This window comes from Rhizobium sp. CBN3, from assembly GCF_030518245.1.
GTDB lineage: Bacteria > Pseudomonadota > Alphaproteobacteria > Rhizobiales > Rhizobiaceae > Rhizobium > Rhizobium aethiopicum_A.
Genome location: NZ_JAULSE010000004.1, coordinates 1 through 56,545 on the forward strand (window position 1 = coordinate 1; position 56,545 = coordinate 56,545).

A 56,545-nucleotide genomic window follows, 5' to 3' on the forward strand; every position below is an offset into this window, starting at 1 on the left:
GAAGGGCGTGCTGCACACGACCGGCGGTTACCTCGTCTATGCGGCGATGACGCATGAATATGTCTTCGACTATCATCACGGCGACGTCTACTGGTGCACGGCCGATGTCGGTTGGGTCACCGGCCATTCCTATATCGTCTATGGGCCGCTGGCGAACTGTGCGACGACGCTGATGTTCGAGGGGGTGCCGAATTTCCCGGATCAGGGCCGTTTCTGGGAAGTGATCGACAAGCACAAGGTCAATATCTTCTATACGGCGCCGACGGCAATCCGCTCGCTGATGGGCGCCGGCGACGAATTCGTCACGCGCTCTTCGCGCTCTTCGCTGCGCCTGCTCGGCACTGTGGGCGAACCGATCAATCCGGAAGCCTGGGAATGGTATTATAATGTGGTCGGCGACAAGCGCTGCCCGGTCATCGATACCTGGTGGCAGACGGAAACCGGGGGCCACATGATCACGCCGCTGCCGGGCGCCACCGATCTGAAGCCGGGTTCGGCGACCACGCCGTTCTTCGGCGTCAAGCCTGAGCTGGTCGACAATGAGGGCAAGGTGCTGGAAGGGGCTGCCGACGGCAATCTCTGCATCGCCGACAGCTGGCCGGGCCAGATGCGCACGGTCTACGGCGATCACGAGCGCTTCATCCAGACCTATTTCTCCACCTACAAGGGCAAGTACTTCACCGGTGACGGCTGCCGGCGCGACGAAGACGGCTATTATTGGATCACCGGCCGTGTCGATGACGTGCTCAACGTCTCAGGCCACCGCTTAGGTACCGCCGAAGTGGAATCCGCCCTCGTCTCGCACAACCTGGTGTCGGAAGCCGCGGTCGTCGGCTATCCGCATTCGATCAAGGGTCAGGGAATCTATTGCTATGTGACCTTGATGGCAGGCCACGAAGGCACTGACACGCTTCGCCAGGAACTGGTGAAACATGTGCGCGCCGAAATCGGCCCGATCGCCGCGCCCGACAAGATCCAGTTCGCGCCCGGCCTGCCCAAAACCCGCTCCGGCAAGATCATGCGCCGCATTCTGCGCAAGATCGCCGAAGACGATTTCGGCGCTCTCGGCGATACCTCGACGCTCGCCGATCCCGCCGTCGTCGACGATCTGATCGCCAACCGGCAGAACAAGGCGACCGCCTGATATACAGAGCCGCTCCGACCATCCGAGTCCGGGCGGCTCACTTTGTTTTGGCTGGCTGAATTTGGATGGCCTGCACGAGGCCCGGATTTCGGGCCCGACAATCCGTGCTTAAAAATCGATTGCCCGGCCGTTGATCTCGTAATCGCCGAAGCGGGCGGGCTCGGCGCCGCCGCGGCCGCCGATCTCAGGTGGCAGCTCCAGCGGCTTCTGGTTCTTCCGCCGTTCCTCAGCCTCGGCAAGCGCACGTCGGGCCGCCGGGGACAGCACCTTGCGCGGCTGCTCCGATCCCTCCAATGTCGGCGTTTGGCTATTGTCGTTATCGGCTTCCTGCATCGCCTTCTCCTGCCGGAAATATTGAAAATGGCGGGTGAATAACCAAATCATAATGCGCGGTCGCCGGGAATGAAAGCTTGCGATGGCGAATTCGGAGTTGGAGATTCGCAATGAACCTCGTTCGCACTGCCATGTTGCTTGCCTTCATGACGGCGCTTTTCATGTTCGTCGGCTTTCTGATCGGCGGTCGGGGCGGCATGATGATCGCCTTTCTCATTGCCGCCGGCATGAATTTCTTCTCCTACTGGAACTCCGATCGCATGGTGCTCGCGGCCTATCGCGCGCAGCAGATCGACGAACGCAATGCGCCGGAATTCTTTGCAATCGTGCGCGATCTCGCCCGTAATGCCGGCCTGCCGATGCCGAAGGTCTATCTTTACGACAGCCCGCAGCCGAATGCCTTCGCAACCGGCCGCAATCCCGAAAATGCTGCCGTTGCCGCCTCGACGGGCCTGCTCGCTGCCTTGTCTCCCGAGGAGGTCGCAGGCGTGATGGCGCATGAGCTCGCGCATATCCGGAACCGCGACACGTTGACCATGACGATCACGGCAACGCTTGCCGGCGCGATCTCGATGCTCGGCAACTTCGCCTTCTTCTTCGGCGGGAACCGCGACAACAACAATAATCCCCTCGGTTTCATCGGCGTTTTGGTCGCCATGATCGTCGCACCGCTCGCCGCCATGCTGGTGCAGATGGCGATCAGCCGCACGCGTGAATATTCGGCCGACCGCCGCGGCGCCGAAATCTGCGGCAATCCGCTCTGGCTCGCCTCCGCACTTGGAAAGATCGCCCGCGGCGCGGCTCATGTGCCGAATGAGGATGCCGAGCGCAATCCGGCGACGGCGCATATGTTCATCATCAATCCGCTTTCCGGCGAGCGCATGGACAATCTGTTTTCCACCCATCCGAACACGGAAAACCGCATTGCCGCGCTGCAGGAGATGGCGCAAAGCGGCATGAATGTCTCGACGGGACCGGTGCGTGCTGCTAATCCGTCGCGCAAATCGCGCTCTGTTCCGAATACGGGTCGCGGTGGTTCGCAACCGCCAAAAGGTCCGTGGTCTTGAATTCAGACGGCACGAAAAAGCCATTCCGGAAACAGAAACCTTCCGGCGACCGATCGGGGTCAGCCAAGCCCGGCCTGCAGGCCCGGGCGGCGGCGGCAAAAATTCTGGCTGCCGTCGTCGACCGCAAGCTGCCGCTCGACGGCGCTCTCGATCATGAACATGGCAATCCGGCCTATAAGGCGCTTGGCGAGAGCGATCGCGCCCTTGTCCGCGCCATTCTGAACACGACGCTGCGCCATCTGCCGCGCATCGATGCCGCAATTGCTTCGCTGCTGGAATCGCCGCTGCCGGAGGGTGCGCGGGCCTTGCACCATGTTCTGGCAATCGCGGCTGCGCAGATCCTCTATCTCGACGTGCCGGATCATTCGGCCGTCGATCTTGCCGTCGAGCAGGCCAACCTCGATCCACGCAATCGCCGCTTCGCGAAGCTGGTCAACGCGGTGCTGCGCCGGCTCGGCCGCGAAAAGGACGAGGTGCTGGAGGAGATCGGCAAGGTTCCGCCGATGCCGGGCTGGTTCCTTACACGGCTGGAAAAAACCTATGGCCGCGACGCGGCGCTGGCGATCTCGCAATCGCAGCTCGAACCTGCGGCGATCGATTTGACCGTCAAATCCGACGCCGAAGCCTGGGCGAAGAAGCTGAACGGCGTTGCCCTGCCGACGGGCGGCGTGCGGCTTGCCGCCTTTGACGGCGGAATTCCGTCACTCGAGGGCTTCGACGAGGGTGCCTGGTGGGTGCAGGATGCGGCGGCAAGCATTCCGGCCAGGCTTTTCGGTGATCTCTCGGGCAAACGTGCCGCCGATCTCTGTGCTGCGCCCGGCGGCAAGACAGCGCAGCTCATCCTTGCCGGCGGTGCGGTGACCGCACTCGATCAGTCGGAAAGCCGGCTAAGACGGCTGCGGTCGAATCTCGACCGGCTTGGCCTCAGGGCAGAAACGGTTGCGACAGATCTGACGACATTCAAGCCGACGGAAGGCTTCGATGCGATCCTGCTCGACGCCCCCTGCTCTTCCACCGGTACGACGCGCCGGCACCCCGACGTGCTGTGGACCAAGGGGCCGGATGATATCGCGAGGCTGGCGGCGCTGCAGGAGCGGCTGCTGCGTCATGCGCTGACCTTGCTGAAGCCCGGCGGCACGCTGGTGTTTTCGAACTGTTCGCTCGATCCGGCCGAGGGTGAGGAGGTCGTCGCCCGCATTCTTTCCGATACGGACGCAATCGAGCGCGTTCCGATCAGCGCGGGCGACTGGCCCGGTCTTGAAGCGGCGATCACGCCGCTCGGCGAATTCCGTACGCTTCCGACCATGCTGAAGATGCCAGAAGGCATCGCCTCCGGCCTCGATGGCTTCTACGCGGCGGTGCTGCGGCGAGTGGCCTGATCAAGCCTCAAACACATCGCCCGAATCGCCACCCTGCGAGAGCAGCACGTCCGTCATTCTTTGCGAAACGCCGGAATGTCCTCGAATGACATGCACTAATTTTCTTATATTCGAACTTTGTCACGAATTAATTCATTGTGGGCGATGAAATCGGCTGCTTTTCACCTATTCTTAACCACGAGGGTCAATAGACAATAGAATATGCAGTCCGGTCGGCGTTTTGCGAGCATGTATGTTCGGGAAGCTTGGCGGCGCGCCTTGCGCCGCGTCGCATTGCTGCGCCTGAAGCTCATTCGCCATTCGATCAAACCGCCCGAGCGTCTGATCGTCGCTCCGACCGATCTTCGCGGCATCGATTCGCATGTGGCCGACGAAATTCTCAATGGACGTTTCCTTCTGGCCGGGCGCATGCTGGAAACGAACGGCAAATCGCCCTTCACCTTCACCCTGCCCTCGCGGCCTTTTGCGACCCGCCTGCACAGCTTCGGCTGGCTGCGGCACATGCGGGCGCACAAGACGGAGCGTAGCGCGGCGGCTGCTCGCGCCATCGTCGACAGCTGGCTTTCCATCCATGCCGGTCGTATGGAAGGAATTGCCTGGGAGACCGACGTCACCGCCCAGCGCGTCATCGCCTGGCTGTCGCATTCGCCTGTCGTGCTGCAGAATGCCGATCGCGGCTTCTATCGCCGTTTCATGAAGTCGCTGGCTTTCCAGGTCAGGTTCCTGCATCGCATGGCGCCCTATACGCTCGGCGGCCTGGAACTGTTCCGGCTGCGCATCGCGCTCGCCATGGCCTCGGTTGCCATGCCGGCCCGCGCCTCCACGCTTCGAAGAGCGGCGCAGGCGCTCGACCGTCAATTCGATAGCCAGATTCTGCCGGATGGCGGCCATATCTCGCGCAACCCGCGCATCGGCCTGGAACTGCTGCTCGACCTGCTGCCGCTGCGGCAGACTTACGTCAATCTCGGTCATGATCTGCCGCAGAAGCTGATCTCCGGCATCGACCGCATGTATCCGGCTCTGCGGTTTTTCCGGCATCAGGACGGGGACCTGGCGCTTTTCAACGGAGCAACCTCGACGCTGGCCAATGAGCTGATGTCGGTGCTCAGATATGACGAGACCGCCGGCCAGCCATTCAAAGCTTTGCCGCAGTCGCGCTATCAGCGGCTTTCCGGAGGCAAGACGGTTATCATCGCCGATACCGGCACGCCGCCTTCAGGCGGCGCAGTGCGCACCGCGCATGCGGGCAGCCTTTCCTTCGAAATGTCGTCCGGCCGCCATCGCTTCATCGTCAATTCCGGCTCGCCGAAATTTGCCGGACACCGCTATGTGCAGATGGCGCGCACGACCGCGGCGCATTCGACCGTCATCCTCAACGACACCTCATCCAGCCGTTTTTCACACTCGCCTTTCCTCGATCACGCAATCACCGAACCGGTGAAAACCGTCACCGTCGAACGTTTGGAAACGGAGGATGGGCGCGACAGCATCAAGCTCAGCCATGACGGTTATCTCAGGACGTTCGGCGTGCTGCACGAGCGTGAGCTGACGCTCAATGCCGCAGGCTCGATGGTGACAGGTCACGATCGGCTCTTCCGGCGTGAAGGATATGAAAGTGACGAGCCCCTGAAGGCCGTCGCCCGTTTTCACATTCATCCGTCCATCGTTCTGCAGCAGAGCGATGGGGAATCCGTGCTGCTGACGGCGCCGGACGGCGAAAGCTGGCTGTTCTCCGCCCCCGGCAACGAAGTGCTGATTTCCGAGGACATCTTCTTTGCCGACAGCTCCGGCATTTGCGGCTCTGACCAGATCGAGATCGATTTCGATCTGGCCGAGAAGACCGAGATCCGCTGGTTCCTGTCCCGTAGAGCTTAGACGGGATTGCCGGCTCGCCAATTCGAATCCGGGACTAAATCGAAAGGCAGAGCATCAGTGCTGTTTGCGTGGCGTCAAAGCTGTGCTAACGCGGCGACAGCAAGAAAACGTCGCTAAGGCAGGATCTCGTCCGAAAGCCGCTCACACTTTTCGGCCTCATGCTCTAGCGGATATCTCCCGAAGCCCGAACGGAGAAGGTTCATGGCCGTCATTTCCAAAAAGATCCCCGCCCCGGACAAGGTCGAAATCAAGACCGCGCTCCTCTCCGTTTTCGACAAGACCGGCATCGTCGAGCTCGCCCGGGCGCTGTCCGAAAGAGGCGTGCGTCTGCTGTCGACCGGCGGCACCTATAAGGCGATCGCCGCTGCTGGTCTTGATGTCACCGACGTCTCCGAGATCACCGGCTTTCCCGAGATCATGGATGGGCGCGTCAAGACGCTGCATCCGACCGTGCATGGCGGCCTGCTGGCGATTCGCGACGATAGCGAGCATCAGGAAGCGATGAAGAAGCACGGCATCGAGGGCATCGATCTTGCCGTCATCAACCTCTATCCTTTCGAAGAGGTGCGCGCGGCCGGCGGCGATTATCCGACGACCGTCGAAAATATCGACATCGGCGGTCCGGCGATGATCCGGGCATCGGCCAAGAACCATGCCTATGTGACCACTTTGACCGATCCAGATGATTATGCCGAGTTCAAGGAGCAGCTTTCGGCGGATGACGGCAAGACCGCCTATGCCTTCCGCCAGCGCATGGCTGCCAAGGCCTATGCCCGGACCGCCGCCTATGATGCCACGATTTCCAACTGGTTTGCCGAAGCGCTGGCGATCGACACGCCGCGCCACCGCGTCATCGGCGGCGTGCTGAAGGAAGAGATGCGTTACGGCGAAAATCCGCACCAGAAGGCCGCCTTCTATGTCACGGGCGAGAAGCGTCCGGGTGTTTCGACGGCTGTCCTGCTGCAAGGCAAGCAGCTCTCCTATAACAATATCAACGACACCGATGCCGCCTATGAACTCGTCGCCGAATTCCTGCCGGAAAAGGCGCCGGCCTGCGCGATCATCAAACATGCCAATCCCTGCGGCGTCGCCACCGGCTCGAGCCTGGTGGAAGCCTATCAGCGGGCGCTCGCCTGCGATTCCGTTTCCGCCTTCGGCGGCATTATCGCGCTCAACCAGATATTGGACGCCGAAACGGCCGAGGAGATCGTCAAGCTCTTCACCGAGGTGATCATTGCGCCCGACGTTACCGAGGAGGCCAAGGCGATCGTGGCTCGCAAGCCGAACCTGCGGCTGCTGTCGGCCGGCGGCCTGCCCGATCCGCGCGCGCCGGGACTGACGGCAAAGACTGTTTCCGGCGGTTTGCTCGTCCAGAGCCGCGACAACGGCATGGTCGAGGATCTGGAGCTCAAGGTCGTCACCAAGCGCGCGCCGACGGCGCAGGAGCTTGACGATATGAAATTCGCCTTCAAGGTCGGCAAACATGTCAAATCGAACGCCGTGGTCTATGCCAAGGACGGCCAGACGGCCGGAATCGGCGCCGGCCAGATGAGCCGGGTGGATTCCGCCCGCATCGCGGCGCTGAAGGCCGAAGAGGCCGCCAAGGCGCTCGGCCTCCCCACGCCGATGACGCAGGGCTCGGCGGTTGCTTCCGAAGCCTTCCTGCCATTCGCCGACGGTCTTCTGTCGATGATCGCCGCAGGGGCGACAGCGGTTATCCAGCCGGGCGGTTCGATGCGAGACCAGGAGGTCATCGACGCCGCCAACGAACACGGCGTCGCCATGGTCTTTACCGGCATGCGCCACTTCCGGCACTGACGCTGCCGAAGAATTGTCAGATCCGATCGGCCGGATAGGGTGTGCGGATCAGCAGCACCAGGCCGCCGGCGAGGAACAGGATCAGCGTCGCCATTCCGAGCCGCGGCGAGCCGCTCAGGTAGGTCACCAGCGAGAAAAGCAGCGTCGCCATGAAACTGGTGGCGCGCCCCGAAAGCGCGTAGATGCCGAAGTAGCGGCCGGCTTCCTCGAGGCTGACGCTGCGCGCGAGATAGGAGCGCGACGAGGCCTGCACCGGCCCGAAGGCGAGCCCGATCAGCAGGCCATAAAAGATATAGGCCTTTTCCGCGGCGGTGCCGAAGAGGCCGCCGGAATCGGCGATCGGCAGCGGCATCACGCCAAACAGGGTATAACCCGGCCCGGTCGAGATGATGCCGATGGTGGCGAGAAGCAGCATGGTGAGGCTGATGACGACGGTGACCTTGGAACCGACGCCCTTGTCGACCCGGCCGGCGATCAGGCAGCCGAAGATCGCGACGACGTTCAGGATGATGCCGTAGAGGCCGATCTCGATCGTCGCCCAGCCGAACATGCCGGCGGCGAAAACGCCGCCGAGGATCAATAGGCCGTTGACGCCGTCCTGATAGATCATGCGGGCGATGAGGAATTTCAGGATGCTGCGGCGTTCCCGGAGTTCGCCGAGCGTGTTTCTCAGTTCCCGCAGGCCGGCGCGGATGGCGGTGCCGAAGGGCAGACCTCTGCCGACGTCGGGTGTGAAGAAGAACATCGGCAGGATGAAAATCAGGTACCAGACGGCCGAAATCGGCCCGGTGATGCGCGCATCCTGGCCGGTCTTGGGATCGAGGCCGAAAAGCGGATCGAGGCCGAGAACGGTCTTGCCGCTTTCCGGGTTTGCCGCCAGAAGCGTGACGACCGCAATCAGCACGATCATGCCGCCGAGATAACCGAGCCCCCAGGCGGTGTTGGAGAGCTTGCCCACCTCATGCTTGCCGACCAGCCGCGGCATCATCGAATCGTTGAAGACGATCGAAAACTCAGCTGAAACCGAGGCGAGGATCATGAAGATCACCGGATAGAGGACAGGCGAACCCGGGGCTGCAAACCACAGGCCGAAGAGGCTGGCGATCTTGATGATGGCGAAGAAGCCGATCCAGGGTTTGCGCGCACCGGACTGGTCGGCGATCGAGCCGAGAACGGGCGAGAGCAGGGCAATGATCACGGACGAGATCGTCGCCATGTTGCTCCACGTCGTCTGCGCCGACATCGGGTCATTGGTCAGCCGGGAGACGAAATAGGGCCCGAAGATAAAGGTGGTGACCACCGTGAAGAAAGGCTGGGCCGCCCAATCGAAGAACATCCACCCCCAGATGCCCTTCTCCGTGGCTTTCGGCGGCTGCGTTCCTGTCCAGTCTATGCGATTCAACATCCGCTCCTTTTTGGCGGACTGTCTCACCTCGCCCGGTCGCGCGCAAGATCGGTCAGGATGCCTGCGGCAACAGTGATGCGCGCAAGATTGGGATCGCCGCTGTCGCTGAGGCTCGAAAGCTCCTCGACGATGCGGTTGATGCGGACGCGATCCTGCGCATGCCAGGCCTGGACGGGCAGCTTCTCCTTGCCGTGATCGGAAAGCGCCGAGATGACGATGTCGCGCCGGGCGCTGGCGATCTGGTCGATGCTGCGCGCCAGCGCCAGATTTTCGTAATGGTCGGAGGTGAGAATGCGGCCGCCGGCCGCCAGCAGCCGGGCGATGCGAAAGGTCTTCGACACGGCAAAATAATTTTCGGCGGCGCGCACCAGCGACTCGCCGGTGCGCTCGGCAATCTGCATGATCTCAGGCACCAGCGCGAAGCTCTGGAGATTGGCGATTTCGGCCGCGAGCTTTTCGGGCACGCCGGCCTCGGCATATTCCGCCTGGCGTGCGGCAGCATCGCCGGCGGCCTGTTCGGCGAAAGCAGGCCGCAACTTCTTCAGGGCAGCCTGAAGCCGACTAATTACCTCGGCCATGTCGGCTTTGGTCATTGCGGTTTTCAACAGCAGGCGCGTGAGCACGATAAAGCTGTGGCTGATTTCCTCGTAAATGCGGTTCTGCACCCCGCCCGATATCTTGCCGTCGAGCGCATCGGTCTCGGCCCAGAGCCGGTTGAGGTCGAACCCGTCGCGGGCGACGATTGCGGCACGCACGACCTCCGGCGCCGACGCTGCCGTCGCGTCCATCATCGCGACGGTGAAGCTCGGACCGCCGCGGTTGATCGCTTCATTGGCCAGCACGGTCGCGATGATTTCGCGCCGCAGCCGATGGCTTAATATGTCGCCGGCGTTCGACTTCTGCATTCTGACGGGGAAGTAATTCGACAGCGTCGCGGCAAAATAGGGGTCGTCGGGCAGGTCGCTCGCGGCGAGCGCATCGAAGAGCACGATCTTGGCGTAGGACAGCAACACGCCGATTTCCGGCCGCGTCAGCGGCTTGCCGGCCGTGTAACGTTCGGCCAGCGTCTGGTCATCCGGCAAGGTCTCGACCTTGCGGTTCAGCTGGCCGGCGGCTTCGAGCACGCTCATGAAGCGGGCGAGCTCCAGACCGTTTGCCGTGCCCTTGCGTTCGATGAGCGAGATCGCCAGCGACTGGAGATAGTTGTTGCGCAGGACCAGGGCCGCCACTTCGGCGGTCATCGACGACAGAAGCTGGTCGCGTTTTGCCCGCGTCAGCCGCCCGTCGTGCATGGCGGCCGCCAGCGCGATCTTGATGTTGACCTCGACGTCCGAGGTGTTGACGCCGGCCGAGTTGTCGATGGCGTCGGAATTGCAGCGCCCCCCCTTCAGGCCATAGGCGATGCGGCCCTTCTGGGTGACGCCGAGGTTTGCGCCTTCGCCGATCACCTTGGCGCCCACCTCCGCCGCGGTGATGCGGATCGGGTCATTGGCGCGGTCGCCGACTTCGGTGTCGGTTTCGGACGGCGCTTTCACATAGGTGCCGATGCCGCCGAACCAGAGCAGGTCGACCGGACTCTTCAGGATCGCCGTCATGATCTCGAAGGGCGTGGCCACGGCTTTGTCGATGCCGATCGCGGCAACCGCTTCCGGCGTCAGCGTCACAGATTTCGCTGAACGTGAAATGATCATCGCGCCCTTCGAAAGCACGCTTTTATCGAAGTCCTGCCAGCTCGATCGCGGCAGATTGAAGAGGCGCTGGCGCTCGGCCAGCGTCTTCTCCATATCGGGATCGGGGTCGATGATGATGTCGCGGTGATCGAAGGCGGCAAGGAGCCGGATCTTCGGAGAGAGCAGCATGCCGTTGCCGAAGACGTCGCCCGACATGTCGCCGACACCCGCGACGGTGAAGGGTGTCGTCTGGATGTCGATGTCCATTTCGCGGAAATGGCGTTTCACGGTTTCCCAGGCGCCGCGGGCGGTGATGCCCATCTTCTTGTGATCGTAGCCGGCCGAGCCGCCTGAGGCGAAGGCGTCGTCCAGCCAGAAGCCGGCTTCCTGCGCCAACGCATTGGCGGTGTCGGAGAAGGTGGCTGTGCCCTTGTCGGCGGCGACGACGAAATAGGGATCGTCGCCATCGAGCCTGATCGTGTCCGTCGGCGGTATGATCTCGGCGCCGGAGATGTTGTCGGTGATCGAAAGCAGCGTGCGAATATAGGTCTTGTAAGCCTCGCGGCCGGCATTGAAGATCTCGTCGCGGCTGCCGCCCACCGGAAGCTTTTTGGGATAAAAGCCGCCTTTGGCGCCGACCGGCACGATGACGGCGTTCTTCACCTGCTGCGCCTTGACCAGACCGAGCACCTCGGTGCGGTAATCCTCGGCGCGGTCCGACCAACGCAGGCCGCCGCGCGCCACCTTGCCGAAGCGCAGGTGCACGCCTTCGACTTCGACGCCGTAGACGAACATTTCGCGGAAGGGTTTCGGTTGCGGCAGCCCGTCGACCAGGTGCGGATCGAGCTTGAAGGCCAGCATGGCTTTCGGCGACCCGTCCGGGTTCTTCTGGAAATAGTTGGTGCGCAGCGTCGCGTCGACGATGTTGACGTAGCGGCGCAGGATACGGTCGTCGTCCAGGCTCGGCACGTTGGCAAGGTCGGCCTCGATCGCCTGGTGCAGGTCGGCGATCTTCTTGACGCGGGCTTTGTCGGAAAGCTTGGGGTCGAGCGTGTCGTGGAACAGGCGGAAGATGGCGGCGGCCACACCAGGATATTTGTCGAGCGTCGTTGCGATGTAATCTTGCGAATAGGCGATGCCGGCCTGGCGGAGATAACGGGCATAGGCGCGCAACACATTGGCTTCGCGTGCCGAAAGCCCGGCCGAAAGGATCAGCCGGTTGAAGCTGTCATTGTCGATCGTGCCGGCGAAGGCGGCGACGAAGGCTTCCTCGAGGGCGGCGCCATACCGGTGCAGATCGATTTCGCCGCCGGTGCGGGCCTCGAGCTCCATGTCGTGCAGCACGACGAGTTGGGTTGCGCCATCGGCGACCTGCACCCCGATGTCGAAGGTGCGTTCGCTGACGACATTGAAGCCGAGGTTCTCGAGAAGCGGCACGCGGCGCGACAAGGCCAGCTGACCGCCGGCATGGAAGATCTTCAGCGAGAGGATACGGCCCTGTTCTTCCGGACGATGATAAAACTGGATGCGGAGCGGCTCGCCGCCGGCGCAGGCGCCGATGTCGGCGAGGTCGGCCACGGTTTCCTCAGGGGTGAAAGAATCCTGGAAGGCCTGATCGATCGATAGTCTCGGCGACTTTGGTCCGGCGAGCGCTTCGAAACGGTCGTCCCAGCGGGCGGTGATTTCGCGGATTTTCTGCTCGAGCCTTGCCTGCGGAATACGCGGCGTCTTGCCGCCGGAACGGCCGATGATGAAGTGCACGCGCGCGACGCCGCCTTCGGGAAAAGCCGGGTAATAGGCGGAGACACGGCCGTCATAGACCGTCTTCAGATAGGTGCCGATCCGCTCGCGCACGATCGAGTCATATTCCTCACGCGGAACATAGACGATCACCGAGACGAAGCGGTCGAAATGGTCGATGCGCGGTAGAACGCGCACGCGCGGCCGGTCGGCGAGATCGTTGATCTGCTCGGCAAAGCTTGCAAGCAGCGTCGTGTCGATCTGGAAAAGGTCGTCGCGCGGGTAGGATTCCAGCGTGTTGTCGAGCATGCGGCCGGAATGGCTCATCGGATCGAAGCCGAAATGCTCCTTCACCTTTTCGATCTTCGACCGCAGCAGCGGGATTTCGGAGGCGAGCGAAGTATAGGCCGTCGAGGTGAAAAGGCCGACGATGCGGAGTTCCCCGGTGACGTTGCCCTCGGCATCGAAACGTTTAACGCCGACATAATCCATATAGGCGCGGCGATGGACGATCGATTTTACATTCGCCTTGGTGACGATCAAAAACTCAGGCCCGTCGAGGAAGGCGAGGATCTCCGGCGTCGTGGTCACGGCGTCCTTGCCGGTGCGCAGCACGAGAACGTCCGGGTTGGAGAGGATGCCGAGCCCGGCGCCTTTATCCCGCTCAACCTTGGCGTCGGCGCCTTTGCCTGAATAGACATATTCGCGCATGCCGAGGAAAGTGAAATTCTCGTCGCGCAGCCAGGTCAGGAAGGCCACCGCTTCGGCATGTTCGGCCTTCCTGCGGCCGGCGCCGTTGGCCGAGAGTTCGGCGATCACTCCGTCGAGCTTGGCAAGCATCGGCTTCCAGTCCGAGACCGACAGGCGGACCTGTTCGAGCACGGTCTGGACGCGTTTGACGAGATCGGCGGCCTGGGTGGGGTTCAACGGGGCAATATGGAGCTGGATATGGCTGACGCGCGCGGCCGGATCGCTCGGGTGGTCGGCGGAATAGAGCGCGGGGGCTTTGCCCTTTTCCATAACGAGGATGGGATGCACAGCCATGAACAGATCGCGGTAGGTGCTCGTCACTTCACCCATGACCGATTCATAAAGGAAAGGCATGTTCCGGTCAGTCACCGACAGCACCGAAACGGCGGTGCCGCCAGGCGTCACCTCGGCAATTGTGTCGATGCTGACGCGGGGCGCCTTGCCGTTCCAGGCGGCAAGTTCCTTTGCCGAATGCACGGCGGAGCGCGCCAGCATGTCGGGCGTATAGAGTTCCAGATCATCATTGCTCGCCCGGCCGAAGAGAATTTCCGGATCGAGATGCGCCTCGCTCATCGCCTTGGCCATCTTGCGCGCAGTTTCGATCTGCTTCTCCCGCTTGGGATTGTTTCTGGCAGCCATGAATCGCCTCCCCGCAATGGTCTAGTTTTTCGCAAGCTAGCAGAAGATTTCTCGAAAAAATCGCTAAAAGAGAGGCCTCGGGCATTGTTTTGATGCTTTTTTGCCGGCGGAAATGGGAAATTGGCAGAGATTTTTTCGCTTTTGAGGCCAAAACGCATTGGCAAGGCCTCTCTTCCAGGTTTGTTTTGGCGGCACATTTCCATGCTCACGTGAAGAATGGTTGACAGCCCGGCGTCAAAAAGATCATCAAACGCCATCATCATTCGGACCTTGGTTTCATGTCGGAAAATGCAGCGGGCGCAGTCATCGTTATTTCCAGCCATGTCGTGCGTGGCTCGGTTGGCAATCGGGCGGCGGTGTTTGCGCTGGAGACGCTCGGCCATCCGGTCTGGGCACTGCCGACCATCGTTCTGCCCTGGCATCCCGGCCATGGCCGTTCAACGCGGCTGACATTTGCCGAAGCGGATTTCGACGAGGCGATCGACGATCTGATCCGCGCACCTTGGATCGGCGAAGTCAGGGCGGTGCTTTCGGGCTATTTCGGCAATGCCGCCCAGGCACGCTCGGTCGCCCGGCTGATCGCTGCGCTCCGCCAAAACAATCCCGAACTGCTTTATGTCTGCGATCCGGTCATGGGCGATCTCGGCGGCCTCTACGTGCCGGAAGCGACGGCCGAGGCTATTCGTGATCATCTCATCCCGCTGGCCTCGCTCGCAACGCCGAACCGGTACGAGCTCGCCTGGCTGTCGGGAGCAGCGCTCGATGACAACGGCGCAATCATGGAGGCGGCGCTGGCGCTCGGGCCGTCACGCATGCTCGTCACCTCGGCGGTGCCGATGATGGCGGGCGGTACCGGCAATCTCTACCTTTCCGGCCGTCACGCGCTCCTTGCCGAGCACCGCGTTGTCGAGAACCCGCCGAATGGTCTCGGCGACCTGCTGGCTGCCGTTTTCCTGTCGCGCCTGCTGTCCGGCCTCGAGGACGAAAAGGCGTTGCAGCTTGCCACCGCCAGCGTGTTCGAAGTGCTTGCGCGTGCGGTCAAGCGCGGCAGCAACGAGCTGATGCTGGCCAGCGATGCGTCCAGCCTGTCGACGCCGATGGCGATGGTGCAGATGCGCCGGCTCGTACACCCTGCGCAGCGTCGGAAAAAATGACGCATTTGCCAATGTGCGCATTTTGCGGTGCAGCAGTTGATCTTGTCCTCCGCGCGCGCTAATCCAGAGGCATGCAGCGTTTTCCAAACACCCTTCTGAACGGTTATCGCAACTTTATGAACGGGCGTTATGCCGACGCCCGCGACAGGTATCGACAACTTGCCGAAAACGGCCAGAACCCGAGCACGCTGGTCATTGCCTGTTCGGACTCGCGTGCGGCTCCCGAGCTGATCTTCGATGCCGGGCCCGGCGAGCTTTTCGTCATCCGCAACGTTGCCAACATGGTGCCGCCCTACGAGCCGGACGGTCATTTCCATTCGACATCGGCCGCTCTTGAATTTGCCGTGCAGGCGCTGAAGGTTTCGGACATCGTCGTGATGGGCCATGGCCGCTGCGGCGGCATTCGAGCGGCACTCGATCCGAACGCCGAGCCGTTGTCGCCCGGCGACTTCATCGGTCGGTGGATGTCGCTGGTCAGACCCGCAGCCGAGCAAATCCAGAGCAACGACGTGATGACCGAGGCTGAGCGGCAGACGGCGCTGGAGCGTGTCTCCATCCGCAATTCGATCAACAATCTCAGAACCTTCCCGGAAATAAAGGCGCTCGAGGACGCAGGAAAAATGCACCTTCATGGCGCCTGGTTCGATATCTCGACCGGCGAGCTCTGGGTCATGGACGCTGAAACACGCGATTTCATCCGTCCCGAGATCTAGGAGCGGACCGGTTTATCAGTTTTTTAAGGATTGCTGTTAAGCTTCTAATCGGCTGCACATGACCGGCATTTGATCACGTGGCGATTGGCGATGAAGTTTGAAACCATCAAAAAGGTTATCCTGGCCGCCATCCTGCTGCCCTTCGTCTTCATGCTCATTGAAGGCGTCTTCGTCCTTCGAACTTCCATCCTGCAATACAGAGATCTCGAGAAAGACCGGCAGTTCGCCGACGTACTTGCGCGCGGCGGGTCGATCGCGGCCACGGAAATCCTGAGCGAAATCGATGCCACACGCCGCCATCTCGCGCATCCCAGCAGCGGGACTGCTGTCGACATGCAGCAAAGCCGACTGACGCTGGATCGCGAACGCCGCGCTTTCTATGCCAGCTTGCCGCCTCGCGATACGCTCGATCGAGGGCTTGCAGGTGAATTGTCGGCCCTCAGCCTTGCCTATAGCCGCATCGTCGCCGCGCGAAGCGCCGTCGACCAGGGCCGTTACTCCGGAAGCAATCCCGGCTCCATCTACTGGTATGCGGCTCTCAAGCAGCTTGCCGTCGTCGACGCACTTTCAACGCTGATCAGCGACCCGGTGCTGCTTGAAAAATCCAACCAGCTGATGGGCATCCTGCTGACCTACTACGGCGAAAGATTGATTACCGGAATCGGCACTCGTTACCTCAATCAAGATGTTTCTGCCAGATTTCCGATCGAACTGTTCATTCAAGGCAAGACCATGCTGGGTGCCGGCATGGATCACATGGTCTTCCATTCGACCGCGCCGGTCGTGCGCGACATCGTTGCCTATCTCGGTCGTAGCGACCAGATGAAGGCGAATGCGATCACCGACGCCATTCTCGCTGGGTCGCGGCCGTCGCGCGCAATGGGCGACGCCTGGGCAGCCGCACAGCGCGAACGCATGGCTTTCCTTCAGCAAAAGATGGTAGAGGCCGCGAGGGATATTCACGAGACCGGCGAACAGTTTTCCACCCTCTCGCACATACACCTGACGCAGATTCTGGCGCTGTGCGCAGGCCTGCTGATCCTCGCCACGCTGGTGATGGTGCTGGCGGCAAGAGGGCTTCGGCTGATCGACAAACTTACCCGGGACCGGGAGACGCTGGTGGGCGAGCTGCGAAACGCTGCTCAAACCGATCTTCTGACGGGGCTGTACAACAGGCGCGGCTTCGAGGTCGCCGCCTCGGCGCTCCTTACACAGGCCGAGCACGGCTCGCACTGGATCTCCGTCGTCCTCTTCGATCTCGATCATTTCAAGAAGATCAACGATATCCACGGCCACGACGCCGGCGATGCCGTGCTGCGCCACGTCGCCGGCGTCGCGCGGCAGAATTTTCGTTCCTTCGATCTCCTGGTGCGGCATGGCGGCGAGGAGTTCCTGGCGCTTTTGCCGGATTCAACGCCCGACGAGGCCGCCATCGTCGCCGAGCGCGTGCGACGGGCGATCGAGGCGGCGGAAATTCCTCTTGCGAGTGGCGATCTCCTCAAGGTCACGGCGAGCTTCGGATGCGCCGGCCGGGCAAACGACGCTGCCAACCGGAACTTCGAAGATCTGGTCAAGCGTGCCGATCTGGCGCTTTATGCCGCCAAAGCGTCCGGGCGGAACCGCGTCGTTTCGGGGCCGGTCGTGCCGGCGCCGCCGCAGGAGGAGCGACGCAAGACGGTGTCCGGCGGCGGTTTTGATTCCCGCATATGAAAAACGCCGCATTCGCAGCGGCGTTTCCAGATATCGTTATAGATGAAGGCTTATCTGCCGCCGTCGATCTGCTGGCCGATATAGGCGATCGCCTGCTGATAGACACTGGCGGCGTTCCAGCCTTGGATCGCAGCGAAATTCGGTTCTCCCGGCTGATAGCCGGCGCCGGCAAGCCAGCCGTGGCCCTTGAGGAAATTTGCGGTCGAGGCCAGCGCATCGGCGCGGGAGCCGACCATGTCGACCCGGCCGTCGCCGTCGCCGTCGGCGCCGAAGCGCACGACGTTGCGCGGCAGAAACTGCGTCTGGCCGATTTCACCATGGGCGGCACCCTTGGCCTGCGGGCTCAGATAACCCTCGGAGACCAGCTGGAGCGCAGCATAGAGCTGATCGGTGAAATAGTCCGAACGACGGCAGTCATAGGCAAGGGTCGACACAGCCGAGAGCGTATGCTGGTTGCCCATATAGCTGCCGAAACCGGTCTCCATGCCCCAGATTGCGATCAGCGGACCGGCGGGAACGCCGAAGCGGCGTTCGATCGAGGCAAAAAGGGCCTGGTTGGCCGCTTTCATCGACCGGCCACGAGAAATGACGGCGGCACCGCCGCGCTTCTGCATGAAGGCGTCGAAGGAGAGCTTAAAGCTTTTCTGGCCGCGGTCGGCGGCGATCGTCGGCTTGTTGTAGTTGACGTTGGCGAAGGCGCGGCTGAGCACCGATTGGCTGACGCCGTTGGCCGCTGCCGTCTGCTTGAAATCGGCGACCCAGGCGTCGAAGCCGGCGCTGGTATTGCCACATTGCGGTCCTTGCGCGAACGCCGGTACCGCGTGGACGACGCCCATTGCCGCAGCGGCCGCCAGAAACAACTTTGTCATGCGCATTGAGAAACCCCGCTCTCGATCTGCATAGTTTTTAAGCGGGCAAGAGAATGCCAGCCACTCGCGATTTTGTCACGATCATCGTATAGCGAGCGCTTATACAGTCGTAATTGCTCCGGAAAAAGCCCCGCTCAATGAGCAGGGCTTTAACATCTTATGGTTTATAAATAGTATCAGGCTGCCTGCTTGCGCGGCTTGACCAGGCCGCGATTGACGAGCAGCTCGGCGATCTGGATGGCGTTCAGCGCCGCGCCCTTGCGCAGGTTGTCGGAAACAACCCACATATTGAGGCCGTTTTCGACCGTCGCGTCCTCGCGGATGCGCGAGATATAGGTCGCATCTTCGCCGGCGGATTCATAAGGCGTGATGTAACCGCCGTTCTCGCGCTTGTCGATGACGAGACAGCCCGGGGCATCGCGCAGGATATCGCGGGCCTGGTCGGCGGTGATCTCGTTTTCGAATTCGATGTTGACCGATTCCGAATGACCGATGAAGACGGGTACACGCACCGCCGTGCAGGTCACCTTGATCTTCGGATCGAGCATCTTCTTCGTCTCGGCCAGCACCTTCCATTCTTCCTTGGTGTAGCCGTCTTCCATGAAGCTATCGATGTGCGGGATGACGTTGAAGGCGATGCGCTTGGTGAACTTCTTGTTCTCGATCGGATCGGCAACGAAGACCGCGCGCGTCTGGTTGAAGAGCTCGTCCATGCCATCCTTGCCGGCGCCGGAGACCGACTGATAGGTGGAGACGACGACGCGCTTGATCTTGGCGAAGTCGTGCAACGGCTTCAGCGCCACCACCAGCTGTGCGGTCGAGCAGTTCGGATTGGCAATAATGTTGCGCTTGGTGAACTGCGTGACGGCGTCCGGGTTCACTTCCGGCACGATCAGCGGCACGTCGGCGTCATAGCGCCAGGCCGAGGAATTGTCGATGACGACGCAGCCCTGCTGGCCGATCTTGGGGGAGAACTTCTTGGAGACCTCGCCGCCGGCCGACATCAGGCAGATGTCGGTATCGGAGAAATCGTAATTCTCCAGATTGGAAACCTTCAGCGTCCGGTCGCCGTAGGACACCTCGGTGCCCTGCGAACGCGCCGAGGCGAGCGCCACGACCTCATCGGCGGGGAAGCCGCGTTCGGAGAGGATGTTGAGCATCTCCCGGCCGACATTTCCGGTCGCTCCCGCAACTGCTACTTTGAAACCCATTTCTAAAGCTCTCTTTCTCTTCTCTCCTCTGTCCGGTGAGGGGGAAAGGCGCGAATAATCGCGTCTTCCTGTCCCCAGCCGAGCCGGGGAGAGAGCGGCAGGCCAGAGACGTCAGACGGTTTTCGTCGTCGTTTTGGCCTTGGTTTTGGCAGAAACCGGAACGGCAATATCCACCCCGGCAACCCGTGCCCGGTCATTGCATGCGGCAATGGCGTGTTCGTCGCGAACCATGGAGATTCCTTTTCCGCTGTTGCTCTTAGAAGGTTTTCCACAGGAGTCAAGGTTTTTGCGTGAGCAGGCAGCAGGTGAAAGGGGAGGCCGAAAGCCAGGGTATTTTGTCATGCCGCTGTCATGCCAGAGAGATATCCCAACCCGGTTGATAATATCTGCAACGAAAACGGGGGTTTTCCATGCGTACGCTTCTCGCCGTCTTTGCGGCCACTACCATCCTCGCGGGCGCCGCTCGGGCGACGACAGTCTATCCGCTTGATCGCGCGACGATCCTTGCCGGCTCTCCATTCGATTTCAAGGTCGAGCTCAACAAGCAGGTCAAGCCGGAAGATGTGAAGATCACGGTCAACAGTCAGGATTACAAGACTGTCCTTGGAGGCGAAGCGCAATTCATCGAGCTCGAAAAAGGCAAGGAAGATAAGGCCCTCGGTTCCGCTCTTCTGCTCCGCGGCCTGAAGATCTCCGCACCCGGCGCCTACAAGATCGAGGTCTCCGCCGGCGATGAGACGAAGTCGGTCACCTGGGACGTTTACGAAACCGCCGCGCAGCCGAAGGCCAAGAACATTATCTTCCTGCTCGGCGACGGCCTTTCCGTTGCGCATCGCACCGCCGCCCGCATCATGTCAAAGGGCATGACCGAGGGCAAAGCGAACGGCCGCCTGAACATGGATGATCTCGATCATATGGCTTTTATCGGCACGTCAGCGACGAATGCCGTTGCCACGGACTCGGCCAACACCATGTCGGCCTTCATGACGGGGCATAAGACGGCCGTCAACGCGCTCGGCGTCTATGCGGACCGGACACCGGCCGCACTCGACGATCCGCGCGTCGAAACCTTTGGCGAGGCCGTTCGCCGCACGACGAAGAAGTCGATCGGCATTGTCGCGACGTCCGAAATCGAGGACGCGACGCCGGCTGCGGTCGTTTCCCATACCCGCAGCCGCAGCGAAAAGGCCGACATCGTCGGCATGCTGCTCGAGGTGAAGCCGGAAGTCATCCTTGGCGGCGGCTCGGCCTATTTCCTCGGCAAGGAAGTCGCCGGCTCCAAGCGCAAGGACAATCAGGATTACATCAAGCTGTTCCAGGACGCGGGCTACAAGCTTGCGACCGACAAGAACGAACTCTCCGCCAATGCATCGGCTGAAGGCAACCTGCTCGGCCTCTTCCACACCGGCAATATGGACGTCACGCTCGATCGCGAGTTCCTGAAGAAGGGCACCGTCGACAAGTTCCCGAACCAGCCGGGTCTGGTCGAGATGACCAAGGTTGCGCTCGACCGCCTCTCGAAGAATGCTGATGGCTTCTTCCTGATGGTCGAAGGCTCCTCGATCGACAAGATGTCCCATCCGCTGGATTGGGATCGTGCGGTCATCGACACCATCGAATTCGACAAGGCGATCGGCGTTGCCCGCGAATTCCAGAAGGCCCATCCCGATACGCTGATCGTCGTCACCGGCGACCACACGCACGGCGTATCGATCATCGGCACCGTCGACGACGAGAAGCCCGGCACGGAGATGCGCGAAAAGGTCGGGACCTACGCCGAAGCCGGGTTCCCGAACTACAAGGATGAAAATGGCGACGGTTATCCCGACAAGGTCGACGTCAGCCGCCGCCTGTTTCTCAGTGCCAACAACGGCCCCGATCATTATGAGACCTTCCGTCCGAAGCTCGACGGTCCTTTCGTTCCGGCTGTCCAGAACGAGAAGAAGGAATATGTTGCCAACGAACAGTATAAGGATGTTCCCGGCGCCGTCTTCGTACAGGGCAATCTTCCGAAGAGCAGCGAGAGCGGCGTTCATGCCGTCGATGACGTCGTCCTGCAGTCGGCCGGTCCGGGTGCCGAAGGCTTCCATGGTTATATGGAACAGAGCGACGTCTATCGCGTGCTGGCCGACACCTTCGCACTCGGCGCCAAACAGACGAACTGATCGAAACCCGATCCTGCAAGGCCGCTTGCCGGCCTTGCCTCTTTCGTCGATCGTGGTCCCGGCCTTTCAGCGGCCGGGATTTCCTTCCTGGAGATCGCCATGCACAAAGTCTCTTCGCCGCAACTCAGCCGCCGCCGGCTGATCGCCGCCGCTGTTGCGCTTCCCTTTACCGCCTCCATCGTTCGCGCTGCCGATCCTTCGCTCTCCTTCGGCGAGCTCTATGGTAAATTCGGCGTGCTCGGTCTCGAATTCTCCGACAAGGTGAAGCGCCTTGCCGGCCAGGACATCAGCATGAAGGGCTTCATGGCACCGCCGCTGAAGGCCGAGGCGCAGTTCTTCGTACTCACCGAGGTGCCGATGTCGCTCTGCCCCTTCTGCTCTTCGGATGCGGACTGGCCCGACAATATCGTCGTGGTTTATCTCTCGGAAAAGCAGACCTTCGTGCAGCCGCGCCAGACAATCGAAGTGCGCGGCACGCTGGAATACGGCTCCTGGACCGATCCGGAAACCGGCTTCGTCAGCCTGCTTCGGATCCGCGAGGCCGAATATTTCGCTGTTTGAACCGACATGCTCGCACTCGATATCGAAAACCTTGACGTCACCTTTCCGGGCCTCTCCTCGCCGGCGCTGGCGATCGGCCGCCTGTCGATCGAGGCCGGCAGCAAGGTCGCGATCACGGGAGCATCAGGTTCCGGCAAGAGCACCTTCGTCAATGTCGTCACGGGGCTGGAGCGGACGCGGCAGGGCCAGATCCGCTGGAGCGGTGAGGATATCGCCGCTTTTTCGGAAAGCCGGCGCGACCGGTTCCGCGCCGTCAATATCGGCCTGGTCATGCAGGAATTCCATCTTTTCCCCGGCCTGTCGGCACTCGAAAACGTGCTTCTGCCTGCCCGGCTTGCCGGCGCCGCGACGGCCGCCGTCATCGAGCGGGCGCATGTGCTTTTGAACACGGTTAACCTGTCCCGGCCCGGCCAGAAGATCGAGACCATGTCGCGCGGCGAGATGCAGCGCGTGGCGATCGCCCGCGCGCTGTTGCGTAAGCCCGGTGTCATCATTGCCGATGAGCCGACCGCGAGCCTCGACGCCGAAAGCGGTGAGGCCGTCGGCGATCTCCTCCTCGAGCTTGCCAATGCCGAAGGCAGCACGCTGATCGTCGTTTCTCACGACCAGCGGCTCGCCGGCCGTCTCGACCGGCGCATCACGCTCAGCTCCGGCCGAATCAGCGAGGATTCCATTGCCGCTGCGGGGGAGGCTGCATGATCCGCTTCATTTGTGCCGATCTTCGCCGCCTGTGGGCGGGATCGCTGGTTATCGTGCTCCTAGTGGCGTTTGCGACCGCGCTCGGCGTCTGCGTGGTCCTGCAGGAGCGGGCGCTTCGCCTCGGCAGCGCGCGCGCCGCCGACAAGTTCGACCTCGTCATCGGTGCCGGCGGCAGCGAGACACAGCTCGTGCTCTCCTCCGTCTTCCTGCAACCCTCGCCCCTGCCGCTGATGCCGGGCGAGGTGCTGGCAAGACTTGCCGTCGACCCCCGGGTCGACTGGGCGGCGCCGATCGGCTTCGGCGATTCCTTTTCCGGCTACCCGATCGTCGGTACGACGACAAAAATGTCGAACAAGCTGTCGGGCGACTTTGCCGAAGGCAAGGCTTTCACGCATGAGGCAGAGGCGGTGATCGGCTCCGCGGTCAAGCTTTCGCTCGGCGATGAAATTAAACCGATGCATGGTTCGGCGGAGGAAGGGGGCGAAACCCATACCGAACTCGCCTATCATGTGGTTGGCCGCCTGCGGCCGACGGATACTGCTTGGGACCGGGCGATTCTCGTTCCCATTCAGGCGGTCTGGCACATTCACGGGCTGGACGCGGAGGAGCATGCGGAAGGCGCCGAAGAGGTCGGAGACGATCATGATCATGCCGATGATGACTCGCATGATCATCATGGGAAGCTCGATCCGGAAGCCGTGCTGAAAGAGACCTGGGCCGCAGATGCTCCAGGCCTTCCGGCTATCCTCGTCAAGCCGAAAACCATCGCCGATGCCTATAAGCTTCGACAGGACTATCGCAACGGCAATACCATCGCCGTTTTCCCCGGCGAGGTCCTGACCAATCTTTACGGCACGCTCGGCGACGCCAAGCAAATCCTTGTCGCGGTCGCTTCCGGCGCGCAGGCTCTCGTCGCGGCCTCGCTGGTGCTGGTCACGGTCATCCATATCGGCCAGCGCCGCCGCCAGATCGGTGCGCTCAGAGCCTTCGGAGCCCCGCGCGGCGCGATCTTCGGAATCGTCTTCCTGGAATTCTTCTTCCTGGTGGCAGTCGGCATCGCGCTTGGATTTGCACTCGGTTTCGCCGCGGCGCTGACCTTGTCCGGCATGTTCTCCGAGACCAGCGGCATCGCCATGCCGGTTGGCTTCGCCCGGGAAGATGCCGGGCTTATGGGAGTGCTGCTTGCCTTTGCCGGCGTTCTCGCCGCGTTACCGGCGGTGCTTGCCTACCGGCAATCGCCGGCGCAGGCGCTGAGGGCGTAGCAGGTTCCCTTTCGCAAACCAGTTGAAACCGTCCCGCCGCCAAATGTCATCCGGGCAGGAGGGCTGAGCAACGCTCCGATGCGTGTGACGGAATGCGGCCTCGTTAGACTAAAGTCATAATCCCAAAGCCTCTCTCTTTCCGGCCGGTCTTTTCTGGCACACTCTCGTCAGGCGTGTCGCGGCCAGGAGTATGCTTTGAGGAAAGCAGGTCGCGCGCGTTGCTCATCATTCTGTGGAGGACAGACAATGGCAAATGTCGCAAGCATCGACGGCGCGAAGGCCGGTCCGATGACGGGCGAGGAGAAGAAGGTCATCTTCGCTTCTTCGCTCGGAACCGTTTTCGAATGGTACGATTTCTATCTCTACGGTTCGCTCGCCACCTATATCGGCGCGACCTACTTCACCCAATATCCTGAGGCAACGCGTAACATTTTCACGCTGCTCGCCTTTGCCGCCGGCTTCCTGGTGCGTCCCTTCGGCGCCCTGGTGTTCGGCCGTCTCGGCGATCTCGTCGGCCGCAAATATACCTTCCTGATAACGATCCTGATCATGGGCATGTCGACCTTCCTCGTCGGTATCCTGCCGGGTGCGGCCACCATCGGCATCGCAGCCCCGATCATCCTGATCGGTCTTCGCCTGCTCCAGGGTCTGGCGCTCGGCGGTGAATATGGCGGCGCGGCAACCTATGTCGCCGAACATGCGCCGAATGGGCGTCGCGGCTACTTCACCTCATGGATCCAGACGACGGCGACGCTCGGCCTGTTCCTGTCGCTGATCGTCATCATCCTGGTCCAGTCCCTGATGGGTCCGGTTCAATTCGCGGCCTGGGGCTGGCGCATTCCGTTCCTGGTCTCGGTCGTGCTGCTCGGCATTTCCGTCTGGATCCGTCTGAAGATGAACGAATCGCCTGCATTCCAGCGCATGAAGGCGGAAGGTAAGGGCTCCAAGGCGCCGCTGACCGAAGCCTTCGGGCAATGGAAGAATGCCAAGATCGCGCTCATCGCACTTCTCGGCGCCACCATGGGCCAGGCAGTCGTCTGGTATGGCGGCCAGTTTTATGCGCTGTTCTTCCTGCAGAATGTGCTGAAGGTCGATCTGTTTTCGGCCAATGTCATGGTCGCTATTGCGCTCTTCCTCGGCACGCCGTTCTTCGTCATCTTCGGCGGTCTTTCCGACAAGATCGGGCGCAAGCCGATCATCATGGCAGGCCTTCTCATCGCGGCGGTGACCTATAATCCGCTGTTCAAGGCGATGACCTGGACGGCTAACCCCGCACTTGCCGAAGCGCAGGCGTCGATCCGCGCAACGGTCACGGCCGATCCGGCGGACTGCAAATTCCAGTTCAACCCGACCGGCACGGCGAAATTCACCAGCTCCTGCGATGTGGCGACGGCGTTCCTGACGAAGAATTCCGTGCCTTATGATGTCGTCTCAGGTCCCGCCGGGCAGCCGGCGACGGTGAAGGTCGGTAACGCGACGCTGACGAGCTTCGACGCAGCTGCCGCCGGCGACAAGGCGAAGGGCATGACCGCCGCTTTCGAAAAGGGCGTCAACATTGCGCTTCATGATGCCGGCTACCCGCTGAAGCGCGGCGTCGCCAAGGTGCCGGATGCCAAGCTCGATGCCTTTATCGCCGCCAATCCGGAACTGGCGCTCACCGCCGATGCCGTGCGCGCCGGCGAGAAGGAAACCATGCCGGCAGCCAAGCTGGTTGAAGGCAAGCTGCTGACGGCCGACGAGGCCAATGGCGTCACCGACATGGCAGTCTACAACATCGCCAATGGCGGCACCTTCGCCATGGTCGCCGATCCCGCCCGCGTCAACTGGGTCGGCACGATCGCCGTCCTCTTCGTCCTCGTCATCTATGTGACGATGGTCTATGGCCCGATCGCGGCTCTTCTGGTCGAGCTCTTCCCGACCCGTATCCGCTACACCGGTATGTCGCTACCCTATCACATCGGCAACGGCTGGTTCGGCGGCCTGCTGCCGGCGACGGCCTTCGCGATGAGCGCTGCCGCGGGCGACATCTATTACGGTCTCTGGTATCCGATCGTCTTTGCTGCGATCACCCTGGTGATCGGCGTCATCTTCCTGCCGGAGACGAAGAACAGGGATATCCACGCATTGGATTGATGACGCGTTCGCGTCTGACATGCTCGAGAAAAACGGCCCGGCGCTCACAAGGCGCCGGGCTTTTTCGCGTCGGGGAACAGGCGCTTGGCGAGCGGCCAGCCATCCGGCGCCAATTTAAAGAGCAGGCCGCAGCGGGCAAAGACGATCGCCGTCAGCAGCGAGAACCAGCCGCCGAGTGCAAGGCCGGCGATAACGTCGCTTGGATAGTGTGCACCGACCATGACACGCGTCATGGCAAGCCAGATGGCGCAGGCGATGAAGAGAATGCGGTAGCGCGGAAACAGAAGCGCAAAAGCGGCAAAGAAGGCGCCGACGGTGGTGGAATGGCCGGACGGAAAGCTTTCGAAAGCGGCATGGCCCGAAAAGGGCGTGAAAGAAAACATGCCGTAATCGTGGAAGTGATCGGGACGCGCCCTTCCAATCGCCCGTTTCAGGAGATTGGCGAGAAGTCCGGAGAACACGACCGTGGTGAAGAGATAGCCGCCGATCCAGCTGACATAAAGCGCCTGCGCCTTGGAGCGCGCGGTCTTCAAAAGCTTGTAACCCGCCCTGCCCTGAAAGAAGAGCAGAATGCTGATGCAGATCAGCCAGGCAGAATCGCCGAAGCCGGTCAGCAACTGGCCGAGCTGCTTCACCGCCGCGGGGCGTTCGCTGGCGCCGACCTGGGAATCGAAGAGCAGCATGGAAAGAGCCACGGCATTGATGGTGATGAAGAGGCAGGCCTGCCAGCGCAAGGGCGGCATGCCAACGCTGCCGCGGCGCCAGCGCCTATCAAGGGAAGCCCAAAATGCCCGCATCCTGTCGTCCGTTCGATTTTGCCGGGTTAAAATTCGGCGCAAAAATACACGAGATTGTGGCTGAGAATAGTCCGTTCCGGATATTTCAGCCGACCCGGCTGCGGCTGCTCGGCCTCACATGAAAAAGCCCTCCGCATGCATGATGCGAAGGGCGGGAAACTGTTCACGTGAAATATATCAGACGGAAAGCGCCTTGAACTCGGCGAGAATCGCCTCGCCCATCTCGACGGTGCCGACCTGCCTTGCGCCATCGGCCATGATGTCGCCGGTGCGGATGCCCTTGTCGAGCACGTTGGCGATGGCCTTTTCCAGGTCGTCGGCTTCCTTGACCAGGTTGAAGGAATAACGCAGGCACATGGCGAAGGAGGCGATCATGGCGATCGGATTGGCAATGCCCTTGCCGGCGATGTCGGGGGCCGAGCCGTGCACCGGCTCATAGAGCGCCTTACGCTTGCCGGTCTTGCCATCCGGCGCGCCGAGCGAGGCCGAGGGCAGCATGCCGAGTGAACCGGTCAGCATGGCGGCGACGTCGGAGAGCATGTCGCCGAAAAGATTGTCGGTGACGATGACGTCGAACTGCTTGGGCTGACGCACGAGCTGCATCCCGCCGGCATCGGCCAGCATATGTTCGAGCTGAACGTCGGAATATTTCGTCTTATGCGTTTCGGTCACGACCTGGTTCCAGAGCACGCCCGATTTCATGACGTTGCGCTTTTCCATGGAGCAGACGCGGTTCTGGCGCGTGCGGGCCATTTCGAAGGCGACGCCGGCGATGCGTTCGATTTCGTAGGTATCGTAAACCTGGGTGTCGATGCCGCGCTTCTGGCCGTTGCCGAGGTCGATGATCTCCTTGGGCTCGCCGAAATAGACGCCGCCCGTCAGCTCGCGGATGATCAGGATATCAAGGCCTTCGACCAGTTCCGGCTTCAGCGACGAGGCCGAGGCAAGAGCCGGATAGCAGATGGCGGGACGCAGGTTCGCGAAGAGCTGCAGGTCCTTGCGCAGGCGCAGGAGGCCTGCTTCCGGGCGCACTTCGTAAGGCACGCTATCCCATTTGGGACCACCCACCGCGCCGAAAAGAACGGCGTCGGCGGCAAGCGCCTTCTGCATGTCGGCTTCCGAGATCGCCGCACCATGGGCATCGTAGGCGCAACCGCCGACAAGGCCTTCGTCGGTGACGAAACCGGCATCCATCGCCTCGTTCATATAGACGATGATCTTGCGGACTTCGCTCATGGCCTCGGGACCGATGCCGTCACCCGGCAGCAGGAAAAGATTGCGCGCAGTCATGAAACCCTCCTGGAAAAACAAGTTGCGGCTTCTTAGACCCCGGAAATGGGCATTTCAAGCGAGAGAAAGGTTGAATCGGTACGCTTCAATATCTGCATCGGCCCGATTTTCGGGCCGATGCAGATATTGAAAGTGTTACAGCGTCCTTTGGGCGTCTGAAGACGCGCGGGCCTGTAGGTCATGATGGTTGCTCCTGTGCCGGCAAACGGATTAGAACAATCGTCTCACTTTATTTCCTGGATGTTCCCATGGCTTCAGCACCCCTCCATCTCGACACGCCCCTGGTTCGAACATCCCCCGGCTATAGCGCCAGCGGCAAGCCGCTCTGGCTGAAGCTCGATGCGCTGCAGCCTTCCGGCAGCTTCAAGCTGCGCGGCGTCGGCCGGCTGTGCCAGCAGGAGGTGGAAAATGGCGCACGCGAGATCTTCTGCGCCTCGGGCGGCAACGCCGGCATTGCTGCGGCCTATGCCGGCCGGACGCTCGGCGTGCCGGTCACGATCGTCGTGCCGGAGACGACGGCGGCCGATGTGCGGCAGACGATTGCCGCAACCGGCGCCAATGTTCTCGTCCATGGTTCGGTTTTCGATGAAGCCAACACTCATGCGGTCGAGCTCGCCCGCGGCCGGAAGGCGACCTATGTGCATCCTTTTGACCACCCGCTTCTGTGGGATGGTCATGCCACGCTGATCGACGAGGTGGTGGCGAAGGGCGTGACATTCGATTGCGTCATCACCAGCGTCGGCGGCGGAGGGCTGCTGGCCGGCATTGTCGAGGGGCTGAAGCGGAACGGGCTTTCCGATATTCCCGTCATCGCCGTCGAAACCGAAGGGGCGGCTTCGTTCCATGCCAGCCTCAAGGCCAATGAACGCATCTCACTACCGGCGATCACCTCGATTGCGACGTCGCTCGGTGCGCGGCGGGTGGCGCAGCATGTCTTCGAGCTGCCGAAGCAGCACCCGATCGAAAGCGTTGTCGTCAGCGACGCCGATGCCGTCGCCGCCTGCCTGAAATTTGCCGATGCGCATCGCATCCTCGTGGAGCCGGCCTGCGGCGCCGCCCTTGCCGTTGCCGATGTACATGCCGGACTGCTTCAGCACTTTGACAATCCGCTGATCGAGGTCTGCGGCGGCATTGGAGTGTCGCTGGAAAAGCTGAGGCTTTGGAAGGAGAAGTTTCTCTGAGCTGTGGCCTCTCCATTCCCTCTTCTCCCCTCGGGGAGAAGGTGCCCGTAGGGCGGATGAGGGGGCCGGCGGAACCGGCCTTTCCAATAGTGCTCATGCGGGTTTCGGCCGTATTGGCCTATCTCGGCAATGTCTAGAGGCAAGGCACTGTCGTCAGCGTGGCAGGATAGGTTCTGACGGGAGGGGTGATGCCGTGTGGCCCCCTCATCCGCCTGCCGGCACCTTTCTCCCCGCTGGGGAGAAGAGGAAATGCCGCGCCGTCTCCATTCCTCGCCAGCTCTCGGCATTGCGAGCCCTCTTGCCGCGGGCGGAGTCCGGGTCGAGACGAAGTAGCGAGTTTGTCAGCAGGCTAAGCCGGGCGAAAGCCCGGCTTGATCGATCGGCAGTTCGTCAGAGCTTAAGCCGCCCAGGGATGCGAAGCGGCGTTCTTCTTTTCGAATTCGTCGATCGCCTTGCCCTTTTCCATGGTCAGGCCGATATCGTCGAGGCCGTTCAGCAGGCAGTGGCGCTTGAACTCGTCGAGATCGAACTTGATCGAGCCGCCATCGGGTCCGGTGATCTCGAGGTTCTCAAGGTCGACCGTCAGGATGGCGTTGGAGCCGCGCGAGGCGTCGTCCATCAGCTTGTCGAGGTCTTCCTGGCTGACCTTGATCGGCAGGATGCCATTCTTGAAGCAGTTGTTGTAGAAAATGTCGGCGAAGCTGGTGGAGATCACGCAGCGAATGCCGAAATCGAGCAGCGCCCAGGGAGCGTGCTCACGCGAGGAACCGCAGCCGAAATTATCGCCGGCGACCAGGATCTTGGCATCGCGATAGGCTGGCTTGTTCAGCACGAAATCGGGATTTTCGGAGCCGTCTTCATTGTAGCGGGCTTCGGCGAAAAGGCCCTTGCCAAGACCCGTGCGCTTGATGGTCTTCAGATAGTCCTTCGGAATGATCATGTCGGTGTCGATGTTGACGACCGGCAGGGGCGCTGCAACGCCCGTGAGCTTCACGAATTTATCCATGACCCATGCTCCATTTCAGCAAATGTACTTTCCTGAGTGTGCATCTAGTCCAGTTTTTTGCCGAAATGAAGGAGAATCTTTCTAAATTGGCGGCCACGCGACGTTCGCGTGGCCCGGCGACGGTCCGCGTCCGGTTAGTTGGTGGGCGCGTTCAAGCCCCAGAGGACGCCGAACGGATCACGAAGCTGGCCGTAGCGGTCACCCCAGAACATCAGTTCGACCGGCATGACGACTTCGGCGCCGGCGGCCACCGCACGATCCCACCAGAAATCGATATCGTCGATAACAAGCTGGATGGCGAAACCTTCATGGCCTTTGAAAGGATGGCCGTATTCGGGATAGGCATCCGCCAGCATGAGGGAGCTGCCATTGATATAGAGATGAATATGCATCGTCCGGCCGCTTTCATCGACCGGCACCCTGTGGGCCTCTTCGGCGCCGAAGGCCTTCTTGTAGAATTCCGCGGCCTTCACCGCGCCGTCGACGGTCAGATAGGGCAGCAGGCCATTCTTCACCGGCGGCAACTTGGCCGGCTTGTTTTCCGTCGTATCCATGCTCGTCCTCCATCGTTTTTTTGAGCGCCGGCAGAATGCCCGGCTGCTTCAAAGACGTATCATGGAAGCATGATGCGACAGTGTCGGCCAATTTTTTTGAAAGCAGGCCTCAGAGATCGATGATCGTGCCGCGACCGTCGTTCCAGATGCGCATCTCCGGCTTGCCGTTGTTTGCCTTGGCGCGGACCGGAGCGGGCTTCATCTTCATCGAAAGCGCGCGTCCGACCATGAGCACGGTCAGGATGCCGCCGACGGCAAGCGTCACCGAGAAGGTGAGAAGCAGCATGGCGACAAAGAAGGTGGCGCCGGCCAGCATGAAGAAGATGGAGCGAATGTTCTGCATGGGTTTGAGACCTTTCTACAGAAAGGAATGTGGTCCTTCCTTTTCCTCTCTGCAAGGCAAGCATGGCTTTTTGTTGTCTTGCCGGGCCTTGCGAAGCTTGGCACTAATGGCTGATGAAGCAAACCACACCTCTCCGCTCTTCAAGTCTGCGCCGCTCGGTGCTGAGTGTGCCGGCCATCAATCTGCGGGCGCTCGAAAAGAGCCGTTCCCTTGATTGCGATGCCGTTATTTTCGATCTGGAGGATTCCGTCGCGACCGAGAACAAGGGCCAGGCGCGGGAAAATCTGCGAGCTTTTTTTGCCGGGCCGCCGCTCGGGGGCAAGGAAAGGATCATCCGCATCAATTCTTTGTCATCCGAATTCGGGGCGGCGGATCTCGATCTGGTCAAGGCGCTTTTGCCCGACGCCGTTCTCCTGCCGAAAGTGAATGGGCCCCAGGATGTCACCGACATCGGCGATCTGCTCGCCGATGCGGATGCGCCGGAGGAGCTGCGCATCTGGGCCATGATCGAGACGCCGCGTGGCGTGCTGAATGTCGGAGCGATCGCCGAAGCCGGCCGCATGCCGGAGGCGCGGCTCGATTGCCTGGTCGTCGGTCTCAACGATCTGCGCAAGGAAACCGGCGTCCTGCCGCAGCCGGGGCGAAGCTTTCTCGTGCCCTGGCTGATGCAGATCATTCTGGCGGTCAAGGCCCATGGGATCGATGCGCTCGACAGCGTTTTCAATGATTTCCGGGATGGCGAAGGTTTCGACGTCGAATGCGGGCAGGGACGCGCCATGGGTTTTGTAGGCAAGATGCTGATCCATCCCGCGCAGATTGCGGCCGCCAACCGGCATTTCGGTCCGAGCGCGGAGGAGATTGCCGAAGCGCAGGCAATCATATCAGCCTTTGCCGATCCGGCTACCAGAGGCCTCAACGTCATCAATGCGAACGGGCGGATGATCGAGCGGCTGCATCTTGTCCAGGCCGAAGCTCTGGTTCATAAAGCTCGCCTGATTTCTGCAAGAAAGCCCGCCCGATGAAACTCTACCGCTTCCTGACCGGCCCCGACGACGCTTCCTTCTGCCACAAGGTCACCGCCGCCCTCAACAAGGGCTGGTCGCTGGAGGGCTCTCCGACCTATGCCTTCAATGCCGCAACCGGCGCGATGCAATGCGGCCAGGCCGTCGTCAAGACTGTCGAAGGCAAGGATTATGATCCGGAGATGAAGCTCTCCGAGCAGTAGTGTTCTGCCGAAGGCGTGGTTTCAGCGCTCTGCGGCTTCCTCGGCGCTAGCCTCGATCCGCTCCATGTCATCGTCGCTCAGCCCGAAATGATGGCCGATCTCGTGGATCAAGACATGGGTGATGATATCGCCGAGCGTCTCGTCGTTTTCTGCCCAGTAATCGAGAATGGGGCGGCGGTAGAGACGGATGCGGTTGGGCATCTCGCCAGTTTCCACGGTGAAACGTTCGGAAATGCCCCTGCCTTCGAAAAGGCCGAGCAGATCGAAAGGGGTTTCGAGCGCCATGTCCTCGAAAACATCGTCATCTGGGAAGTCTTCGATCTCGATCGTGAGATTGGTCGTCAGCTGGCGGAATTCATCCGGCAGATGGCTGTAAGCCTCCATGGCCAGCGACTCGAAGGTGCTGATCGTCGGCGCATGGCGGTCCTGCCAATCATCGCTCTGGTCTACGCGGGCCATGAATATTCCTTCCTTTGCGGGCCCATATAGAACCTTTGCCGCCGATTTTCGAGTGCGGAATCAAAGGCAGGAATAAATTCATAGAAAATCGTTGTTGACTCTTCTTCAGCTCTCTGGAATCCATAAGAACATAACAGGAACAAGACGGACGGAGTAAACGCCATGGCGCAGAACGCCCTGGCGCGCGAGCGGCTTTTTGCGCTCCGCGAAACCATCGCCAAGCTGGAAGGAAAGCCTGCGCCGGCGCTTGCGGCAGCGGAGCGGGAAGCCCTGGCTTCGGGTGAGACCGGGCGGCAGGATGCGGAGCGGAATGGGCGCAGACAGCGCCTGTCGTTTGGCGTGACATCGCTCGACGAAGCGATGGAAGGCGGGCTGCCGCTCGATGCGATAACGGAAATCCGTTCGGGGCTTTTCCGGAATGCGGGAGCCGCCAGCGGGTTCACCCTTGCGGCCGCAGCGCTGCTGCAGCGGGTGGAGGAGGCGAGCGACTGTTCGCCGATACTCTGGATCGGCGATACAGTCTCGACGATGGAGGCCGGCCTTCCCTATGCAGTGGGTCTGCAGGATTTCGGCCTGCAGCCCGAGCGTTTCCTGCAGGCTTTGCCGCGCAAGCTCGACGAGGCGCTCTGGCTTGCGGAAACCGCGGTGGAAAGCGGCGCCTTTTCGGTGGTCATCCTGGAGATCAGGGGCAATCCTGCGCATTTCGGCCTGACCGAGAGCCGGCGGCTCGGTCTTCGCGCCAAGGCGGCCGGCCGGCCCCTCTTCCTGCTTCGGCAGGCCGGAGAGGAGGAGGCGAGCAGCGCCGCCTTCCGGCTGCTTGCCGAGCCTGCGCCAGCCGGCATGCGGGCTCTTCCGGGTGGATCGAGACTTGCCGGCAGCATCGGCAATCCGGTTTTTCGTCTCAGCCTGGAGAAGAGCCGCAACCCGGCTCCGCTCTCCCTTCTTCTGGAGTGGAACCCTCATGAACGTCAGTTTTTCCCCATCGACGAGCCAAGGCACGCTCTTACTCCAGACGAACGGTCAGCGTATCCTGGCGCTCAGCTTTCCGCATCTTTCGACGGACAGGATCGCCCGCAGAAAATGGGGCCTTTCCTGGCGTTCGAGAGGGCGTCCTGAGGCTGCGCCGATCGTCTGCGCCGGAAAGCACGAAAATACCATGCGGCTGATGGCGCTGGACGAGACTGCGGAGGCGCTTGGCTTGAAGAAGGGTCAGGGTGTCGCGGAAGCGCGCGCCATGCATCCGAAGCTCGATATCGTCGAGGAGGATCCGGCCGCCGATGCGCGGCTGCTCGAAGCCATCGCCGACTGGTGCGACCGCTATACGCCGCTGGTGGCGATCGACGGACGGGACGGGCTGTTTCTCGACATTAGCGGCTGTGCCCATCTTTTCGGCGGCGAGAGAGCGCTGCTGAAGGATATTCTGCTCAGGCTTTTCCATATGGGGCTCGACGTCCAGGGTTCGATCTCCTCTTCGCCCGGCCTTTCCTCGGCCGTCGCTCGTTTCGGCAATGGCGGCGTCATCGAAGACGAGGAAATAGGGAATGTGCTGGCGCCGCTGCCGGTCGCCGCGCTTCGGTTGAACGAAGACACCGTGGCATCGCTGAAGAAGCTCGGGCTGAAATATATCGGCGATGTCATGAATGCGCCGCGGGCGCCGTTGACCCGTCGTTTTGGAGCGAGCCTGCTTTTGCGGCTCGATCAGGCGCTCGGACATGACGAGGAACCGGTTTCGCCGCGCCTGCCGGTTGCGAGCCTTTCAGCCGAGCGGCGGCTGGCCGAGCCGATCGGCACCGAAGAGGATATTCTCGCCCTTGCCGGCCAGATCGCCGTGTCGCTGAAACCCTCCCTGGAAGCCCGCGGTGCCGGCGGCCGCGTCTTCGAACTCGTGCTGTTTCGGGTCGATGGCCAGGTTTTCCGGATTTCCGTCGGCGCTTCACGGCCGCTCAGGGAGCCGAAGCGGATCGCCGATCTTTTTTCCCAGCGTCTGCAGGCAATTCATGACGATCTCGATGCCGGATATGGTTTCGAGATCCTGCGGCTGAATGTCGTGCGCCACGAGCCCTTCGAAGGCACGCAGGGCGATTTCGACGGCGGCCGGCAAAGCGAGGTCTCGCTTGCAGCTTTCGTCGACCGCGTCTCGGCCCGCCTTGGCGCGGACTGTCTCCAAAGCTTTCAGCTCCACGAAAGCCATGTGCCGGAGCGTGCGGTTGTCATAAGCCCGCTCTTGGAAAGCTTTCCGGCCCATCGCAGGAGCGAGGGAAGCCGTCTTTCCCCAGCTCGCAGCGAGCGGCCCTTAAGGCTTTTTGCCAGACCGGAACCGGTCGAGGCCTTGCTTGCCGAAGTTCCGGAAGGGCCGCCGCAAAGTTTTCGGTGGCGCCGCATGCAGCATCAGGTTCTGCGCAGCGAAGGCCCGGAACGGCTTGCCATGGAGTGGTGGATCGATGGCGCCGACGCCAAAACGCGTGACTATTTCCGTGTCGAGGACAATGCCGGGCATCGTTTCTGGATTTACCGCGAAGGCTTTTACGGTGAAGAGCCGCCGCCGCGCTGGTTCATGCACGGGATTTTCGCATGAGCGCGGCGCCTGCATTTTTCGAGATCGGCGCCCGCACCAATTTCTCCTTTCTGGAGGGTGCCTCGAAGCCTGAGGAAATGGTGGTGCAGGCCGCCGCGCTGAAACTTTCCGGTCTTGGAATCGCCGACCAGAATTCGGTTGCCGGGGTCGTCAGGGCGCATGCGCAGGCGCAGGAGATCGAAGAGAAATTCAGAAGAAGGCACGAGAAGAACCTCGACGGCAGAGAGGAAGAGAAGGTTCTCGATCCAATCCGGATTCAGCCGGGCGCCCGCCTCGTCTTTGCGGACGGAACGCCTGATATCCTTGCCTATCCTGAGAACAGGCGAGGATGGGCGCATCTCTGCCGTTTGCTGAGTGCGGGAAATTTGAGAGCGGAAAAGGGATCTTGCCTGCTTTACGAGGCGGATATCATGGAATGGGGGGACGATATGATGCTTGCCCTCGTTCCAGGCCAGGCGGCTGCCGTCGAGCTTGTCGCCCAACAGGAATTGGAAGCCTGCCTCGCCCGGTTCCGGAACCGTTTCGGCAAGGCGTTTCACGTGGCGCTGGCGCCTGCCTATGATGGCCGCGACAGGCAGGTTTTCGCGGCCCTTTCCGTGATCGCCGCCCGCCACCGCATTCCTGTCATCGCGACCAACCAGCCGCTCTATCACCATACGGATCGCCGCCCCCTTTCCGATATCGTCATTTCGATCCGCGAGCATATCCCGATCGCCGAGGCAGGTTTTCTTCTTGCTCCGAATGCCGAGCGTTATCTCAAAGGCCCACGTGAAATGGCCCGGCTGTTTCGCGACTATCCGGAGGCGATCGCCAATACTGGGACATTCTTCGGCAGGCTTTCGTTTTCGCTCGATGAGCTGAAACACAATTATCCGCCGGAAAACGATCCCGGCGAGACGCCCTATGAAACCCTCGAGCGTTTGACGAGGGAGGGGGCTAAGAAGCGCTATCCGGATGGCGTTCCTGCTCAAATCCTGACCCAGATCGACTATGAACTCGATCTCATCCGGGAGAAGAAATACGAGCCCTATTTCCTGACGGTCCACAAGCTCATCCAGCATGCGCGTTATGAATTGAAGATCCTGTGCCAGGGCCGCGGTTCTGCAGCCAACTCGGTCATCTGCTATTGCCTCGAGATCACGGAAGTCGATCCGACCAAAAGCACGTTGCTTTTCGACCGCTTCATCTCGATGGATCGTGACGAGCCGCCTGACATCGATGTGGATTTCGAGCACGACCGACGTGAAGACGTCATCCAGCACATCTACAGAAAATATACCAAGGAGCATGCCGGGCTGACGGCCGGTGTCACCACCTATCGCACCCGTTCCGCCGGCCGTGAGGTCTCCAAGGCCTTCGGACTTTCGGAGGACGTCCAGTCGGCGATCAGCAGCCTGGTCTGGGGCTGGTCGGAGGATAATCTGTCGGAGCGGGATGCCAAGGCCGCTGGGCTCGACATTTCGGACCCGGTGACATTAAACGTTCTGCGCTATGCGTCCGAGCTCCTCGGATTTCCGCGTCACCTGACCCAGCATGTCGGCGGCTTCGTCATCACCCGGGATCGGCTTGACGAAGTCGTGCCGATCATGAAGACGGCGATGCCGGATCGCTACATGATCGAATGGGACAAAGACGATCTCGACAACGTCAAGATTCTGAAGGTCGATGTTCTGGCGCTTGGAATGCTGACCTGTCTCAGGAAAGCCTTCTCATTGCTCGAACTGCATTACGACGTGAAGAAAACCCTTGCCGATCTCGGCAACAGGGAACACGGAGACGAGGGCGTACCGGTTTATGACATGATGTGCCGGGCCGACACGCTGGGCGTCTTTCAGATCGAAAGCAGGGCGCAGATGAGCATGCTGCCCCGGCTGAAGCCGCGACGGTTCTACGATCTCGTGATCGAAGTGGCGATCGTCCGTCCAGGTCCGATTCAGGGCAATATGGTCCATCCCTACCTGACGCGACGGGAGCAGTCGCATTCTCCCGGTTTCAAGATCGACTATCCGAAAGACGAGATGATCCCGATCCTCAAGCGGACGCTCGGCGTGCCGCTGTTTCAGGAACAGGCGATGCAGATCGCGATCACGGCGGCGGGATTCTCGCCTGCCAAGGCCGACCGCCTGCGCCGCTCGATGGCGACCTTCAAACGGTTGGGAAAGGTCAACGCGTTCAAGGATGATCTGATCAATGGCATGACCAGCAGAGGCTATCCGAGGGATTTCGCCGAACGTTGCTTCAGCCAGATCGAAGGCTTCGGCGAATATGGTTTTCCGGAAAGTCATGCGGCTTCCTTCGCCCTGCTGGTCTATGCTTCGTCCTGGGTCAAGGCCTATTATCCCGACGTCTTTTGCGCTGCCATGCTCAATTCGCAGCCGATGGGCTTTTACGCGCCGGCGCAACTCGTTCGTGATGCCAGGGAACACGGGATCGAGGTCCGACCCGTCGACATCAACAGATCCAATTGGGATTGCCATCTCGAGGAGGCGGTCTTCGACAGAAATGCCGTCGACAGGCGGCATGCCGACATGCGAACCATCATCAAGGCAAAGCGAGCCGTTCGCCTCGGCTTTCGGCAGGTCAAAGGTCTGTCCGAGAAAGCGCTGGAGAGCCTTCTCGCCAACAGAGGTGATGGTTATGGCTCGGTTCGTGATCTCTGGCTGCGGTCCGGTCTCGACAAAGCCGATATCGAAAGGCTGGCGGATGCCGATGCCTTCGGCTCGATCAGCCTGTCGAGACGTGAGGCGCTTTGGGCTGCAAGAGCGCTGGATACGAAATACGCTCCTGAAAAATTGCCTCTGTTCGATCGGGTGAACCATATCGATCTGCAGGTCGAACCGAAGACCAGTCTGCCTGATATGCCGCCGGGCGAGCAGGTGATCGAGGACTATCGTTATCTGTCACTGTCGCTGAAGGCGCATCCGGTGTCTTTCCTGCGGGAGGAATTCCGAAAGATGGGCATCACGCGCAATGTCGATCTCCTGACGGTGTCGAACGGAAAGAGGGTGACCATCGCCGGTCTGGTGCTGGTGCGCCAGCGCCCGGGTTCGGCCAAGGGCGTAATCTTCATGACGCTGGAGGATGAGACCGGCGTTGCCAACGCTATCGTCTGGAACAAGATATTCGACAAATACCGGGCGGTCGTCATGGGTGCCCGGCTCGTGAAAATCCGGGGCAGGCTGCAAAGCCATAGTGGCGTCATCCATACGGTCGTCGAGCATATCGAGGATATGACGCCGGCACTTGGCATCCTGCAACGCGAGGCCCGACGTTTCGGCGCCTGCGAGCGCGCCGACGAGGTTCTGAGGCCAGGGATCGATCCACGACAGAGAAGGCTTGCGAATGCGCAGGAAAGGGCGGAATTGAAAAGACAGGCGGGTGCCGGGGACCGCCATGCCGGTGCGGCGGAAAGCGCCGAGGTCATGCCGCGCGGGCGGAACTTTCATTGAGCAGTCGGATCGACCAGGGCATGCCTCATCGTGCGGTCGCCGCACCGTTTCAGTCAATCTGCAACAGGCCGCGCCCCATCGCTTCCAATCGATGCCGGCTGATTCGAATTTTTTCTTGACAGCCGCCATCTTCTTTAGCAGAAAACACGATAGTCAGTGTCATGTTTGGAAATGAAGACGTGCTTGTCTGCAGCTGCAATTACATAACCGACAAGGAAATCCGGGAGGTTATCACCAACCTTCTCGACGAAGACTGTTGGCAGCTTATCGTGCCTGCGAAGGTCTACCACGCCATGGAAAAACGCGGCCGTTGCTGCGGCTGCTTCCCCAACGTTGTCGACATCATTATCCAGACGACCGAGGAATATCACGCCCGCCGCCACTCGACGGAGACGGAGATATTTGATTTCATGTCGCGCTTGAAGCAGTTCCATGAGGAAAACAGGAGAGCGGACATTGAAAGGCGACAAAAAGGTCATCGAGCGGCTTAACGAGGCACTGTTCCTCGAACTCGGGGCGGTCAACCAATATTGGGTTCACTATCGTCTTCTCGAGGATTGGGGCTACACCAAGCTCGCCAAGAAAGAACGCGCCGAATCCATCGAAGAGATGCATCATGCCGACCGGCTGGTCGCCCGCATCATCTTCCTCGAAGGCCATCCCAATTTGCAGACCCTGGCCCCTCTGCGCATCGGCCAGAACGTCAAGGAAGTCCTCGAAGCCGATCTCGCCGGCGAGTACGACGCCCGCACGGCCTACAAGAAGTCGCGCGATATCTGTTATGACGCCGGCGACTACGTTTCCATGAAGCTTTTCGAAGAGCTTCTCGCAGATGAGGAAGGCCATATCGATTTCCTCGAAACACAGCTCGATCTGCTCGAGAAAATCGGCGAAAGCAAATACGGCCAGCTCAACGCCGATTCCGCCGACGAAGCCGAATAGCATTCGCATGAGGCCGGCCGCATCGGCGGCCGGCGTTCCTCATAAAAGCGCGTCGCAATCTTTCAGCTTTCCGCGCGCTTGACCTCGATCAGTCTTCCGATTGCAACGCCGCCAGATGATGGAACTCGGCGATCACCTGGTCGTAAACAGCGCGCTTGAAGGGAACGATCAGGCCCGGCAGTGCCTGCATCGGCTTCCATTCCCAGGCATCGAATTCGGCATCGTGGCCGCCGGGCGGCGGGTTGATGGCGATCTCGCTCTCGTCGCCGTCGAAGCGGAAGGCGAACCAGCGCTGCGTCTGACCGCGGAATTTTCCTTTCAGCCCGATGCCGATCAGCGCCGGCGGCAGATCGTAATTGATCCAGTCCCGCGCTTCTGCGAGCAGCGTCACCGTCCTGATGCCGGTTTCTTCATAGAGCTCGCGATAGGCGGCATCCAGGGGATCCTCGCCCTTGTCGATGCCCCCCTGGGGCATCTGCCAGAGCTGCGGCGAGCCGTCATATTCGGAATTGCCGTCGGGGATGCGCCGGCCGGCCCAGACCAGGCCATCGCGGTTCAGGATCATCACGCCGACGCATGGGCGATAGGGTAGATCCTCGGCTTTCACGGTCGCCTGGCTCATCTTCTTCTCCGTTGAGGACATTATCTCAGGGGGTTCTGGGGTCGTTGGAAAGCGAGGCGACGCCGACGATCTCGATGCCACGCATCGAAGCTTCCTCGCTCCACTTGGCAATGGCGTCGACGCTTTCGTCAAAAGCCGAGGCGATGCCGATCGCCTGGCCGTTCTTGCGAGCGATGCGTTCGAGCTCGTCGAGTTTCTTCAGGATGGCGTTGACGTCGAGCTGGCCGTCGAGCTGCAGATCGGCAAAGGCATAGGGCAGTTCGGTCCCCTTGGCGACATCAGCCGTTTTCGACTGCGCCGACGTCCCGTCGTCGAGGAAGAGCAGGCCACGCTTGCCGATATCGCGCATGATGGGCTCCATGGCGACAGGGTCGGAAAGGAAGCGGCCGCCGAGATAGTTCATGATGCCGGTGTAATTGGTGATCTCGCCCATCGCCTTGTGCAGGTTCTCGATGTTGCGGGCGACCGGTTTTGAGGTCAGCAGGGTTTCCGGCCCTGGATCGTTTGCCGGATAATCAAACGGTTCCAGCGGCACCTGCAGAAGGATTTCATGGCCGCCGCGGCGAGCCTCCTGCATCCAGCGCTGGAGGCTGTTGCCGCTTGCGGCAAAGGCCAGCGTGATCTCCTCGGGCAATTCGGCGATGGCGCGCTGCGTTCCCGTCTGGCTGAGCCCAAGGCCGCTGACGACAATGGCTACGCGCACACCGCGGGCGCCGGACGAGGGACGGGCATACTGATCCATCGGCCGTCGACCGTCGGGACCGACGATCGGCAGCCTGCCATAGGCCGAATCCTCAAGCAGCGTCTCGTTCGGCAGCGCCGCCATGCGCGGATCCTGGCCGATCTTCATTGCATCAACCAATACCGGTCCGCTGCCGTCGCGGGGGCGGGGGCTGTATTTGGTGACGACGGAGCCGTCGCCGGTCACCATCTGCTCGACATTGGCGCCCGAACGCGGTTCGGCGCGCGGCATGCCGTCCGCCGCCTGGCCGGCCGGCGTCTGTGCTGGTTGAGGTGTGCCGGAAGAGGGCGCTGCCGCTTGCTCGGTTGCCGGCGGTTTTTTGCGTTCGAGCCCGTCGTCGCGAAACGCCGTATAGAGAGAGAAGCCGCCTATCGCGAAAAGGCACAGACTGGCGGCGATGCGGCCAAGGCGTAGCACTCCCGGCCGCCGGCTGCCGGTTTTGCGGTTGCGCCCCAAAGGCGCATGCAGGTCCGTTCCCAATTTTCTCGCCCGCTCCAAACCGGGAAACAGCAGAAAGGGTCAAGGCCGGGCGAGTGCCCGGCCTTGCAATGATCGATTACTTGGCGACGACGGCCTTGTCCGGGTTCGGCGGGAAGGCCGGATCAGTCTTCTTGCCGCGCAGCAGGTCGAGCGCGTAGTTCAGCTGAACGTCATCCTTCGGGTCCGGCGGCACATAGGCGACGGAGCCCGAACCCTCGTCGGTTTCGCTCTGGCCCTTGATGTGGCCACGCAGGCTGGATTCGCCTTCGGTCACCATCTTGCCCTGCAGTTCCTCCGGCAGCGGCTCCTCGACCTTGATGTCAGGGGTGATGCCGGTGCCCTGGATCGAGCGGCCCGACGGCGTGTAATAGAGCGCTGTGGTCAGGCGCAGCGCGCCGTTTTCGCCGAGCGGAATGATCGTCTGGACCGAACCTTTGCCGAAGGAGCGGGTGCCGAGAACGGTGGCACGGCGCAGATCCTGAAGAGCGCCGGCGACGATTTCCGATGCGGAAGCCGAACCGCCATTGATCAGCACGATGACCGGCTTGCCGTCCGTCAGATCGCCCGGGCCGGCATTGAAGCGGCGGGTTTCATCGGGATTGCGGCCGCGGGTCGAAACGACCTCGCCACGCTGCAGCAGCGCATCGGAGACGTTGATCGCCTGGTCGAGCAGGCCGCCCGGGTTGAGGCGCAGGTCAAGGACGTAACCCTTCAGCTTGTCGGCCGGAACGGTGTCCTTGATCTTCTTGATCGCCTTCTCCATGTCCGGATAGGTCTTTTCGGTGAAGGAGATGATGCGGAGGTAACCGACATCGTCCTCGACGCGCGACTTGACGGCCTGGACGGCGACGACATCCCGGACGATCGTCAGCTCGATCGGCTTGTCGGCGCCCTTGCGGATCAGCGTCAGCTTGATCGGGGTGTTGACGGCGCCGCGCATCTTCTCGACGGCGTCTTCCAGCTTCAGGCCGCGAACGGACTGCCCGTCGATCTCGGAGATATAGTCGCCGGCGAGAACGCCAGCCTTGGCGGCGGGCGTGTCATCGATCGGGGTGATGACCTTGACGAGCTCGTCTTCCATCGTGACTTCGATGCCGAGACCGCCGAACTCACCCTTCGTCTGGGTGCGCATATCTTCGGCGTCCTTCGCATTCATGTAGCTCGAATGCGGGTCGAGCGAAGACAGCATGCCGTTGATGGCATTCTCGATCAGCTTGTCCTCGGCCGGCGGCGTGACGTACTGGGCGCGCACGCGTTCGAAGACATCGCCGAATACCGACAGTTCCTTGTAGGTGGAGGATCCGGCTGCTTCTGCCGGCACACCTGCCGAATAAATGACGCTCATCGCGGTCGCACCCATCAATGCGCCGACCAGAACAAGAGAAGCCCTACGAATCATTGCGTGCCTTTCCAGTGTCCTTGGCGGTCCACCACGGTCGGGAATCGACCGGTTTACCGTCTTTTCGAAATTCAATGTAAAGCGTTGGCCGGTCCGTTTCCAGCGCCAATGCAGTTGCGCTCGCCACTCTTTTCGCTCCCATCACGGCGAGCGGTTCGCCCGAGAAAACGAATTTTCCCTGACGGGTATTGATCGTATCCATTCCCGAGAGAACCAGGTGGTATCCGTCGCCCGCGTCGAGAATGATCATCTGACCGTAACTGCGGAAAGCGCCGGCAAAAACCACCAGGCCATCGGCAGGCGCCGTCACCACTGTCTCCGGATTGGTGGCGACCGTCATTCCCATGGCTTCATGCCCGGTGCCATCGGCATCGCCGAACTGGCGGAGGACATCGCCGGCCACGGGCAGTTCCAATTTCGCCTTCAATTCTGCGAAGGGATATGCGGGCGCAATGCGGTTTTTATCGGGCACACCGCTCTCGGCCAGCGCCTTCGCCTGAGCCCGCTGCTCGTCGGTCAAGAGCTTGCGGTTTTCCTCGGCCTGGCGGGCGGCGGCGGCCGCTTCGCGGACCGAGGCAATCTCCGATTCCATCGAGGCGACGAGGCCTTCGAGGCTGGTCGCCTTGCCCGCAAGTTCCTGCGAGCGTTTCCTTTCGGCCTCCAGTTCGGCGGCGTTGCTGCGGCTGAGCTTGTCATTTTCGGCAAGCAGCAGGTCCATGCGCCGCTCTTCCTCGATGCTGTCGGTCATCGTCGCGGTGAGCTGGCTTTTCTCGGCGGCGCTTGCCGTCTGCAGCGCGGCCAGACTTGCGAGATCGGCGGCGAGCTTGTCGGTTTCCTTGCGGATGCCCGGTACGACGGCGCCGAGCAGGATGGCGCTGCGCACGGAAGCAAGCGCGTCGTCGGGTGTGACGAGCAAAGCCGGCGGCGGATTGCGGCCCATGCGTTGGAGTGCCGCCAGCACCTCGGCCAACAGGCCGCGGCGTTCATGCAGGGAACGGCGGATGCCATCCTGCTTGACGCCGAGGTCGGCAAGCTTCTTCTCGCTTTCGAGGATCTGCTTTTCCAGTCCCTTGCGGCGGGCGGCGGAATCGATCAGCGCCTGGCGAATGCTCTGCGTGCTCTTCTCCAGATTGGCGATACTCTGCTGGAGTTCGCTCACCTTGTCGGAGGACAGGCTGATCGTCTTCGACAGGGTTTCGAGCTCGGCGCGGGTCTGATCGCGTTTGGCGGCGAGCTCGGCGGCCGGATCGGGCGGCGGCGGCTCGGCTGCCGGCGGGTGTGAAGATTGCGCCGCTTCCGGGGCGGCATCCTGGGCCCGGACCGAAAACGGGTTTGTCGAGACGAGGATGACCGCAACACCGAAACCGGCCGCAAGTGCCGGCAGGATCATGCGGTGTCGCCTGGTTGGAGTCGTCGTCATGCGTGTCCGGGCACTCTCTCAAATCGCGCGGAGACTAAGCTGATTTGGCACGCTTTGCCAGAAAGTTTGCAGAAGAAAGCCTGCCTGCGCAAAACACGGCTGCGTGACAATGCGACGCATAGCCAAAGCCATGGACCGAGCCTGAATGGTCAGACGCGGTGATAGGGGTGGCCGGACAAGATGGTGACGGCGCGGTAGAGCTGCTCGGCGATCAGCGTGCGCACGAGTTGGTGCGGCCAGGTCATTTTTCCCAAGCAAAGCGTGGCGTCGGCCCGGTCGTAAAGGGCGGGATCGAGGCCGTCGGCTCCGCCGATTGCGATCGTCAGCTCACGTTTGCCCTGGTCGCGGTAGCTGCCGAGCAGGTTTGCGAAGGCTTCGCTGTCGAGCGCCTTGCCGCGTTCGTCGAGGAGGATGAGAACACTGCCGTCGGCCAGTGATTTCGAAAGCATCGCCGCTTCGTCGCGCTTGCGGGTCTCTGCATTGGAGGCGCGGCTTTCGCCAACTTCGGCAACACGGGTGAATTCGAGGCCGACCGCAGGGCCGGCCTTGGCAAAACGATCGAGGTAACGGGCCACAAGATCCTTTTCGGGGCCGGACTTCAGCCGTCCCACCGCAAAAAGGCCAATTCGCATTTCCCCGCTCCTGCTCGTGACGGCATTTCAGGCACACGATGCACCGCAGCCGGCTTCTCATGTGTTCCGGCCAGTCAAATGCCGCATCTCAGGCGCCGGGCGATGCCGGCCCGCCTGTCAGTGCCGTGTTTCTTCATCCATATCCGGAGCCGCCCACATCTTCTCGATGTTGTAGAACTCGCGGATTTCGGGGCGGAACACATGCACGATGATGTCACCGGTGTCGATCAGGATCCAGTCGCCGCCCTCCTGACCTTCGACGCGGGCCGTACCGAAGCCTTCGTCCTTGAGATCGGTGAGCAGGTGATCCGAGATCGCCAGGACATGCCTGTTCGAGCGACCGGAGACGACAATCATGTAGTCTCCAAGCGCCGATTTTCCGGCAATGTCGATGGTGACGATATCTTCAGCTTTGGAGTCCTCAAGGCTGGTGAGGACGGCTTCTAAGGCGCGGGCAGCGGCATCGGCGCCACGTTCCGCACTCTTCGGGACAACGGCAAGCGTTTTTCCCTTGGCGTGTACTGTTGTCAGTTTTTTCCCTTTCCTGGAATGACAAACCATGCACAACACGAGATCCGATGAGGACCGGATCATGGTTAAGATAGGCATCAAACCATTAATGTTTCAAGACGTGCTAAGATACAGAGCGTCGGAAAATCCGATCTGGCGTCCGAATTGAAGAATATTGCCGCTCGGGCTGCTTGTGCGGTCGGTGTACAGTTTCCGTGCCGGGGCGTAAAGTGCGGCAAATTCCTCGATTTCTCGATTCGATGACCGACCCCGCCGCAAAGACACCTGTTCCCGTCCTGCGAATCAGCTTCCCGAATGAGCATCGTCTCGGTCACGGCAAGATAGAGCTGCTGGAGCATATCCGCGCGACCGGATCGATCTCGGCGGCCGGGCGGGCGATGGACATGTCCTATCGCCGAGCTTGGCTGCTCGTCAGCGAGATGAACCGGATGTTCTCAGAACAGGTGGTGGAGCCGCAACGCGGCGGGCAGAAGGGCGGCGGTGCGGCGTTGACGCCGTTTGGCGAAGAATTGCTCGCGCGGTTTCGCCGGATGGAAAAGACCCTCCGCGCAAGTCTTGCCGAGGACCTCGCCTGGCTCGAAGCCAAGAGCATGTCACTTGGCGAGCACGGTTGATCAGCCTTCCAGGGCAACCGTTTTGATGATGGCGAAGATGGTCTTGCCGGGCCGGAGATCGAGGCGCTCGCAGGACAGTGCGGTGATGCGGGAGAGAACGGTGTCGCCGTCGCAATCGAGCCGGATTTCGACCGTTCCGTCGTCGTCCGGCGCCATGTCTTCGATTCTGCCTTCAAGAATGTTCAGCGCGCTCAGGCCCTCGGGCCTTGCGGTCGCCAGCATGACATCGCGGGAAGGAATGCGGATGCGGACCGATCTGCCTGATGCAAGGGCGGTACCGGGAATATGCAGCCGGTTGGATTTCAGGGCGACGATCGACAGGCGATGGCGCGCGTCGAAGCTCTCGACAGTGCCTTCGAGCAGCGCGCCCGCCTCTTTGCGGTCGGAGGCCGCAGAGGCATGGCTCAATATGTCGACGGCGGGACCCGTCGCCTCCACTTTGCCGTCGTGCATGATTACGACCTGGTTTGCCAGCCGCGCCACCTCGGCAATCGCATGGCTGACATAGACGATCGGGATTTCGGTCTCATCCCGCAACCGCTCGAGATAGGGCAGGATCTCGGCCTTGCGCGCCTCGTCGAGGGCGGCGAGCGGCTCGTCCATCAAGAGCAGGCGGGGTGAGGAGAGAAGGGCGCGGCCGATCGCGACCCGCTGTCTTTCACCGCCGGAAAGTTTTGTCGGGCTGCGTTCCAACAGCGTCTCGATGCCGAGCAGGTCGATGATATGATCGAAGCTCTCGCGGCGCGCCGCCTTTGGGGCAAACCAGCGGCCGTAGGAAAGATTGGCGCGGACGCTCAAATGCGGAAACAGCCGTGCCTCCTGGAAGACATAACCGAAACGGCGACGGTGTTTCGGGACGAAGATCCCAGCTGCGGTTTCGGTCAAGGTTTCGCCGTCAAGTGCGACGCGGCCCTCATCCGGCCGGGCGAGACCGGCAATGATGCGGATCAGTGAGGTCTTGCCGGAGCCGGAGCGGCCGAACAATGCGGTCACACCGCCTTCGGAGGTGAAGGCCGCGTCGAGCGAAAAGGCGCCTAGTCTTTGTTTTGCCTGGACGATCAGGGTCATTCCGGATCGATCCTTCGGCCGGCGAGACGAGCGAGCAATTCGGAGGCGAGCACGGCAGCCATGGAAATGACGATGGCGACCAGCGTCAGCCGCAGCGCGCCGGCATCGCCGCCCGGCACCTGGGTAAAGGTGTAGATCGCGGACGACAGGGTCTGGGTCTCGCCGGGAATATTCGAGACGAAGGTGATTGTCGCGCCGAACTCCCCCATCGCCTTGGCGAAGGAGAGGATCATGCCGGCGATGATGCCCGGCAGGGTCAGCGGCAGGGTGATCGTCAGGAAAATCCAGACAGGGCCGGCGCCGAGCGTTCCGGCCGCCTCCTCCAGCTTGCGGTCAACTGCCTCGATCGACAGGCGGATGCTGCGCACCATCAGCGGAAAGGCCATGACGGCGCAGGCAAGCGCGGCGCCCGTCCAGCGGAAGGAGAAGACGATGCCGAAATGCTGGTCGAGCAGGCTGCCGATCGGACCGCGGCGGCCGAAAAGGATGAGAAGAAGGAAACCGGTGACGACGGGGGGCAGGATCAGCGGCAGGTGAACGATGCCGTTCAGCACCGACTTGCCCCAGAAACGGCCGCGGGCCAAGAGCAGGGCAACGAGGATGCCGAAGGGCAGGCTCGCCAGCATCGCGACGATAGACACGCGCAGGCTGAGCAGGATCGCCGTCCATTCCTCATCGCTCAGGCCGAATATGTTCAACTGCAGTCGTCTCCCTGGAAAATCCGGCATCATCCGACGCCTGCCCCTCATCCGCCTGCCGGCACCTTCTCGCGGCCCGCGGGGCGCAGGGGGATCGCCGCAACCTCTCCGTCCCTCGCTAACGTCTCGCAGGGCACGTCCCCTCTCCCTGCGAGCGGGGAGAGGGTTAGGGTGAGGGGCAGCCGTGGCTTGGTGCCTAACACCTGCTGTACATCAACCAATTGCAGTGCTCGGGACAAGCCCGAGCATGATGAAACATTAGCTGGCCGACTATTTCAGAATAGTGAAACCCTGCGCCGCGAAGAAAGCGGCTGCCTTGTCCGACTTCAGAAAATCGAGATAGGCAGCTGCATCCGGGTTCTTGCTCTCGGCAAGCATCGCGACCGGATAGATGATCGGCGGGTGGGAGTCGGCCGGGAAGGTGCCGACGATGGCGACACCCTTATCGGCCGCCGCGTCGGTCTGGTAGACGATGCCGTAAGGCGCTTCGCCACGGGAGACCAGGGCGAGGGCGGCGCGCACGCTTTCGGCACCGGCGACCTTGCTTTCGACCGATGTCCAGACGCCGAGTTTTTCGAGTGCGGCCATGCCGTATTTGCCTGCCGGAACCGATTTCGGCTGACCCATGGCAAGCCTGCCGTCACCGAGCAAAGCGGCGAGATCGAAACCCTGTTTGATCTCGACCGGCTTAGCCTTGTCCTTTTCGGCCACGAGCACGATCCGGTTTCCGAGCAGGTCCGAACGGCTGTCGGCTTTGATCAGCTTCTTCTCCGCGAGATAATCCATCCAATCGCGATCCGCCGAAATGAAGATATCGGCCGGGGCAGCGTTTTCAATCTGCTTGGCAAGCGCCCCGCTCGCCGCATAGGAGGCGACGGCTTCCTTGCTGCTTTCCCTGGCCCAGGCGGCATTGGCGGCGTCGAGCGCGTTCTTGAGGCTCGCCGCGGCAAAGACGGTCAGTTTTTCAGCGGCTGAGGCCGGCGCCGGCAGCGCTGCCGCGCCTAACCAGAGAGCCGCGATCGCGGCGGTTGCCAGTTTCATCCATCGGCCGCGGTTCTGCATGCTTTCACTCACCAGGATTCGAAATATTTTAAGGAATATAACGAGGCTCATGGTTTTGCTAGGGATATATCCAAGAAAATATAACCGTATCGATGGACAATCGGCCTAGCCTTTTCATGAGGTGCATTGCTTTCTGAGAAGAAGATGGGCTGCAATGAGCCGCGGATCGCGATCGGTCCGCCGGAGGACTGCAGGGGCAAAGACGCTGTTTTCAGGGCTTGCCGATTAAAACGGCAGCGTTCCAGGGCTTCGCATCCGCAGTATTGCATCGTCCGCATTGCTGCATTGCACAAAATGATATTCACCTTCCCGCGGAATATGGTACAACACATCCATCGAAACGGCTTTCTCCTCCTCCCATAGCCGTTCGACAGGATCGGCAACACTCCTCCTCCCAGTTGTCGATCGAGTTTATAAGCCCGACGGATCTCCTCCCCCGTCGGGCTTTCTCGTTTCCGGGATTTCCTTGAAAATCAACTATCCGACTGCGCAGGGCAATGCGCCGTTGCGGATGGCCGTCGAGCTCAGGCCGGAGCGCGGCCCGTGGATGAAGGTCCAGGCCGGCGCTCGCTTCTTCCAGAGAACACGTGCGTCGTCTTCGTCGATGCGGGCGAAATCGAAGGTCCGCGTCATTTTCGACGAGAGGTAGGAGAGCGTCGCGCCCGGCCGGTCGATTACAGCGATCGGGAAGGTGCGGGCGATCTCCTGCCATTTCTGCCATTTGTGAAAGGTCTGCAGGCTGTCGGCGCCCATGATCCAGATGAAATGTACATGCGGATTGCGGGCCTTGATGCGGGCCAGCGTGTTAGCGGTATAGCTGACGCCGAGCGCCTGCTCGAAAGCCGTGACCTTGATGCGCGGATCGGCGGCGACACGCTCGCTTTCGGCAATGCGCTCGGCGAGCGGCGCGAGAAGATTGCGGCTTTTCAGCGGGTTGCCGGGAGTCACCATCCACCAGAGCTGGTCGAGACCGAGCCGCTTGATGGCAATTTCGGCGACGAGCGCATGGCCCTCATGCGGCGGATTGAACGACCCGCCGAACAGACCGACGACCATGCCGCGCTCGCTGTGCGGCATGCGGAGATAACGTCGGTCTAGCTTATCCGTCGTCACGTCAGGGTCGGGTCTGTCCGGCACCGCGCACCCGGTATTTGAAGGAGGTCAGCTGTTCGACACCGACGGGGCCGCGGGCATGCATCTTGCCGGTGGCGATGCCGATTTCCGCACCCATGCCGAACTCGCCGCCGTCGGCGAACTGGGTCGAGGCGTTGTGCAGCAGGATCGCCGAATCGACTTCGGTGAAGAAACGTTCGACGACAGCAGGATCCTCGGCGATGACGGCCTCGGTGTGGTTGGACGAATATTTCTGGATATGGGCGATCGCGCCCGATATGCCGTCGACCACAGCGACCGAGATGATCGCGTCGAGATATTCGGTCGACCAGTCCTCCTCCGTCGCGGGCTTGAGGCCGGGCGCAACCTTCAGCACCGCCGCCGAAGCGCGGATCTCGCAGCCGGCGCCGGTCAGCACCTCAAGCAGTGGCGTCAGATGCGTGCCGACTGCAGCACCATCGACGAGCAGCGTCTCGGCCGCCCCGCAGATGCCGGTGCGGCGCATCTTGGCGTTGACGACGATCTTCTTCGCCATCTCAATATCAGCCGATGCATCGACATAGATGTGGCACAGGCCTTCGAGATGCGCGAAGACCGGCACGCGCGCTTCGCTCTGGACGCGGGCTACCAGGCTCTTGCCGCCGCGCGGCACGATGACGTCGATTGCACCCTCGAGGCCGCGCAGCATGGCGCCGACGGCGGCGCGGTCGGTGACCGGAACGAGCTGGATCGCATGCTCCGGAAGTCCCGCCGCCTTCAGGCCTTCGACCATGCAGGCATGGATAGCATGCGATGAACGGCGCGAATCCGAGCCGCAGCGCAGGATGACCGCATTGCCTGCCTTGAGGCAGAGCGCGCCGGCATCGGCCGTGACGTTCGGCCGGCTTTCGAAAATGACGCCGATGACGCCGAGCGGCGTGCGGACGCGCTCAATCTTCAGGCCGTTCGGCCGGTCCCAGGCGGCGATGACTTCGCCGACCGGATCGGCAAGGGCGGCGATGGCGCGGATTCCTTCGGCCATCTCGGCAATGCGCTTTTCGTTCAGCGTCAACCGGTCGACGAAGGAGGCAAGCGTTTCGCTGCCTTCGATTTCTTTGAGATCCTTGGCGTTTTCGGCCAAGATATGCGCCTTGTTCGCCAGGATCGCGTCGGCCATGGCGTTCAGGGCCTTGTTCTTCGCCTCGGTGGAGGCAAAGCCCAACGGTCGCGCTGATGCCTTCGCCTTGCGGCCGATGTCGTTCATCAGCGCATCAATTTCAGGGCCCGGCGCAACGGTATCAAGCATAGCTCGCGTCCTTCTTCTGCCTTTCCGATTTCGACCGGATCTGCGCGTTCGTCACCATATCGTCGCGATGGACCATGGCGGCGCGCCCGGCATAACCGAGAATGGCCGCGATCTCCGCCGATTTGCGGCCGGCGATGCGGCGGGCGTCCTCGGCATCGTAGCTTACCAGGCCGCGGGCGATCTCGCGGCCTGCAGGGCCGATGATCGCCACGGTGTCGCCGCGGCTGAAGAGGCCGGAAATGCTGCGCACGCCGGCCGGAAGCAGGCTCTTGCCGGCGCCGAGCGCCGTGACGGCGCCGTCATCGACATGCAGTTCGCCCGCCGGCTGCAACTGACCGGCGATCCAGATCTTGCGCGCGGTGACGGGCGTTCCGGAGGGGGCGAACCAGGAGGAACGGGCGCCGTTTTCGATTTCCGAGAGCGGGCTGTCGGTCTTGCCCGAGGCGATGATCATGGCGCAGCCCGAGGCAGTCGCGATCTTGCCGGCATCGATCTTGGTGCGCATGCCGCCGCGCGAAAGCTCGGAGGCGGCGCCGCCGGCCATCGCCTCGATCTCCGGGGTGATTTCGGCGATCGTCTCCAGGAAGGTCGCATTCGGATCGAGATGCGGCGGCGCGGTATAGAGGCCGTCGATATCGGAGAGAAGGATGAGCAGGTCGGCGCCGGTCATCGTCGCCACGCGGGCGGCCAGCCGGTCGTTGTCGCCATAGCGGATTTCGCTGGTCGCGACCGTGTCGTTCTCGTTGATAATAGGCACGGCGCCGATCTTCAGCAGCTGATTGATGGTGGCGCGCGCGTTGAGATAGCGGCGGCGCTCCTCGGTATCGCCGAGCGTCAACAGGATCTGGCCGGCGACGATCTCGTCGCGCGACAGGCTCTCCGACCAGGCGCGCGCCAGCGCGATCTGGCCGACGGCGGCGGCGGCTTGGCTTTCCTCCAGTTTCAGCGCCCCCGAGGGCAGGTCGAGCACCGAGCGGCCGAGCGCGATGGCTCCTGATGAAACGACGAGCACGTCGATACCCTTGGCCTTCAGGCCTGATATATCGGCGCACATGGCATCGAGCCAGGCGTTCTTCAGCCCGGCCTTGCGATCGACCAGCAGGGCAGAGCCGATCTTGATGACGATGCGGCGGTAGCGGCCGAGCGGCTTACGGCTGGTCATCGGCCCCATCCTCGTCCGTGCCGTCTTCACTGACGACCATGTCGCGATGCCGGAGTTTCGGCGCCTTGGCCGGCTTCTCCTCGGCATTGTTCTCGACGATGATGTCGCGCAGTGCACGCAGAACCTCGGTCATACCCCTGCCGGTAACGGCCGAGATCTGGAAGGGGGTCTTGCCGCAGGCCCTGGCCAGTTCCTTCGTCTTCTTCTTCAGTTCGGCCTCGTCGAGCACGTCGATCTGCGACAGCGCCACGATTTCGGCCTTGTCGGTCAACTCGTTGCCGTAGGCTTCGAGCTCGTGTTTGACCGTCTTATAGGCCTTGCCGACCTTTTCTTCCTGGGCGGAAACGAGGTGGAGCAGCACGCGGGTGCGCTCGACATGGCCGAGGAAACGGTCGCCGATGCCGACACCTTCATGGGCGCCTTCGATCAGGCCCGGAATATCGGCAAGAATGAACTCCCGCTCGTCGATGGTGGCAACGCCGAGATTGGGGTGCAGCGTGGTGAAGGGGTAGTTGGCGATCTTCGGCCGGGCGCGGGTAACCGATGCCAGGAAGGTCGACTTGCCGGCATTGGGCAGGCCGACTAGGCCGGCATCGGCAATCAGTTTCAGCCGCAGCCAGATGGTTTTTTCCTCGCCGGGCAGGCCGGGATTGGCCCAATCCGGCGCCTGATTGACCGAGGTCTTGAAATGGGCGTTGCCGAAGCCGCCATTGCCGCCATGGGCGAGGCAGTAACGCTGGCCTTCCTCGGTCAGGTCGCAGATCATCGTTTCCCGGTCTTCCTCGAAGATCTGGGTTCCCACCGGGACCTTCAACGTCACGTCGCCGCCGTTGGCGCCGGTGCGGTTGCGGCCCATGCCATGGGTGCCGATCGTCGCCTTGAAATGCTGCTGGTAGCGGAAATCGATCAGCGTGTTGAGGCCGTTGACGGCCTCGACCCAGACATCACCGCCGCGTCCGCCGTCACCGCCATCGGGGCCGCCGAACTCGATGAATTTCTCGCGCCGGAAGGAAACGCTGCCCGCGCCGCCATCTCCGGATCGGATATAGACCTTTGCTTCGTCGAGAAATTTCATTTTACTTCCAATATTCCGTGGCAGTTGGACGGCCCGTCTTGGCCCATTCGATATAGGCGGTTCCGACGGAGGTCAAAGATTATCGTGAATTTCGTGAGCTATAACATACAGTACGGCTTCGGTCTCGACGGCCGATACGATCTGGCGCGGATTGCCCGGAGCCTCGAAGGCGCCGATGTCATCGCGCTGCAGGAGGTGACCCGCGGTTTCTGGCGCAACGGTTTTGCCGACATGGTGGCCGAGATTGCCGCTTTGTTTCCCGACCATTTCTGGGCGTATGGGCCGGCCTGCGACATACATATCGATGGGGGTGAAGGCGGCCTGCAGCCGGCGCGCGGAACGCGTTTTCAGTTCGGCAATATGGTGCTGTCGCGCTGGCCGATCCTGTCGACGCGGACGCTGCTTCTGCCACGCAGCCGGACGATCGCCAAGATCAACCTGCAGCGCGGCGCAACCGAGGCGCTGATCGCCCTCCCGGGCGGCGCGATCCGTCTCTACTCCGTGCATCTCGACCATGTCTCGGCCGACGAGCGCATCCGCCAGCTGCAATTCTTGAACGTGCGTATCAACGCCTTCGTCGAGGAGGGCGGATCGCTGACCGGCGGTGGCGAGCTTGATCTGCCGGAGCTGCCGCTGCCAGAAGACTTTATGATCTTGGGCGACTTCAACATGGAGCCGGAATCGCCGGAATATTGTGCGCTTGCCGGCGCCGGCGGCGGCTATTACGGCCGCGTCGCCAGAATCGGCACGCCGATCGACGCCTTTGCGGCGCTCGGGGCTTATCGTCCGGGAGGCTACAGCTGGATGGACCCGGCAGATCACGGCAAACGCATGCATCTTGACTATTGTTTCGTCAGTTGCGGCCTGGAGGGCCGGTTGAAATCCGCGCGGATCGACACGCAATCCCTCGGCTCCGATCATTTTCCTGTCTGGGTCGAGATCGGCGATTGACGAAGACGCCGCCGAGCCGGCGGCGCCTCCTGTTTGACTAAGCCACCTTGCGCGGCTGCAGCGCGCCCGGCTGCAGCACGGTTTCGATGTGCGACACCATGGTGTTGCGGGCGAAACAATAGATTTCGCCGCAACCCGCCATGCGGAAACCGAGCTTCTCCTGCAATCGCAGCGAAGCCGGGTTGTCGGCGAAGACACCGGAATGGACAGGCGTCTCCGGCATGCGGCGCGAGAAGCGCTCGATGATCGCCGCCACCGCCTCGCTCATATAGCCGCGCCGCCAGTAGTAGCGGTTCAGCCAGTAGCCGAGATGCCAGCGGCCGTGGCGCAGCTCGATCGAGACGGTGCCGATATGGACATCGTCCTTGCCTGTTATCGCGAGCGACCAGTCCGGCAGGGTGCCTGACGTGACCGGCATCAGCCAGTCCAGCGCATCCTGCCTGTCGAACGGCGCGGGGACGCGGGAAAGCATGCGCGTTACCGCGAAATCGGACAGCGATTCCGCGATGGCGGGTGCGTCGCTCAGCCGGTGGGGGCGGAGCGTCAGCCGGGCAGTCGGGATGACCGGCGCGGGGCCGGGCATCATCGGACTGGTGCCCGGCCTTTGCAGTGCCGTCGTGCTCATGCGATGTTCCCCCAGCTTCTCAGCGACATCCAGGTCTTGCGGTCGAGCCTGTACCATTCCACAGGCACGTTGCTGCCGAGCGCGAGCGAGGCGGCAAGCCCCGAACCCTGGAACTGGAAACCGCACTTCTGGATGACACGCCGCGAGGCGACGTTCATCACCCGGCAACGGGCGTCGATCTGGTCGACGTCCTGCCGCGTCCGGAACACCATATCGACGAGGGCATGGCAGGCCTCGGTGGTGTAGCCCTGGTTCCAATAGGGCTCACCCAGCCAGTAACCGATCTCGACGGTCTTGCCGTCGCTATGCGGTTCCACGCCGCAGCACCCCATGAAGGCGCCGTTTTCGGCTTTGGTGATGGCATAGACGCACTTGCCAATCTCGCCATTTCGCGAACGCCAAACAAAGTCGGCGGCATCATTGGCGGTATAGGGGTGCGGCATACGCGATACCATGGTGGCGACTTTGGCGTTGTTGGCGAGATGGGCAAGGGCGTCGATGTCTTCTTCGTGGGGCGCGCGCATGACGAGCCGTTCCGATAACAAGACAGGGCAATCGGTCCTTAACCGCTCCGGCCTCAGCCGTTCCTTGGAAGACCGCTGGTCTTCCCGGGAAGACCGTGATTGGTCTACCCTTATCAATTCGCCTTGCATGTTCAGTCCTCCTGTTTGGACAAAGAAAAAGGGGAGATGGCGCCCCATCTCCCCTGTTTTCTGGACTGAACCTGGTACGGTCAGCCGGGTCGATGAGACGCCGGCTGTTTTTGAGCGCTACCGGCTTATTCCGCTGCTTCCGCTTTCGGCATGACAGACACGTAGACGCGACCGTTGGCCTTCGTTCGGTAGTCCACATTGCCGGCGGTAAGTGCAAAGATCGTGTGATCCTTGCCGAGGCCGACGTTGGAACCGGGATGCCACTGCGTACCGCGCTGACGCACGATGATGTTGC

General features: G+C 61.7%; 50 protein-coding genes and 1 pseudogene (1 of these 51 cut by a window edge). 23 read left to right on the forward strand and 28 right to left on the reverse strand.

Going from position 1 to position 56,545, the window contains the following annotated elements; genetic code table 11:
* Positions 1–1,144 (forward strand): acetate--CoA ligase (locus QWJ46_RS07820; protein WP_302750284.1); only part of this gene is annotated, 1,144 nt, incomplete at its 5' end.
* A gap of 108 nt (positions 1,145–1,252) precedes the next feature.
* Here the strand turns inward: QWJ46_RS07820 and QWJ46_RS07825 are convergent.
* Positions 1,253–1,477, reverse strand: a complete 225-nt coding sequence (locus QWJ46_RS07825; RefSeq protein ID WP_302750285.1) for a DUF1674 domain-containing protein — start codon at positions 1,475–1,477, stop codon at positions 1,253–1,255.
* 110 nt (positions 1,478–1,587) lie between these two features.
* Between QWJ46_RS07825 and htpX the strand changes: the two genes are divergently transcribed.
* The 4 genes from htpX to purH all read left to right on the forward strand — a co-directional run bounded on the left by htpX (position 1,588) and on the right by purH (position 7,616).
* Positions 1,588–2,544 (forward strand): zinc metalloprotease HtpX, encoded by a 957-nt coding sequence (gene htpX, locus QWJ46_RS07830; RefSeq protein ID WP_302750287.1) that lies wholly within the window; start codon positions 1,588–1,590, stop codon positions 2,542–2,544.
* Complete coding sequence (locus QWJ46_RS07835; RefSeq protein ID WP_302750289.1) at positions 2,535–3,923, forward strand: RsmB/NOP family class I SAM-dependent RNA methyltransferase; 1,389 nt, start codon at positions 2,535–2,537, stop codon at positions 3,921–3,923. The genes htpX and QWJ46_RS07835 overlap by 10 nt, the downstream gene beginning before the upstream one ends.
* Positions 3,924–4,124: 201 nt before the next feature.
* A complete protein-coding gene (locus QWJ46_RS07840; protein ID WP_302750290.1) occupies positions 4,125–5,798 on the forward strand; it encodes a heparinase II/III family protein in 1,674 nt (557 codons plus the stop codon).
* 201 nt (positions 5,799–5,999) lie between these two features.
* A complete protein-coding gene (gene purH, locus QWJ46_RS07845; protein ID WP_302750291.1) occupies positions 6,000–7,616 on the forward strand; it encodes a bifunctional phosphoribosylaminoimidazolecarboxamide formyltransferase/IMP cyclohydrolase in 1,617 nt (538 codons plus the stop codon).
* A gap of 16 nt (positions 7,617–7,632) precedes the next feature.
* On the opposite strand, the gene QWJ46_RS07850 is transcribed toward purH, so the two are convergent.
* Together QWJ46_RS07850 and QWJ46_RS07855 are read right to left on the reverse strand one after the other, a co-directional pair.
* Positions 7,633–9,021, reverse strand: a complete 1,389-nt coding sequence (locus QWJ46_RS07850) for an MFS transporter (RefSeq protein ID WP_302750293.1) — start codon at positions 9,019–9,021, stop codon at positions 7,633–7,635.
* Positions 9,022–9,044: 23 nt separating this feature from the next.
* Positions 9,045–13,820, reverse strand: a complete 4,776-nt coding sequence (locus QWJ46_RS07855) for an NAD-glutamate dehydrogenase (protein ID WP_302750295.1) — start codon at positions 13,818–13,820, stop codon at positions 9,045–9,047.
* Between the two features lie 278 nt (positions 13,821–14,098).
* On the opposite strand from QWJ46_RS07855, the gene pdxY reads away from it, so the two are divergent.
* The 3 genes from pdxY to QWJ46_RS07870 all read left to right on the forward strand — a co-directional run bounded on the left by pdxY (position 14,099) and on the right by QWJ46_RS07870 (position 17,397).
* A complete protein-coding gene (gene pdxY, locus QWJ46_RS07860; protein ID WP_302750296.1) occupies positions 14,099–14,974 on the forward strand; it encodes a pyridoxal kinase PdxY in 876 nt (291 codons plus the stop codon).
* Positions 14,975–15,045: 71 nt separating this feature from the next.
* A complete protein-coding gene (locus tag QWJ46_RS07865) occupies positions 15,046–15,687 on the forward strand; it encodes a carbonic anhydrase (RefSeq protein ID WP_302750298.1) in 642 nt (213 codons plus the stop codon).
* A gap of 90 nt (positions 15,688–15,777) precedes the next feature.
* Positions 15,778–17,397: a GGDEF domain-containing protein gene (locus QWJ46_RS07870; protein WP_302750300.1), complete on the forward strand. Its 1,620-nt coding sequence runs from the start codon at positions 15,778–15,780 to the stop codon at positions 17,395–17,397.
* Positions 17,398–17,447: 50 nt separating this feature from the next.
* On the opposite strand, the gene QWJ46_RS07875 is transcribed toward QWJ46_RS07870, so the two are convergent.
* From QWJ46_RS07875 to QWJ46_RS07885, 3 genes are all read right to left on the reverse strand, one after another.
* A complete protein-coding gene (locus QWJ46_RS07875) occupies positions 17,448–18,272 on the reverse strand; it encodes a lytic transglycosylase domain-containing protein (protein ID WP_302750302.1) in 825 nt (274 codons plus the stop codon).
* A gap of 170 nt (positions 18,273–18,442) precedes the next feature.
* Complete coding sequence (locus QWJ46_RS07880; RefSeq protein ID WP_020922622.1) at positions 18,443–19,477, reverse strand: aspartate-semialdehyde dehydrogenase; 1,035 nt, start codon at positions 19,475–19,477, stop codon at positions 18,443–18,445.
* Positions 19,478–19,588: 111 nt separating this feature from the next.
* Complete coding sequence (locus QWJ46_RS07885) at positions 19,589–19,819, reverse strand: hypothetical protein (protein WP_184454495.1); 231 nt, start codon at positions 19,817–19,819, stop codon at positions 19,589–19,591.
* A 68-nt stretch (positions 19,820–19,887) separates the two neighbouring features.
* Between QWJ46_RS07885 and QWJ46_RS07890 the strand changes: the two genes are divergently transcribed.
* The 5 genes from QWJ46_RS07890 (at position 19,888) to QWJ46_RS07910 (ending at position 26,297) form a co-directional block, all read left to right on the forward strand.
* Positions 19,888–21,642, forward strand: a complete 1,755-nt coding sequence (locus QWJ46_RS07890; RefSeq protein WP_302750312.1) for an alkaline phosphatase — start codon at positions 19,888–19,890, stop codon at positions 21,640–21,642.
* 99 nt (positions 21,643–21,741) lie between these two features.
* Positions 21,742–22,203, forward strand: coding sequence for a hypothetical protein (locus QWJ46_RS07895; protein ID WP_184454500.1), 462 nt, complete (start codon positions 21,742–21,744; stop codon positions 22,201–22,203).
* A gap of 6 nt (positions 22,204–22,209) precedes the next feature.
* On the forward strand, positions 22,210–22,902 hold the full coding sequence (locus QWJ46_RS07900) for an ABC transporter ATP-binding protein (protein ID WP_302750313.1): 693 nt from the start codon (positions 22,210–22,212) through the stop codon (positions 22,900–22,902).
* On the forward strand, positions 22,899–24,164 hold the full coding sequence (locus QWJ46_RS07905; RefSeq protein WP_302750314.1) for an ABC transporter permease: 1,266 nt from the start codon (positions 22,899–22,901) through the stop codon (positions 24,162–24,164). Before QWJ46_RS07900 ends, QWJ46_RS07905 begins: the two co-directional genes overlap by 4 nt.
* Before the next feature lie 246 nt (positions 24,165–24,410).
* The gene (locus QWJ46_RS07910) at positions 24,411–26,297 is read left to right on the forward strand and encodes an MFS transporter (protein ID WP_302750315.1); all 1,887 of its coding nucleotides are present in this window, start codon (positions 24,411–24,413) and stop codon (positions 26,295–26,297) included.
* 44 nt (positions 26,298–26,341) lie between these two features.
* Here the strand turns inward: QWJ46_RS07910 and lpxE are convergent, their stop codons facing one another.
* Complete coding sequence (gene lpxE, locus QWJ46_RS07915; RefSeq protein WP_302750316.1) at positions 26,342–27,094, reverse strand: lipid A 1-phosphatase LpxE; 753 nt, start codon at positions 27,092–27,094, stop codon at positions 26,342–26,344.
* 177 nt (positions 27,095–27,271) lie between these two features.
* Positions 27,272–28,384 carry a 3-isopropylmalate dehydrogenase gene (gene leuB, locus QWJ46_RS07920; protein ID WP_302750317.1) on the reverse strand — a complete coding sequence of 371 codons (1,113 nt, stop codon included), beginning with the start codon at positions 28,382–28,384 and terminating at the stop codon, positions 27,272–27,274.
* Between the two features lie 248 nt (positions 28,385–28,632).
* Here leuB and QWJ46_RS07925 point away from each other — a divergent pair, with 248 nt between their 5' ends.
* Positions 28,633–29,565, forward strand: coding sequence for a pyridoxal-phosphate dependent enzyme (locus QWJ46_RS07925; RefSeq protein ID WP_302750318.1), 933 nt, complete (start codon positions 28,633–28,635; stop codon positions 29,563–29,565).
* A 397-nt stretch (positions 29,566–29,962) separates the two neighbouring features.
* Here QWJ46_RS07925 and leuD read toward each other — a convergent pair whose 3' ends face one another.
* The 3 genes from leuD to QWJ46_RS07940 all read right to left on the reverse strand — a co-directional run bounded on the left by leuD (position 29,963) and on the right by QWJ46_RS07940 (position 31,468).
* Positions 29,963–30,571 carry a 3-isopropylmalate dehydratase small subunit gene (gene leuD / locus QWJ46_RS07930; protein ID WP_302750319.1) on the reverse strand — a complete coding sequence of 203 codons (609 nt, stop codon included), beginning with the start codon at positions 30,569–30,571 and terminating at the stop codon, positions 29,963–29,965.
* A 134-nt stretch (positions 30,572–30,705) separates the two neighbouring features.
* Positions 30,706–31,125: a glyoxalase/bleomycin resistance/extradiol dioxygenase family protein gene (locus tag QWJ46_RS07935; RefSeq protein ID WP_302750320.1), complete on the reverse strand. Its 420-nt coding sequence runs from the start codon at positions 31,123–31,125 to the stop codon at positions 30,706–30,708.
* Between the two features lie 109 nt (positions 31,126–31,234).
* Positions 31,235–31,468 (reverse strand): hypothetical protein, encoded by a 234-nt coding sequence (locus QWJ46_RS07940; protein ID WP_064708240.1) that lies wholly within the window; start codon positions 31,466–31,468, stop codon positions 31,235–31,237.
* A 113-nt stretch (positions 31,469–31,581) separates the two neighbouring features.
* Here QWJ46_RS07940 and QWJ46_RS07945 point away from each other — a divergent pair, with 113 nt between their 5' ends.
* Complete coding sequence (locus tag QWJ46_RS07945) at positions 31,582–32,490, forward strand: CoA ester lyase (protein ID WP_302750325.1); 909 nt, start codon at positions 31,582–31,584, stop codon at positions 32,488–32,490.
* Positions 32,487–32,693: a DUF1737 domain-containing protein gene (locus tag QWJ46_RS07950; protein ID WP_009996762.1), complete on the forward strand. Its 207-nt coding sequence runs from the start codon at positions 32,487–32,489 to the stop codon at positions 32,691–32,693. Before QWJ46_RS07945 ends, QWJ46_RS07950 begins: the two co-directional genes overlap by 4 nt.
* Before the next feature lie 21 nt (positions 32,694–32,714).
* Here the strand turns inward: QWJ46_RS07950 and QWJ46_RS07955 are convergent, their stop codons facing one another.
* Complete coding sequence (locus tag QWJ46_RS07955; protein WP_131628227.1) at positions 32,715–33,152, reverse strand: metallopeptidase family protein; 438 nt, start codon at positions 33,150–33,152, stop codon at positions 32,715–32,717.
* 162 nt (positions 33,153–33,314) lie between these two features.
* Between QWJ46_RS07955 and QWJ46_RS07960 the strand changes: the two genes are divergently transcribed.
* The 5 genes and pseudogenes from QWJ46_RS07960 (at position 33,315) to bfr (ending at position 40,118) form a co-directional block, all read left to right on the forward strand.
* On the forward strand, positions 33,315–34,268 hold the full coding sequence (locus tag QWJ46_RS07960; protein WP_302750339.1) for an ImuA family protein: 954 nt from the start codon (positions 33,315–33,317) through the stop codon (positions 34,266–34,268).
* A gap of 10 nt (positions 34,269–34,278) precedes the next feature.
* Positions 34,279–35,727, forward strand: a complete 1,449-nt coding sequence (locus QWJ46_RS07965) for a DNA polymerase Y family protein (RefSeq protein ID WP_302750876.1) — start codon at positions 34,279–34,281, stop codon at positions 35,725–35,727.
* Entirely contained in the window at positions 35,724–39,176 is a 3,453-nt protein-coding gene (locus QWJ46_RS07970) for an error-prone DNA polymerase (protein WP_302750340.1), read from the forward strand. The genes QWJ46_RS07965 and QWJ46_RS07970 overlap by 4 nt, the downstream gene beginning before the upstream one ends.
* Before the next feature lie 91 nt (positions 39,177–39,267).
* Positions 39,268–39,667: pseudogene (locus tag QWJ46_RS07975) on the forward strand ((2Fe-2S)-binding protein).
* Positions 39,633–40,118 carry a bacterioferritin gene (bfr, locus tag QWJ46_RS07980; protein ID WP_064805736.1) on the forward strand — a complete coding sequence of 162 codons (486 nt, stop codon included), beginning with the start codon at positions 39,633–39,635 and terminating at the stop codon, positions 40,116–40,118. The pseudogene QWJ46_RS07975 and the gene bfr overlap by 35 nt, the downstream one beginning before the upstream one ends.
* Before the next feature lie 88 nt (positions 40,119–40,206).
* Here the strand turns inward: bfr and QWJ46_RS07985 are convergent, their stop codons facing one another.
* From QWJ46_RS07985 to rsfS, 6 genes are all read right to left on the reverse strand, one after another.
* Positions 40,207–40,740: an RNA pyrophosphohydrolase gene (locus tag QWJ46_RS07985; RefSeq protein WP_302750341.1), complete on the reverse strand. Its 534-nt coding sequence runs from the start codon at positions 40,738–40,740 to the stop codon at positions 40,207–40,209.
* 25 nt (positions 40,741–40,765) lie between these two features.
* A complete protein-coding gene (locus QWJ46_RS07990; protein WP_302750342.1) occupies positions 40,766–41,962 on the reverse strand; it encodes a divergent polysaccharide deacetylase family protein in 1,197 nt (398 codons plus the stop codon).
* 76 nt (positions 41,963–42,038) lie between these two features.
* The gene (locus QWJ46_RS07995) at positions 42,039–43,361 is read right to left on the reverse strand and encodes a S41 family peptidase (RefSeq protein WP_003543943.1); all 1,323 of its coding nucleotides are present in this window, start codon (positions 43,359–43,361) and stop codon (positions 42,039–42,041) included.
* On the reverse strand, positions 43,351–44,751 hold the full coding sequence (locus QWJ46_RS08000; RefSeq protein ID WP_302750382.1) for a murein hydrolase activator EnvC: 1,401 nt from the start codon (positions 44,749–44,751) through the stop codon (positions 43,351–43,353). The genes QWJ46_RS07995 and QWJ46_RS08000 overlap by 11 nt, the downstream gene beginning before the upstream one ends.
* 179 nt (positions 44,752–44,930) lie before the next feature.
* Positions 44,931–45,413 carry a 23S rRNA (pseudouridine(1915)-N(3))-methyltransferase RlmH gene (gene rlmH, locus QWJ46_RS08005; RefSeq protein ID WP_302750384.1) on the reverse strand — a complete coding sequence of 161 codons (483 nt, stop codon included), beginning with the start codon at positions 45,411–45,413 and terminating at the stop codon, positions 44,931–44,933.
* Positions 45,414–45,530: 117 nt separating this feature from the next.
* Complete coding sequence (gene rsfS, locus QWJ46_RS08010) at positions 45,531–45,974, reverse strand: ribosome silencing factor (RefSeq protein WP_064696433.1); 444 nt, start codon at positions 45,972–45,974, stop codon at positions 45,531–45,533.
* 209 nt (positions 45,975–46,183) lie between these two features.
* Here rsfS and QWJ46_RS08015 point away from each other — a divergent pair, with 209 nt between their 5' ends.
* Positions 46,184–46,558, forward strand: a complete 375-nt coding sequence (locus QWJ46_RS08015) for a winged helix-turn-helix domain-containing protein (protein WP_184454528.1) — start codon at positions 46,184–46,186, stop codon at positions 46,556–46,558.
* Here QWJ46_RS08015 and modC read toward each other — a convergent pair whose 3' ends face one another.
* From modC to obgE, 7 genes are all read right to left on the reverse strand, one after another.
* Positions 46,559–47,626: a molybdenum ABC transporter ATP-binding protein gene (gene modC, locus QWJ46_RS08020; protein WP_302750387.1), complete on the reverse strand. Its 1,068-nt coding sequence runs from the start codon at positions 47,624–47,626 to the stop codon at positions 46,559–46,561.
* A complete protein-coding gene (modB, locus tag QWJ46_RS08025; protein WP_302750388.1) occupies positions 47,623–48,324 on the reverse strand; it encodes a molybdate ABC transporter permease subunit in 702 nt (233 codons plus the stop codon). The genes modC and modB overlap by 4 nt, the downstream gene beginning before the upstream one ends.
* A gap of 270 nt (positions 48,325–48,594) precedes the next feature.
* Positions 48,595–49,386: a molybdate ABC transporter substrate-binding protein gene (modA, locus tag QWJ46_RS08030; protein ID WP_302750390.1), complete on the reverse strand. Its 792-nt coding sequence runs from the start codon at positions 49,384–49,386 to the stop codon at positions 48,595–48,597.
* A gap of 477 nt (positions 49,387–49,863) precedes the next feature.
* Positions 49,864–50,463: a nicotinate-nucleotide adenylyltransferase gene (locus tag QWJ46_RS08035; protein ID WP_302750878.1), complete on the reverse strand. Its 600-nt coding sequence runs from the start codon at positions 50,461–50,463 to the stop codon at positions 49,864–49,866.
* Between the two features lie 37 nt (positions 50,464–50,500).
* Positions 50,501–51,784 (reverse strand): glutamate-5-semialdehyde dehydrogenase, encoded by a 1,284-nt coding sequence (locus QWJ46_RS08040; RefSeq protein WP_302750392.1) that lies wholly within the window; start codon positions 51,782–51,784, stop codon positions 50,501–50,503.
* Positions 51,777–52,946, reverse strand: coding sequence for a glutamate 5-kinase (proB, locus tag QWJ46_RS08045; RefSeq protein WP_302750394.1), 1,170 nt, complete (start codon positions 52,944–52,946; stop codon positions 51,777–51,779). The genes QWJ46_RS08040 and proB overlap by 8 nt, the downstream gene beginning before the upstream one ends.
* Positions 52,933–54,021: a GTPase ObgE gene (obgE, locus tag QWJ46_RS08050; RefSeq protein WP_184454540.1), complete on the reverse strand. Its 1,089-nt coding sequence runs from the start codon at positions 54,019–54,021 to the stop codon at positions 52,933–52,935. The genes proB and obgE overlap by 14 nt, the downstream gene beginning before the upstream one ends.
* A gap of 84 nt (positions 54,022–54,105) precedes the next feature.
* On the opposite strand from obgE, the gene QWJ46_RS08055 reads away from it, so the two are divergent.
* A complete protein-coding gene (locus tag QWJ46_RS08055) occupies positions 54,106–54,972 on the forward strand; it encodes an endonuclease/exonuclease/phosphatase family protein (protein WP_302750397.1) in 867 nt (288 codons plus the stop codon).
* 37 nt (positions 54,973–55,009) lie between these two features.
* Here QWJ46_RS08055 and QWJ46_RS08060 read toward each other — a convergent pair whose 3' ends face one another.
* The 3 genes from QWJ46_RS08060 to rpmA all read right to left on the reverse strand — a co-directional run.
* The gene (locus QWJ46_RS08060) at positions 55,010–55,597 is read right to left on the reverse strand and encodes a GNAT family N-acetyltransferase (protein WP_302750399.1); all 588 of its coding nucleotides are present in this window, start codon (positions 55,595–55,597) and stop codon (positions 55,010–55,012) included.
* A complete protein-coding gene (locus QWJ46_RS08065) occupies positions 55,594–56,250 on the reverse strand; it encodes a GNAT family N-acetyltransferase (protein ID WP_011427247.1) in 657 nt (218 codons plus the stop codon). Before QWJ46_RS08065 ends, QWJ46_RS08060 begins: the two co-directional genes overlap by 4 nt.
* 125 nt (positions 56,251–56,375) lie before the next feature.
* Positions 56,376–56,545, reverse strand: the 3' portion of a protein-coding gene (gene rpmA / locus QWJ46_RS08070; RefSeq protein WP_302750403.1) for a 50S ribosomal protein L27. It continues 100 nt past the right edge of the window; only the last 170 of its 270 coding nucleotides appear in the window; its start codon lies off the right edge, out of view — the gene reads right to left on this strand; it ends in the stop codon at positions 56,376–56,378.

What these genes read in the sequence shown, in the direction of transcription:
- QWJ46_RS07940 (WP_064708240.1), bottom strand. Translation starts at nt 31,468, where the DNA reads ATGCAGAACATTCGCTCCATCTTCTTCATGCTGGCCGGCGCCACCTTC.
- QWJ46_RS07985 (WP_302750341.1), bottom strand. Translation starts at nt 40,740, where the DNA reads ATGAGCCAGGCGACCGTGAAAGCCGAGGATCTACCCTATCGCCCATGC.
- QWJ46_RS07855 (WP_302750295.1), bottom strand. Translation starts at nt 13,820, where the DNA reads ATGGCTGCCAGAAACAATCCCAAGCGGGAGAAGCAGATCGAAACTGCG.
- obgE (WP_184454540.1), bottom strand. Translation starts at nt 54,021, where the DNA reads ATGAAATTTCTCGACGAAGCAAAGGTCTATATCCGATCCGGAGATGGC.
- QWJ46_RS07880 (WP_020922622.1), bottom strand. Translation starts at nt 19,477, where the DNA reads ATGGGTTTCAAAGTAGCAGTTGCGGGAGCGACCGGAAATGTCGGCCGG.
- htpX (WP_302750287.1), top strand. Translation starts at nt 1,588, where the DNA reads ATGAACCTCGTTCGCACTGCCATGTTGCTTGCCTTCATGACGGCGCTT.
- QWJ46_RS07995 (WP_003543943.1), bottom strand. Translation starts at nt 43,361, where the DNA reads ATGATTCGTAGGGCTTCTCTTGTTCTGGTCGGCGCATTGATGGGTGCG.
- leuB (WP_302750317.1), bottom strand. Translation starts at nt 28,384, where the DNA reads ATGACTGCGCGCAATCTTTTCCTGCTGCCGGGTGACGGCATCGGTCCC.
- QWJ46_RS07945 (WP_302750325.1), top strand. Translation starts at nt 31,582, where the DNA reads ATGAAGCAAACCACACCTCTCCGCTCTTCAAGTCTGCGCCGCTCGGTG.
- QWJ46_RS07895 (WP_184454500.1), top strand. Translation starts at nt 21,742, where the DNA reads ATGCACAAAGTCTCTTCGCCGCAACTCAGCCGCCGCCGGCTGATCGCC.
- QWJ46_RS07905 (WP_302750314.1), top strand. Translation starts at nt 22,899, where the DNA reads ATGATCCGCTTCATTTGTGCCGATCTTCGCCGCCTGTGGGCGGGATCG.
- modC (WP_302750387.1), bottom strand. Translation starts at nt 47,626, where the DNA reads ATGACCCTGATCGTCCAGGCAAAACAAAGACTAGGCGCCTTTTCGCTC.
- QWJ46_RS07875 (WP_302750302.1), bottom strand. Translation starts at nt 18,272, where the DNA reads ATGCGCATGACAAAGTTGTTTCTGGCGGCCGCTGCGGCAATGGGCGTC.
- pdxY (WP_302750296.1), top strand. Translation starts at nt 14,099, where the DNA reads ATGTCGGAAAATGCAGCGGGCGCAGTCATCGTTATTTCCAGCCATGTC.
- QWJ46_RS07935 (WP_302750320.1), bottom strand. Translation starts at nt 31,125, where the DNA reads ATGGATACGACGGAAAACAAGCCGGCCAAGTTGCCGCCGGTGAAGAAT.
- purH (WP_302750291.1), top strand. Translation starts at nt 6,000, where the DNA reads ATGGCCGTCATTTCCAAAAAGATCCCCGCCCCGGACAAGGTCGAAATC.
- QWJ46_RS07960 (WP_302750339.1), top strand. Translation starts at nt 33,315, where the DNA reads ATGGCGCAGAACGCCCTGGCGCGCGAGCGGCTTTTTGCGCTCCGCGAA.
- rlmH (WP_302750384.1), bottom strand. Translation starts at nt 45,413, where the DNA reads ATGCGAATTGGCCTTTTTGCGGTGGGACGGCTGAAGTCCGGCCCCGAA.
- QWJ46_RS07890 (WP_302750312.1), top strand. Translation starts at nt 19,888, where the DNA reads ATGCGTACGCTTCTCGCCGTCTTTGCGGCCACTACCATCCTCGCGGGC.
- QWJ46_RS07970 (WP_302750340.1), top strand. Translation starts at nt 35,724, where the DNA reads ATGAGCGCGGCGCCTGCATTTTTCGAGATCGGCGCCCGCACCAATTTC.
- QWJ46_RS07950 (WP_009996762.1), top strand. Translation starts at nt 32,487, where the DNA reads ATGAAACTCTACCGCTTCCTGACCGGCCCCGACGACGCTTCCTTCTGC.
- QWJ46_RS07865 (WP_302750298.1), top strand. Translation starts at nt 15,046, where the DNA reads ATGCAGCGTTTTCCAAACACCCTTCTGAACGGTTATCGCAACTTTATG.
- QWJ46_RS07900 (WP_302750313.1), top strand. Translation starts at nt 22,210, where the DNA reads ATGCTCGCACTCGATATCGAAAACCTTGACGTCACCTTTCCGGGCCTC.
- rsfS (WP_064696433.1), bottom strand. Translation starts at nt 45,974, where the DNA reads ATGGTTTGTCATTCCAGGAAAGGGAAAAAACTGACAACAGTACACGCC.
- QWJ46_RS07955 (WP_131628227.1), bottom strand. Translation starts at nt 33,152, where the DNA reads ATGGCCCGCGTAGACCAGAGCGATGATTGGCAGGACCGCCATGCGCCG.
- QWJ46_RS07840 (WP_302750290.1), top strand. Translation starts at nt 4,125, where the DNA reads ATGCAGTCCGGTCGGCGTTTTGCGAGCATGTATGTTCGGGAAGCTTGG.
- QWJ46_RS07910 (WP_302750315.1), top strand. Translation starts at nt 24,411, where the DNA reads ATGGCAAATGTCGCAAGCATCGACGGCGCGAAGGCCGGTCCGATGACG.
- leuD (WP_302750319.1), bottom strand. Translation starts at nt 30,571, where the DNA reads ATGGATAAATTCGTGAAGCTCACGGGCGTTGCAGCGCCCCTGCCGGTC.
- modA (WP_302750390.1), bottom strand. Translation starts at nt 49,386, where the DNA reads ATGCAGAACCGCGGCCGATGGATGAAACTGGCAACCGCCGCGATCGCG.
- lpxE (WP_302750316.1), bottom strand. Translation starts at nt 27,094, where the DNA reads ATGCGGGCATTTTGGGCTTCCCTTGATAGGCGCTGGCGCCGCGGCAGC.
- QWJ46_RS08060 (WP_302750399.1), bottom strand. Translation starts at nt 55,597, where the DNA reads ATGAGCACGACGGCACTGCAAAGGCCGGGCACCAGTCCGATGATGCCC.
- QWJ46_RS07885 (WP_184454495.1), bottom strand. Translation starts at nt 19,819, where the DNA reads ATGACAAAATACCCTGGCTTTCGGCCTCCCCTTTCACCTGCTGCCTGC.
- QWJ46_RS08040 (WP_302750392.1), bottom strand. Translation starts at nt 51,784, where the DNA reads ATGCTTGATACCGTTGCGCCGGGCCCTGAAATTGATGCGCTGATGAAC.
- QWJ46_RS08015 (WP_184454528.1), top strand. Translation starts at nt 46,184, where the DNA reads ATGACCGACCCCGCCGCAAAGACACCTGTTCCCGTCCTGCGAATCAGC.
- QWJ46_RS07850 (WP_302750293.1), bottom strand. Translation starts at nt 9,021, where the DNA reads ATGTTGAATCGCATAGACTGGACAGGAACGCAGCCGCCGAAAGCCACG.
- proB (WP_302750394.1), bottom strand. Translation starts at nt 52,946, where the DNA reads ATGACCAGCCGTAAGCCGCTCGGCCGCTACCGCCGCATCGTCATCAAG.
- QWJ46_RS08035 (WP_302750878.1), bottom strand. Translation starts at nt 50,463, where the DNA reads ATGCCGCACAGCGAGCGCGGCATGGTCGTCGGTCTGTTCGGCGGGTCG.
- QWJ46_RS07870 (WP_302750300.1), top strand. Translation starts at nt 15,778, where the DNA reads ATGAAGTTTGAAACCATCAAAAAGGTTATCCTGGCCGCCATCCTGCTG.
- QWJ46_RS07825 (WP_302750285.1), bottom strand. Translation starts at nt 1,477, where the DNA reads ATGCAGGAAGCCGATAACGACAATAGCCAAACGCCGACATTGGAGGGA.
- QWJ46_RS08065 (WP_011427247.1), bottom strand. Translation starts at nt 56,250, where the DNA reads ATGCAAGGCGAATTGATAAGGGTAGACCAATCACGGTCTTCCCGGGAA.
- QWJ46_RS08000 (WP_302750382.1), bottom strand. Translation starts at nt 44,751, where the DNA reads ATGATCCTGCCGGCACTTGCGGCCGGTTTCGGTGTTGCGGTCATCCTC.
- QWJ46_RS07925 (WP_302750318.1), top strand. Translation starts at nt 28,633, where the DNA reads ATGGCTTCAGCACCCCTCCATCTCGACACGCCCCTGGTTCGAACATCC.